The sequence below is a fragment of the Streptomyces sp. 11x1 genome (assembly GCF_032598905.1).
Lineage (GTDB): Bacteria > Actinomycetota > Actinomycetes > Streptomycetales > Streptomycetaceae > Streptomyces.
The window spans coordinates 3,438,317-3,494,326 of the sequence record NZ_CP122458.1 but is presented as its reverse complement, the minus strand read 5'-3'; the positions used below and the strand labels follow the sequence as shown (position 1 = coordinate 3,494,326).

Annotated in this window: 51 protein-coding genes (2 of these 51 only partly in view); 18 read left to right on the top strand and 33 right to left on the bottom strand. The window is 71.3% G+C overall.

From position 1 onward, the window contains the following. From P8T65_RS15015 to P8T65_RS15005, 3 genes are all read right to left on the bottom strand, one after another. A protein-coding gene (locus P8T65_RS15015) for a sugar ABC transporter permease (protein ID WP_316725892.1) crosses the window boundary here: on the bottom strand, nt 1–873 show its 5' portion. It extends 114 nt beyond the left edge of the window; the window shows 873 of its 987 coding nt (coding positions 1–873); it begins with the start codon at nt 871–873; its stop codon lies off the left edge, out of view. A gap of 110 nt (nt 874–983) precedes the next feature. Further along, on the bottom strand, nt 984–2,339 hold the full coding sequence (locus tag P8T65_RS15010) for a sugar ABC transporter substrate-binding protein (RefSeq protein ID WP_316725891.1): 1,356 nt from the start codon (nt 2,337–2,339) through the stop codon (nt 984–986). Nucleotides 2,340–2,433: 94 nt separating this feature from the next. Further along, a complete protein-coding gene (locus P8T65_RS15005) occupies nt 2,434–3,456 on the bottom strand; it encodes a LacI family DNA-binding transcriptional regulator (protein ID WP_316725890.1) in 1,023 nt (340 codons plus the stop codon). A gap of 184 nt (nt 3,457–3,640) precedes the next feature. On the opposite strand from P8T65_RS15005, the gene P8T65_RS15000 reads away from it, so the two are divergent. Continuing rightward, nucleotides 3,641–4,996 (top strand): mucin-1, encoded by a 1,356-nt coding sequence (locus P8T65_RS15000; RefSeq protein ID WP_316725889.1) that lies wholly within the window; start codon nt 3,641–3,643, stop codon nt 4,994–4,996. 129 nt (nt 4,997–5,125) lie between these two features. On the opposite strand, the gene sodN is transcribed toward P8T65_RS15000, so the two are convergent. After that, the gene (sodN, locus tag P8T65_RS14995) at nt 5,126–5,521 is read right to left on the bottom strand and encodes a superoxide dismutase, Ni (protein ID WP_007491258.1); all 396 of its coding nucleotides are present in this window, start codon (nt 5,519–5,521) and stop codon (nt 5,126–5,128) included. Between the two features lie 156 nt (nt 5,522–5,677). Here sodN and sodX point away from each other — a divergent pair, with 156 nt between their 5' ends. Continuing rightward, nucleotides 5,678–6,124 carry a nickel-type superoxide dismutase maturation protease gene (gene sodX, locus P8T65_RS14990; protein ID WP_316725888.1) on the top strand — a complete coding sequence of 149 codons (447 nt, stop codon included), beginning with the start codon at nt 5,678–5,680 and terminating at the stop codon, nt 6,122–6,124. Here the strand turns inward: sodX and P8T65_RS14985 are convergent. Continuing rightward, on the bottom strand, nt 6,028–6,657 hold the full coding sequence (locus P8T65_RS14985; RefSeq protein ID WP_316725887.1) for a CGNR zinc finger domain-containing protein: 630 nt from the start codon (nt 6,655–6,657) through the stop codon (nt 6,028–6,030). The genes sodX and P8T65_RS14985 overlap by 97 nt on opposite strands. A 134-nt stretch (nt 6,658–6,791) precedes the next feature. Between P8T65_RS14985 and P8T65_RS14980 the strand changes: the two genes are divergently transcribed. Beyond that, the gene (locus P8T65_RS14980; protein WP_316725886.1) at nt 6,792–7,550 is read left to right on the top strand and encodes a class I SAM-dependent methyltransferase; all 759 of its coding nucleotides are present in this window, start codon (nt 6,792–6,794) and stop codon (nt 7,548–7,550) included. A 156-nt stretch (nt 7,551–7,706) separates the two neighbouring features. Here P8T65_RS14980 and P8T65_RS14975 read toward each other — a convergent pair whose 3' ends face one another. Genes P8T65_RS14975 through P8T65_RS14965 form a run of 3 tightly spaced genes read right to left on the bottom strand, consistent with a single transcriptional unit; the run spans nt 7,707 to nt 10,414 of the window. Further along, nucleotides 7,707–8,468 carry an amino acid ABC transporter ATP-binding protein gene (locus tag P8T65_RS14975; protein ID WP_184899312.1) on the bottom strand — a complete coding sequence of 254 codons (762 nt, stop codon included), beginning with the start codon at nt 8,466–8,468 and terminating at the stop codon, nt 7,707–7,709. Next, a complete protein-coding gene (locus tag P8T65_RS14970) occupies nt 8,465–9,406 on the bottom strand; it encodes an amino acid ABC transporter permease (RefSeq protein ID WP_316725885.1) in 942 nt (313 codons plus the stop codon). The genes P8T65_RS14975 and P8T65_RS14970 overlap by 4 nt, the downstream gene beginning before the upstream one ends. Before the next feature lie 45 nt (nt 9,407–9,451). Continuing rightward, nucleotides 9,452–10,414 (bottom strand): ABC transporter substrate-binding protein, encoded by a 963-nt coding sequence (locus P8T65_RS14965; RefSeq protein ID WP_316725884.1) that lies wholly within the window; start codon nt 10,412–10,414, stop codon nt 9,452–9,454. A gap of 611 nt (nt 10,415–11,025) precedes the next feature. Between P8T65_RS14965 and P8T65_RS14960 the strand changes: the two genes are divergently transcribed. Then, nucleotides 11,026–12,267 carry an NADP-dependent malic enzyme gene (locus P8T65_RS14960; protein ID WP_184899317.1) on the top strand — a complete coding sequence of 414 codons (1,242 nt, stop codon included), beginning with the start codon at nt 11,026–11,028 and terminating at the stop codon, nt 12,265–12,267. Nucleotides 12,268–12,566: 299 nt separating this feature from the next. Then, nucleotides 12,567–13,535: a zinc-binding dehydrogenase gene (locus tag P8T65_RS14955; RefSeq protein ID WP_316725883.1), complete on the top strand. Its 969-nt coding sequence runs from the start codon at nt 12,567–12,569 to the stop codon at nt 13,533–13,535. Here the strand turns inward: P8T65_RS14955 and P8T65_RS14950 are convergent. Further along, a complete protein-coding gene (locus P8T65_RS14950; protein ID WP_316725882.1) occupies nt 13,532–15,160 on the bottom strand; it encodes a transposase in 1,629 nt (542 codons plus the stop codon). The genes P8T65_RS14955 and P8T65_RS14950 overlap by 4 nt on opposite strands. Further along, nucleotides 15,153–15,728, bottom strand: a complete 576-nt coding sequence (locus P8T65_RS14945; protein ID WP_316725881.1) for an IS607 family transposase — start codon at nt 15,726–15,728, stop codon at nt 15,153–15,155. The genes P8T65_RS14950 and P8T65_RS14945 overlap by 8 nt, the downstream gene beginning before the upstream one ends. Before the next feature lie 178 nt (nt 15,729–15,906). On the opposite strand from P8T65_RS14945, the gene P8T65_RS14940 reads away from it, so the two are divergent. Continuing rightward, nucleotides 15,907–16,116: a helix-turn-helix domain-containing protein gene (locus P8T65_RS14940; protein ID WP_013000766.1), complete on the top strand. Its 210-nt coding sequence runs from the start codon at nt 15,907–15,909 to the stop codon at nt 16,114–16,116. Then, nucleotides 16,116–16,691, top strand: coding sequence for a Clp protease N-terminal domain-containing protein (locus P8T65_RS14935; RefSeq protein WP_316725880.1), 576 nt, complete (start codon nt 16,116–16,118; stop codon nt 16,689–16,691). The genes P8T65_RS14940 and P8T65_RS14935 overlap by 1 nt, the downstream gene beginning before the upstream one ends. A gap of 75 nt (nt 16,692–16,766) precedes the next feature. Here the strand turns inward: P8T65_RS14935 and P8T65_RS14930 are convergent, their stop codons facing one another. Then, entirely contained in the window at nt 16,767–17,807 is a 1,041-nt protein-coding gene (locus P8T65_RS14930; protein WP_316725879.1) for a helix-turn-helix transcriptional regulator, read from the bottom strand. Nucleotide 17,808: 1 nt separating this feature from the next. Further along, on the bottom strand, nt 17,809–18,732 hold the full coding sequence (locus tag P8T65_RS14925) for a DUF4097 family beta strand repeat-containing protein (protein ID WP_316725878.1): 924 nt from the start codon (nt 18,730–18,732) through the stop codon (nt 17,809–17,811). Between the two features lie 192 nt (nt 18,733–18,924). On the opposite strand from P8T65_RS14925, the gene P8T65_RS14920 reads away from it, so the two are divergent. Continuing rightward, on the top strand, nt 18,925–19,776 hold the full coding sequence (locus P8T65_RS14920) for a hypothetical protein (RefSeq protein ID WP_316725877.1): 852 nt from the start codon (nt 18,925–18,927) through the stop codon (nt 19,774–19,776). 28 nt (nt 19,777–19,804) lie between these two features. Here the strand turns inward: P8T65_RS14920 and P8T65_RS14915 are convergent, their stop codons facing one another. The 6 genes from P8T65_RS14915 to P8T65_RS14890 form a co-directional block, all read right to left on the bottom strand. After that, a complete protein-coding gene (locus tag P8T65_RS14915) occupies nt 19,805–19,987 on the bottom strand; it encodes a DUF6104 family protein (RefSeq protein WP_003961784.1) in 183 nt (60 codons plus the stop codon). A gap of 85 nt (nt 19,988–20,072) precedes the next feature. Further along, nucleotides 20,073–23,867: a multifunctional oxoglutarate decarboxylase/oxoglutarate dehydrogenase thiamine pyrophosphate-binding subunit/dihydrolipoyllysine-residue succinyltransferase subunit gene (locus P8T65_RS14910; protein ID WP_316725871.1), complete on the bottom strand. Its 3,795-nt coding sequence runs from the start codon at nt 23,865–23,867 to the stop codon at nt 20,073–20,075. A gap of 744 nt (nt 23,868–24,611) precedes the next feature. Further along, a complete protein-coding gene (locus tag P8T65_RS14905; RefSeq protein WP_316725870.1) occupies nt 24,612–25,766 on the bottom strand; it encodes a HAMP domain-containing sensor histidine kinase in 1,155 nt (384 codons plus the stop codon). 75 nt (nt 25,767–25,841) lie between these two features. Next, nucleotides 25,842–26,579 (bottom strand): response regulator transcription factor, encoded by a 738-nt coding sequence (locus tag P8T65_RS14900; protein ID WP_184899333.1) that lies wholly within the window; start codon nt 26,577–26,579, stop codon nt 25,842–25,844. Nucleotides 26,580–26,710: 131 nt separating this feature from the next. Then, nucleotides 26,711–27,385 (bottom strand): spermidine synthase, encoded by a 675-nt coding sequence (locus P8T65_RS14895; protein WP_316725869.1) that lies wholly within the window; start codon nt 27,383–27,385, stop codon nt 26,711–26,713. A gap of 75 nt (nt 27,386–27,460) precedes the next feature. Continuing rightward, nucleotides 27,461–29,188, bottom strand: a complete 1,728-nt coding sequence (locus tag P8T65_RS14890; protein WP_316725867.1) for a glycoside hydrolase family 3 N-terminal domain-containing protein — start codon at nt 29,186–29,188, stop codon at nt 27,461–27,463. A gap of 275 nt (nt 29,189–29,463) precedes the next feature. On the opposite strand from P8T65_RS14890, the gene P8T65_RS14885 reads away from it, so the two are divergent. Then, nucleotides 29,464–30,396 (top strand): rhomboid-like protein, encoded by a 933-nt coding sequence (locus tag P8T65_RS14885; protein WP_316725866.1) that lies wholly within the window; start codon nt 29,464–29,466, stop codon nt 30,394–30,396. On the opposite strand, the gene P8T65_RS14880 is transcribed toward P8T65_RS14885, so the two are convergent. Beyond that, nucleotides 30,337–31,014, bottom strand: coding sequence for a GNAT family N-acetyltransferase (locus P8T65_RS14880; protein WP_316725865.1), 678 nt, complete (start codon nt 31,012–31,014; stop codon nt 30,337–30,339). The genes P8T65_RS14885 and P8T65_RS14880 overlap by 60 nt on opposite strands. Before the next feature lie 166 nt (nt 31,015–31,180). Here P8T65_RS14880 and lon point away from each other — a divergent pair, with 166 nt between their 5' ends. Further along, the gene (lon, locus tag P8T65_RS14875) at nt 31,181–33,571 is read left to right on the top strand and encodes an endopeptidase La (protein ID WP_316725864.1); all 2,391 of its coding nucleotides are present in this window, start codon (nt 31,181–31,183) and stop codon (nt 33,569–33,571) included. A gap of 277 nt (nt 33,572–33,848) precedes the next feature. Continuing rightward, entirely contained in the window at nt 33,849–34,328 is a 480-nt protein-coding gene (locus P8T65_RS14870) for a MarR family transcriptional regulator (RefSeq protein WP_316725863.1), read from the top strand. A 13-nt stretch (nt 34,329–34,341) separates the two neighbouring features. Here P8T65_RS14870 and P8T65_RS14865 read toward each other — a convergent pair whose 3' ends face one another. After that, nucleotides 34,342–35,127 carry a protein phosphatase 2C domain-containing protein gene (locus P8T65_RS14865; protein WP_316725862.1) on the bottom strand — a complete coding sequence of 262 codons (786 nt, stop codon included), beginning with the start codon at nt 35,125–35,127 and terminating at the stop codon, nt 34,342–34,344. A 365-nt stretch (nt 35,128–35,492) separates the two neighbouring features. Between P8T65_RS14865 and P8T65_RS14860 the strand changes: the two genes are divergently transcribed. From P8T65_RS14860 to P8T65_RS14840, 5 genes are all read left to right on the top strand, one after another. Next, entirely contained in the window at nt 35,493–38,411 is a 2,919-nt protein-coding gene (locus P8T65_RS14860) for a nitrate- and nitrite sensing domain-containing protein (RefSeq protein WP_399098943.1), read from the top strand. Further along, nucleotides 38,408–38,929, top strand: coding sequence for a roadblock/LC7 domain-containing protein (locus P8T65_RS14855; protein WP_184899360.1), 522 nt, complete (start codon nt 38,408–38,410; stop codon nt 38,927–38,929). The genes P8T65_RS14860 and P8T65_RS14855 overlap by 4 nt, the downstream gene beginning before the upstream one ends. Continuing rightward, nucleotides 38,926–39,420 (top strand): DUF742 domain-containing protein, encoded by a 495-nt coding sequence (locus P8T65_RS14850; protein ID WP_316725860.1) that lies wholly within the window; start codon nt 38,926–38,928, stop codon nt 39,418–39,420. The genes P8T65_RS14855 and P8T65_RS14850 overlap by 4 nt, the downstream gene beginning before the upstream one ends. A 304-nt stretch (nt 39,421–39,724) precedes the next feature. Beyond that, nucleotides 39,725–40,300, top strand: a complete 576-nt coding sequence (locus P8T65_RS14845) for an ATP/GTP-binding protein (protein ID WP_316731593.1) — start codon at nt 39,725–39,727, stop codon at nt 40,298–40,300. A 53-nt stretch (nt 40,301–40,353) separates the two neighbouring features. Continuing rightward, the gene (locus P8T65_RS14840; RefSeq protein ID WP_316725859.1) at nt 40,354–41,589 is read left to right on the top strand and encodes a styrene monooxygenase/indole monooxygenase family protein; all 1,236 of its coding nucleotides are present in this window, start codon (nt 40,354–40,356) and stop codon (nt 41,587–41,589) included. Nucleotides 41,590–41,671: 82 nt separating this feature from the next. Here the strand turns inward: P8T65_RS14840 and P8T65_RS14835 are convergent, their stop codons facing one another. The 4 genes from P8T65_RS14835 to P8T65_RS14820 all read right to left on the bottom strand — a co-directional run bounded on the left by P8T65_RS14835 (nt 41,672) and on the right by P8T65_RS14820 (nt 44,858). Beyond that, a complete protein-coding gene (locus P8T65_RS14835; protein WP_316725858.1) occupies nt 41,672–42,388 on the bottom strand; it encodes a hypothetical protein in 717 nt (238 codons plus the stop codon). Between the two features lie 102 nt (nt 42,389–42,490). Further along, the gene (locus P8T65_RS14830; RefSeq protein WP_316725857.1) at nt 42,491–42,832 is read right to left on the bottom strand and encodes a hypothetical protein; all 342 of its coding nucleotides are present in this window, start codon (nt 42,830–42,832) and stop codon (nt 42,491–42,493) included. A gap of 24 nt (nt 42,833–42,856) precedes the next feature. Beyond that, entirely contained in the window at nt 42,857–43,582 is a 726-nt protein-coding gene (locus P8T65_RS14825) for a helix-turn-helix domain-containing protein (protein WP_316725856.1), read from the bottom strand. A gap of 319 nt (nt 43,583–43,901) precedes the next feature. Next, entirely contained in the window at nt 43,902–44,858 is a 957-nt protein-coding gene (locus P8T65_RS14820; RefSeq protein WP_316725855.1) for a diiron oxygenase, read from the bottom strand. A gap of 124 nt (nt 44,859–44,982) precedes the next feature. Between P8T65_RS14820 and P8T65_RS14815 the strand changes: the two genes are divergently transcribed. Next, the gene (locus tag P8T65_RS14815) at nt 44,983–45,828 is read left to right on the top strand and encodes a hypothetical protein (RefSeq protein WP_316731592.1); all 846 of its coding nucleotides are present in this window, start codon (nt 44,983–44,985) and stop codon (nt 45,826–45,828) included. On the opposite strand, the gene P8T65_RS14810 is transcribed toward P8T65_RS14815, so the two are convergent. From P8T65_RS14810 to P8T65_RS14780, 7 genes are all read right to left on the bottom strand, one after another. Continuing rightward, nucleotides 45,821–46,327, bottom strand: coding sequence for a DUF3291 domain-containing protein (locus P8T65_RS14810; RefSeq protein ID WP_316725854.1), 507 nt, complete (start codon nt 46,325–46,327; stop codon nt 45,821–45,823). The genes P8T65_RS14815 and P8T65_RS14810 overlap by 8 nt on opposite strands. Before the next feature lie 136 nt (nt 46,328–46,463). Next, nucleotides 46,464–47,933 (bottom strand): penicillin-binding transpeptidase domain-containing protein, encoded by a 1,470-nt coding sequence (locus P8T65_RS14805; RefSeq protein WP_316725853.1) that lies wholly within the window; start codon nt 47,931–47,933, stop codon nt 46,464–46,466. After that, nucleotides 47,930–49,369, bottom strand: a complete 1,440-nt coding sequence (locus tag P8T65_RS14800; protein ID WP_316725852.1) for an FtsW/RodA/SpoVE family cell cycle protein — start codon at nt 49,367–49,369, stop codon at nt 47,930–47,932. Before P8T65_RS14800 ends, P8T65_RS14805 begins: the two co-directional genes overlap by 4 nt. A gap of 81 nt (nt 49,370–49,450) precedes the next feature. Further along, entirely contained in the window at nt 49,451–49,810 is a 360-nt protein-coding gene (locus P8T65_RS14795; protein WP_316725851.1) for an SH3 domain-containing protein, read from the bottom strand. A 134-nt stretch (nt 49,811–49,944) separates the two neighbouring features. Then, entirely contained in the window at nt 49,945–51,222 is a 1,278-nt protein-coding gene (locus tag P8T65_RS14790; RefSeq protein ID WP_316725850.1) for a HAMP domain-containing sensor histidine kinase, read from the bottom strand. Beyond that, complete coding sequence (locus P8T65_RS14785; protein ID WP_316725849.1) at nt 51,219–52,142, bottom strand: hypothetical protein; 924 nt, start codon at nt 52,140–52,142, stop codon at nt 51,219–51,221. Before P8T65_RS14785 ends, P8T65_RS14790 begins: the two co-directional genes overlap by 4 nt. A gap of 171 nt (nt 52,143–52,313) precedes the next feature. Beyond that, on the bottom strand, nt 52,314–52,832 hold the full coding sequence (locus tag P8T65_RS14780; RefSeq protein WP_316725848.1) for a protein phosphatase: 519 nt from the start codon (nt 52,830–52,832) through the stop codon (nt 52,314–52,316). Between the two features lie 111 nt (nt 52,833–52,943). On the opposite strand from P8T65_RS14780, the gene P8T65_RS14775 reads away from it, so the two are divergent. Beyond that, entirely contained in the window at nt 52,944–53,747 is an 804-nt protein-coding gene (locus P8T65_RS14775; protein ID WP_316725847.1) for a nuclease-related domain-containing protein, read from the top strand. A gap of 19 nt (nt 53,748–53,766) precedes the next feature. On the opposite strand, the gene ligD is transcribed toward P8T65_RS14775, so the two are convergent. Both ligD and P8T65_RS14765 read right to left on the bottom strand, forming a co-directional pair. After that, nucleotides 53,767–54,648, bottom strand: a complete 882-nt coding sequence (gene ligD, locus P8T65_RS14770; protein ID WP_316725845.1) for a non-homologous end-joining DNA ligase — start codon at nt 54,646–54,648, stop codon at nt 53,767–53,769. 135 nt (nt 54,649–54,783) lie between these two features. After that, nucleotides 54,784–56,010 carry the 3' portion of an excinuclease ABC subunit UvrA gene (locus tag P8T65_RS14765; protein ID WP_316725844.1) on the bottom strand. The gene runs 1,173 nt beyond the window's last position, so only the last 1,227 of its 2,400 coding nucleotides appear in the window; its start codon lies beyond the right edge, outside the window — the gene reads right to left on this strand; it ends in the stop codon at nt 54,784–54,786.

Genomic DNA, 56,010 nt, shown 5'->3' with positions numbered 1-56,010 from the left:
GGCGGTCGTGACGGCCTGGTACATCACCGTGCGGGCCGCGTCCTCGTCGAGCCCGCCGCCCTTGACCAGGACGTACACCTGGTCGAAGACGCGGAAGGACAGCACCGAGGTGAGCATCACGACGAAGACGAGGGTGGAGCGGATGCCCGGCAGGGTGACGTGCCGGAACTGCTGCCAGCGCGAGGCCCTGTCGAGCTGGGCGGCCTCGTAGAGCTCGCCCGGAATCTGCTGGAGCCCGGCGAGCAGGATGACCATCTGGAAGCCGACGCCCTGCCAGACGGAGAGCACGATGATCGAGGCCATCGCGGTCAGACCGTCGCCGAGCCAGTCGAACGCGCCCCAGTTGCCGAAACTCACCGCGTCCAGCGCCGAGTTGAGCATGCCCTGGTCGCTGCGGGCCAGGATCAGCCGCCAGATCACCGCGACCAGCGCCATCGGGAAGACGACCGGCATGAAGAACACCGACCGGAAGATGCCGATCGCCTTCAGCTTGCGGTTCAGCAGGATCGCCAGGCCCAGCGCGAGGCCGGTCTGGAGGGGGACGACGACCACGGCGAAGGTCAGGTTGTTGAGCAGCGCCCGCAGGAACGGGCCGGAGAGGTCGGGGTCGGTGAACAGTCGGCGGTACTGCTCGACACCGAAGAAGGTGGGTTCCAGCGGGGAGCCGAGGCGCACGTTGTAGAAGGAGAGCACGACGGCGTAGCAGAAGGGGATGCCGACGAAGGCGATGAGTCCGGTGACGGCGGGGGCGGACATCAGCAGCCCGTGCAGCCATGCGCGGTCGCGGCGTGGCGGCCGCCGGGTCGGTGCGCCGGGGGCTGGGGCCTGCTGCCGGCCTGGGGCCGCCGCGGGCGTGGGTTCCACGGTTTTCACGGAGGGGTCCTCTTCCCGAAAGGGGCGGACGGACACGGGGTGCGCGTCCGCCCCGGCCGATGGGTTCGGCTGGACCGATGGGTCCGGTACGGCCTGCTGGGCGCGTTGTGCTACGGGATCTCGTAACCGGCGTTGTCCGAGAAGTCCCGGTCGATGGCGCGGGCGGCCTTCGACAGGGCGCCCTTCGGGTCGGCGCCGCCGTAGATCGAGCTCACGGCCTCGCTGAACTTCGCGGTCACCACGGGGTATCCGGCGGTCACCGGCCGGGTGACGGCGACACACGACTTGCTGATGTCGCTGTCGCCGCACGGCTTGGCGAGCTGGTCGGCGAAGAGCTGGAGCGGGCCGCCCTGCCGGTAGAGCGGGCTCGCGGCGAGCGCGGACTTCGTGGCCGGCGGCGCGCCGTTGGCCTTCGTCATCGCGCCGACGTTGGTGTCGTCGAGCAGGAAGTCCAGGAAGGTGCCCGCGGCCTTGGCGTTCTTGCTGTTCGCGCCGACACCCCAGGCCCACGAGCCCTGGCCGGTCTTCGGGCCGTCGCCGAAGTCGGGCAGCGGCAGCACGACCAGGTCGTCACCGAGCGCCTCGCTGTAGGCGGGGTACATCCAGTGCCCGACCCAGCTCAGGGCGACCCGGCCCTTGGCGAAGGCGTTGCCGTCGGTGTTGGCGTCCGTCGTGGCCTTCCAGGACTGGAAGGTCTTCAAGGCCGACGCCACGGCGGGGGTGTCGAGGGCGCCCGCCGCCTTGCCGTCCTTCAGCAGGGAGCCGCCGGCCGACCAGACGATCGGGGCGAATCCGTAGGTGCCCCACTCGGTGGCGTAGCCGTTGCCCTCCTGGAGGTCGAGGACCTTGCCGTCGGAGTCCTTCGCCTTGAGCGCCTTGAGCGCGGCGTCGAACTCCTTCGCGGTCCAGGCGTCGTCCAGGCCCTTCGGGTAGGTGACCCCGGCGGCGTCCAGCAGCTTCTTGCTGCCGTACATGCCGAGGCCGGAGTCGAACATGCCCAGGCCGTAGTGCTTGCCGTCGATCTCGCCCTGTGCCTTGGAGGCGTCCGTGGCGTTGTCGAGGGTCTTGGCGGAGATGTGCCCGTCGAGCGGGGCGAGCTTCTTGTTGTAGACGAAGTTCGCCATCGTCGGGCCGTCGAACTCCAGGACGTCCGGCAGTTCGGCGGCGTCCGTCGCGGTGATGGTCTTGGTGTAGTCCTTCTCCGGTATCAGCTTCAGCTCGACCTTGACCTTGCTCTGCGAGGAGTTGAACGACTTCACCGCGTTCTGCAGGGCCTCCGACTCGCTCTTCTGGCCTTGGTGGGCCCAGACGCTGATGGTCCCCTCGCCGCTGCCGGCCTCGGCGGACGTGTCGCCCCCACCGCCCCCGCCACAGGCGGCCAGTGCCGCCAGGGGGAGGGCCAGGGCCAGTCCCGTACGGGCGGTGCGGCGAAACCTACTGCCGGTCGAGCGGGGGGTCGGGTTCATGGTGTGTGCCTCCGTGCGGGATGAGGGTGCGAGGTGCGGGGTGGGGCTTTCGGGTGGCGGGGTGCCGAGCTCGACGGAATGGGGGTACGGGAAGTCACTGGGGTCCGCGCGGGCGCGGGGGCGCCGTGGTCTCGCGCAGGACGAGCCGGATGGGCATCTCCACCCGGCCGGGCGGCTGTTCGGCCTCCGGCTCGTCCAACTGCCGCAGCAGCAGCCGGGCGGCCTCCGCGCCCTGCCCGGCGACCGGCTGGGCGACGGTGGTCAGCCCGACCACGTCGGCGAGTTCGTGATCGTCGAAGCCGACCACGGACACGTCGTCCGGCACCCGCAGCCGATGCCGTCTGAGCGCGCGCAACGCGCCCATCGCCATCTCGTCGGACTGGGCGAACACGGCGGTCGGGGGCCGGGACGCGGCCAGCAGCTCGGTCATCGCCCGCTCGCCGCCGTCCACCGTGTAGTCGCCGTCCGCCACCAGCGCCGGGTCGTGCTCGATTCCGGCCTCGGCGAGGACGCGCAGATAGGCGGCGCGACGGTCGACCGGGGTGGTCCAGTGCAGCGGCCCGCTGGCCCCGGAGATCATGCCGATCCGGCGGTGGCCGAGGTTCACCAGATGCCGTACGGCGCTCTCCGCGCCCGCCCGGTCGTCGATGCCGACCACCGTGAAGCCGGGCCGGGCACCCCCGACCGTGGAGGCCAGCGGCACCCCGAGGGAGCGCAGCGCGGCGGACTCGTCCTCGTCCGGGATGAGCAGGGACAGCACCGCGTCGACCCGCTTGCGCACCGGCAGTTTGGTGAAGAACCGCTTGCGCGCCTCGGCCGAGCCCAGGTTGTAGAGCAGTACGTCGTACCCGGCGGCGCTGAACACGTGCTCGGCGGCGTCCAGCACGGTGCCGAAGAACCAGCGGCCGATGTACGGGGCCACGACCCCGATCGTGTACGTGCGCCCGCTGGCGAGGCTGGACGCCGAACGGGACGCGGTGTAGCCGAGCTGTGCGGCGACGGCCGCGATCTGGGCGCGTACCTCGTCCGAGACGCCCGGCCTGCCCCGTAGCGCGCGGGACACGGTGGACGCCGAGACGCCGGCGGCGCGGGCGACATCGGTGATGCTGACCGGCACGGCGGATTACTCCCATCGGGTTCACGTCGGTGTGTGTCTGGGGGGTGACGTGACCGTAAACCCGCCCTCCTTGTTGCGCAAGCGTTTGCGTTCAGTTTTACTTGCGCTGATTCTCAATCGACATCTCTCTGAACCATGATCAGCGCACGCGTTTGAGCGCTGCGAGCCGACAGGACTGCTGCGCATGCGATACGCCCCGCCGGGCCTCTGCGTGAACGACTTCGCCCTGCTCCGCGATGACGACGGCACCTACACGGTGCTCCATCTCCAGGGGCCCTGGACCGCCGAGTTCGACCATCTGCGGATGGAGACGTCCTACGGCCGGGCCACCTCGGTCGACCTGGTCGGCTGGCGGCCCGCGGGCACCGCCTTCGGCAACGGTCTGCCCGGTCGCTTCGACCAGCAGGCGGTGTGGACGATGCACCCCGTGCGCCACGGCACCGGAAGCGCGATGTTCTACACGGGGGTGAGCGGGCTGACGCCCGAGGGCTGGCCCCTGCAGTCCGTCGGCCTCGCCCTCTCCGACCGCACGGACGGCACGGGCTGGCGGCGCCACGGCACGGGACCGGTCGTCGAGGCCGACCCCCGCTGGTACCGCACCGCCGACCGGATGGGCTGGCGCGACCCCTTCGTCGTACGCGACGACGAGGGCGACGGCTGGGTCATGGTGATCTGCGCGTCCGACGCCTCGCTCCCGGTCGAGGTCAGCGGTTGCGTGGCCTGGGCCACCTCCCCGGACCTCGAACACTGGACGGTCCACCCGCCGTTGATCTCCCCGGGCGACGTGGACGAGTTGGAGTGCCCGGTCCTGGAACGCCTCGACGACGGGACCTGGCTCCTCCTGGGCTCGATCGGCTCGACGCGCGGCTTCGACGCGTGGACAGCGCCCCGCCTGCGCGGCCCCTGGACCCGGCGCGGCCAACTCGGCCCCACGGGGGCGTACGCCCCCCGCGTCATCGCCGCCCCCGACGGCTCCCGCGTCGTGCTGCACACGACCCCCCGCCGGGTCGGCCTCACCGACGCCGGCGACACCTGCCGGGGCATGCTCGCCCAGCCCAAGTCCCTGGTCGTGGGGGCGGATGCGGCCCCGCGCCTGGCCTGGTGGCCGGGCCTGGACGTCTGGCTCGGCGACCCGACGACCGCCCCCGCACTCCACGCGGTCGGCGACATCGACCTCTCCGGCGGCCCCGTCGAGATCGCCCTGCGCACCGACCCGGCCGACCCCTCCCGCCCGGCCCTCACCGTCGCCTGCGACGGCAAGAACCTCCGCGTCACGGGCCCGGCCGGCGCCCCGTTCGCCGAGACGGTCCTGCGTGAACCCCCCACGTCACTGCGCGTCCTGACGGTCGGCGAGTACGTCGAGGTCTACGCCGACGGCGTCTTCGTCCTGACCGCCCTCTGCTACTCCGGTCGCCCCGTCCCCTGGACGGCGACGACCGACGGCCACGCCACCGCCGTCCCCGTCCGCCCTGTACGCCTCCCCGACCCCGACCGTGACGACGCGTCGGCGATCTGGCCGGGGCTCGATCCGACCCCCTGACTCGGGCCGGACGAACGGCCGTCAGGGCTGTCAGGGCCGTACGGGCCCCCGAACACGACCGCACCCGGCCCGTCACACCGTCGTTCGGGACGGCGGTATGCGGACCGGGTGCGGACGAGAGAGGCCGGGTCAGGCCTTCTTGGTCTCCCAGAAGATCTTGTCGATCTGGGCGATGTAGTCCAGGGCCTTCTGGCCCGTCGCCGGGTCGGTCGAGCCCTTGGCGGCCGAGAGGGCCTTGAGGGCGTCGTTGACCAGCTGGTGCAGCTCCGGGTACTTCTCGAAGTGCGGGGGCTTGAAGTAGTCGCTCCAGAGCACGGAAACGTGGTGCTTCGCGAGCTCGGCGCGCTGCTCCTTGATGACCGTGGCACGCGCCTGGAAGTGCGGGTCGTCGTTGGCGGCCATCTTCTCCTGCACGGCCTTCACCGACTCCGCCTCGATGCGGGCCTGGGCCGGGTCGTACACACCGCAGGGCAGGTCGCAGTGGGCGCTGACCTTGACCTTGGGGGCAAACAGGCGGGAAAGCATGGAGCATTCCTTCCTCGTGATCGTCTTCTCAGGTGGGACATTACTCCCTGCGAGAGGGGTTTTCGCGAGTGCCCCCATGGGCTTAGGACAAAAGTCCGGGGTCAGACTGGGACGGGTGGAGCACTGGAGAGGAACGGACCGGGGAGGTGCCGGGTGATGCCGGAGCCGTCGCAGGAGAGCGGGCCGGGAAGCGTGCGGGGCAGGGCCCTCCTGCCCTTCGGGGTGGCCGAGGTCACGGGGCCATCCATGGTTCCGACGCTGCGCCACGGGGACCAGCTCCTGGTCCACTACGGGGCCCGCCTACGGGTCGGTGACGTCCTCGTACTGCGTCATCCCTTCCAGCAGGATCTGCTCGTCGTGAAACGGATCGCCGAGCGGCGCGACGGCGGTTGGTGGGTGCTCGGGGACAACGCCTACGCGGGCGGGGACAGCACCGACTACGGGGTCGTCCCCGACGAACTGGTCCTCGGGAAGGTCCGATTCCGGTACCGGCCCAGGCCCCAGGGTCAGCGGTCGCCGCTCATGCTCGCCCGCTGGGCGTTCTCGGCGGCCCGGCCCGTGTTCGGCGACCGGTCCGCCTCCAGGCGTTTGCGGGCCCGGTAGGCCGCGACGTTGGCGCGGGTCGCACAGCGGTCCGAGCAGTAGCGCCGGGAGCGGTTGGTCGAGGTGTCGAGGTAGGCGTTGCGGCACGGCGCCGCCTCGCACAGACCGAGCCGGTCCACGCCGTACTCGGTGAGGTGGAAGGCCAGGCCCATCGCGGCGATGGCGGCGTAGCCCGCCGTCGCGTTGGACGGGTGGTCCGCCAGGTGCATGTGCCACAGCGGGCGGCCGTCGTCGTCCCGGAAGTCGTGCCCCGAGATCTGGGGGCTCACCGGGAATTCGAGCAGCAACGAGTTCAGCAGGTCCACGGCGAGGGTCTCGTCGCCGTCGTTCGCGGCCTCGAAGACCGAGCGCAGCCGGGCCCGCACCGACCGGAACCGGGTGACATCGGCGTCCGTCGCCCGCCGGGCCGCCTGCCCACTGGGCCCGAAGAGGTCGCGGACGGCCTCGACCGAGGTGAGCGTGTCCTTGCCCCGGGCCGGTTCCTCGGTGTTGACGAGGCGTACGGCGTAGTCCGAGTAATGGGCCAGTTCCACTTGTAGTCCTTACGGGGGCGCTCTAATGTCGGGGTGCGGATCAGGTAATGGCTGCTCGTGCTTACAGGGTATTACGCGCTCGACGTGTCAGCCGGAAGAAGCGGTACGAGCGGTACACCGAGGAAGGGGACCTCATGACCACCACGGCCGGAACCGACTGGCAGGCCTGGCAGGAGAGCTGGGACCGGCAGCAGGAGCTGTATCTGCCGGACCGTGAGGAGCGGTTCCGGGTGATGCTCGCCATGGTGGAGGCCTTCGCCGGCCCCGCACCCCGCGTCCTCGATCTCGCCTGCGGTACGGGTTCCATCACGTCCAGGCTGCTCGCGCGGTTCCCGAAGGCCGTCAGCACCGGCGTGGACCTCGACCCGGCCCTCCTCGCCATCGCCGAGGGCACGTTCGAGGGCGACCCGCGGGTCACCTTCGTCACCGCCGACCTCACCGACCCCGACTGGACGGCCCGGCTGCCGTACGACGCGTACGACGCCGTCCTGACGGCCACAGCCCTGCACTGGCTGCACAGCGAATCCCTCGCCGCTCTCTACGGTCAGGTCGCGGAACTCCTCCGCGACGGCGGTGTCTTCATGAACGCGGACCACATGATCGACGAGTCGACGCCCCGGATCAACGCGGCGGAGCGCGCGCACCGGCACGCGGGTATGGAACAAGCCACCGCGGCCGGCGCCGTCGACTGGGCCGCATGGTGGCAGCTCGCCGCCCAGGACGCCGTGCTCGCCGCGCCGACGGCCCGCCGTTTCGAGATCTACGGCGAGCACGCCGACGGTGACTTCCAGAGCGTCGACTGGCACGCCCGGGTCCTGCGCGAGCGGGGCTTCGCCGAGGCCCGCGCGGTGTGGTGCTCGCCCGCCGACTCGATGGTGCTGGCGGTGAAGTAGGCGGCCGCCCGCGTCGGCGGCACGAGTGCGGGCGGCGCGAGTGAGGGCAGTGCCAGTTAGGGGCGGTACGAGTGAGGGGCGGTACGAGTGAGGGGCGGTACGGAATCCCGTACCGCCCCTCCTCCCGTCGCGCCTTCGCGCCGTCGCGTCCGGGCCCTACAGCACCTTGGACAGGAACGACTGCGTCCGCTCTTCCTGCGGGTTCGTCAGCACGTCACGGGGGTTGCCGGACTCGACCACCACACCGCCGTCCATGAAGACCAGGCTGTCGCCGACCTCGCGGGCGAAGCCCATCTCGTGGGTGACGACGACCATGGTCATCCCGGACTCGGCCAGGTCGCGCATGACGTCGAGGACGTCGCCCACCAGCTCCGGGTCGAGCGCCGACGTCGGCTCGTCGAAGAGCATCAGCTTCGGCTCCATGGCCAGGGCCCGGGCGATGGCCACCCGCTGCTGCTGGCCGCCGGACAGCTGCGACGGGTAGTTGCCCGCCTTGTCGCCGAGGCCGACACGCTCCAGCAGCTCATGGGCGCGCTCGCGGGCCTGCCCCCTGCCGACGCCCTTGACCTGCATCGGCGCCTCCATGACGTTCTCCGCGGCCGTCATGTGCGGGAACAGGTTGAAGCGCTGGAACACCATGCCGATGTCACGCCGCTTGAGCGCGACCTCGCTGTCCTTGAGCTCGTACAGCTTGTCGCCCTTCTGGCGGTAGCCGACCAGCTCGCCGTCGACGTACAGCCGCCCGGCGTTGATCTTCTCCAGGTGGTTGATGCACCTGAGGAACGTGGACTTGCCGGAGCCGGAGGGGCCGATGAGGCAGAACACCTCACCCGTCTGCACCTCGAGGTCGATGCCCTTGAGGACCTCGACGGGGCCGAACGACTTGTGGATGCCCTCGGCCTTCACCATGGCGGTCATGCCGAGACTCCCTTCGGACGGCGCACCGGCAGCACGGCCGTCTTGAGACGCTGGATCGGTGTCGGCGGCAGGGACCGGGAGGACCCCTTCGCGTAGTGCCGCTCCAGGTAGTACTGCCCGACGCTGAAGATGCTGGTGAGGATCAGGTACCAGGCGGCGGCGAGGAACAGCATCTCCACGGGGGCCCCCGCTCCCTGGCCGATGTCCTGGGCCGACTTGAGCAGATCCACGTACTGCACCGTCGAGACGAGCGACGTGGTCTTCAACATGTTGATGACCTCGTTGCCCGTGGGCGGCACGATCACGCGCATCGCCTGGGGGATCACGATCCGGCGCAGCGTCTTGGACTGGCTCATGCCGAGCGCGTGCGACGCCTCGGTCTGGCCCTCGTCGACCGAGAGCAGACCGGCGCGGCAGATCTCCGCCATGTACGCGGCCTCGTTGAGACCGAGGCCGAGCAGCGCCGTCAGCAGCGGCGTCATGAAGGAGGACCAGTAGTCCTTGTAGATCGGGCCGAGGTTGATGGTCTCGAAGACCAGGCCCAGGTTGAACCAGACGAAGAGCTGGACCAGGACCGGCGTACCGCGGAAGAACCAGATGTAGAACCACGCCACCGACGAGGTCACCGGGTTCTTCGACAGTCGCATCACGGCGAGCAGGATGCCGCCGACAACGCCGATCACCATGGACAGCACGGTGAGCAGGAGGGTGTTCAGAACGCCCTCGATGATGCGGTCGTCGAAGAAGTAGTCGGGGATCGCACCCCAGTTGATCTTCTTCGCCTGCGCGAAGGCGTAGACGATCGAACCGAGGAGGGCGAGTGCGATGGCCGCGGACACATAGCGCCCCGGGTGCCGGACCGGAATGGCCTTGAGGGCCTCCGGGCCGGCGGGGGGCGTGTCCGAGGGACCGTCCGTCTTGCTGACGTCAACAGTCAAGGGTGGAGCCTTTCAGAACCGAGCCGAGGAGCAGGAGCGCTGTGATCAGGAGCCGCCGTTGATCTTGGCCTCGGTGACGGCGCCGTCCTCGACGCCCCACTTCTTGATGATCTTCTCGTACTCGCCGTTGTCGATGATCGCCTGGACGGCGGCCTGGAGCGCGTCACGCAGTTCGGTGTTGTCCTTCGCCACGGCGATGCCGTAGGGGCCGGCCTCGATCTGGTCGCCGACGATCTCGAAGTAGTCGCCGCCGCCCGAGGTCTTCACCGAGTACGCGGCCACCGGGTAGTCGGCGGAGACGACGTCCGCGCCCTTGGAGCGCATCCGGGTCTCGGCCTCGGGGTTGGTGGCGAAGTCCTCGATCTTGAGGGCCTTCTTCTTGTCGTCCTTGCACTTCTTCGCCTGGTCCTTGGCGAGGTCGTGCGAGAACGTGTTGCGCTGCACGGCGATGGTCTTGCCGCAGAGGTCGTCCCAGGTCTTGATGCCCTGGTCGTCGCCCTTGTTGGTGTACAGCGAGACACCCGCGGTGAAGTAGTCGACGAAGTCGACGCCGGCGCCGACCTTCTTGCCGGTGCCGGCGTCGACGCCCTCCTGGCGGTCCTTGGTGTCGGTCATGGCCGACATCGCGATGTCGTACCGCTTGGCGGCCAGACCACCGATGAGGGTGTCGAAGGTGGCGTTCTGGAACTTGAAGTCCACGCCGAGCTGCTTGCCCATCGCCGCGGCGATGTCCAGGTCGATGCCGACGACCTTGCCCGACTCGTCCTTGTACTCGACCGGGGCGTAGGCGATGTCCGAACCGACGTTGATCACGCCCTTGTCCCGGACGGCCGCGGGGAGCTTGTCCGCCAGCGGCGCCGCGCTGGTGGAGGCGCTGTCGGAGCCGTTGTCCTTCTTGGTCTGGTCACCGCAGGCGGTGAGCAGCAGGGCGCCCGCGACCGCGATCGCTCCGACCGCGGCTGTACGGGAACGCAGGCCGGTCGTACGACGGGTGGTGCTTGCGGTCATGGTGGGTTCCTCCGGCGGGGGTGGTGTGGAGTTGCCGACAGGTCGACGATTAACACGCGTCTTCGAGTGTGGCGACCTCGTGTGATTACGGCATCTTGCCATTCGGGCATGTGCAATCAGATGACCAGCCATGTCAAAATCGGATAACGGGTGACCCCCCGAATGACCTACGAACCGCCGTGGACCGCGTGATCACACCGGATCATGTGCGGGATTCCCCTCTTCCGGCCGGAAGATCTTCGGTGCATCTCAGGATGCGGTCGGCTGCGAACTCCGCACACGTGGCCGTACATGACTTGTCATGATATGACCCGACTTGTCCTGTCATCCGTCGATGAGTCAAGTCAACCATGATCGTCTTCAATTGACCTTCGAGTTGTGACCTTCACGGTATGAAGTCGTATGGACTCGTCCTCGGCGCTGTCCGTCCGGTAAGAAGGTTCCTTACACCCCTCATCCGGGGCCCAGGGCGCGTGTGCGGCGCGCCCGTCGCGTCTGAGCCCGCAGGCGTCGCCGTACGTATCGGTCGACCTGGGCCTTACGCGGTGCCCGCCCGCCTCCGAACCGGGAGCGGTCACCCTCAAACCATGCAGACCTAAGGGGTACACACAGTGGCAGCGGAGATTGTCAATCCTCGCACCGACAACGGCGACGGCAGTACGGGCCAGGAAGGCGGCGGGGAGCCCCTCAATTCCCTCGACTCCTTCGACCCGGCGTTCGCCCTGCACCGTGGCGGCAAGATGGCCGTGCAGGCCACCGTGCCGATCCGGGACAAGGACGATCTGTCCCTCGCCTACACGCCCGGCGTCGCGCGAGTGTGCACCGCCATCGCCGAGCAGCCCGACCTGGTCAACGACTACACCTGGAAGTCGTCGGTCGTCGCCGTCGTGACGGACGGTACGGCGGTCCTCGGCCTCGGCGACATCGGCCCCGAGGCGTCCCTCCCCGTGATGGAGGGCAAGGCGATCCTGTTCAAGCAGTTCGGCGGCGTCGACGCGGTGCCGATCGCGCTAGCCTGCACGGACGTCGACGAGATCATCGAGACCGTGGTCCGCCTCGCCCCCTCCTTCGGCGGCGTGAACCTGGAGGACATCTCCGCGCCCCGCTGCTTCGAGATCGAGAAGCGGCTCCAGGAGCGGCTGGACATCCCGGTCTTCCACGACGACCAGCACGGTACGGCCGTCGTGACGCTGGCGGCGCTGCGCAACGCCGCCCGGCTGACCGGCCGGGGGCTCGGCGACCTGCGCGCCGTGATCTCGGGCGCGGGCGCGGCGGGCGTGGCCATCGCCAAGATGCTGCTGGAGGCCGGTCTCGGCGATGTCGCGGTCGCCGACCGCAAGGGCATCGTCTCCGTGGACCGCGAGGACCTCACGCCGGTCAAGCGGGAGCTCGCCGAGCTCACCAACCGGGCCGGTCTGTCGGGCTCCCTGGAGGACGCCCTCGCGGGCGCGGACGTCTTCATCGGCGTCTCCGGCGGTACGGTCCCGGAGGAGGCGGTGGCCTCGATGGCCGAGAACGCGTTCGTCTTCGCCATGGCCAACCCCAACCCCGAGGTGCACCCGGACGTCGCCCACAAGTACGCGGCGGTCGTCGCGACCGGGCGGTCCGACTACCCGAACCAGATCAACAACGTTCTCGCCTTCCCGGGGATCTTCGCGGGGGCCCTTCAGGTGCGAGCCTCCCGGATCACCGAGGGGATGAAGATCGCGGCGGCCGAGGCGCTGGCGTCGGTGGTCGGGGACGATCTTGCAGCGGACTATGTCATTCCGTCGCCGTTCGACGAGCGGGTCGCTCCGGCGGTCACCGCGGCGGTCGCGGCGGCGGCGCGGGCGGAGGGTGTGGCTCGGCGTTAGCCCCTTCGGGGTGGCGGGGGGCTCTTTTCGCCCCCGCCGCCCCTACGCGTCCCATCCTCAAGGGGCTGTGCCCCTTTGACCCCCAGGCGTCCCCCAGGCGTCCGTCCGGTGGGGGCTTCTCGCGCAGTTCCCCGCGCCCCTGAGTGGCCGTAGGCCCTCAAGGGGCGCGGTCAGCCCCCACTCAGCCGCACCCGCCATACGTCCTGGCGTCCCGAGTCGGAACGCGGAGGTGGGGACGGGACGCGTGTCACAGTGGTCCGTGGTTCCATCGCTCCCGGCATCCCCCTATGGTCAGGCGCATGTTCGCTGCCTATGCCGCCCGCATCGACCGTGACCAACCGCTGAACGGACTGGAGTTGGGCGACCGGCCCGCGCCGGAATCGAGGTCCGGCTGGACGACCGTCAAGGTGAAGGCCGCCTCGCTGAACCACCACGACCTGTGGTCCCTGCGCGGGGTCGGCCTCGCGGAGGACAAGCTGCCCATGATCCTCGGCTGCGACGCCGCCGGCGTCGACGAGGACGGCAACGAGGTCGTCCTGCACTCCGTGATCGGCCAGACCGGCCACGGCGTCGGCCCGGACGAACCCCGCTCGATCCTCACCGAGCGCTACCAGGGCACCTTCGCCGAACTCGTCTCCGTCCCCACCTGGAACGTCCTCCCCAAGCCCGCCGAACTCTCCTTCGAAGAGGCCGCCTGTCTGCCCACCGCCTGGCTGACGGCATATCGCATGCTCTTCACCAACGCCGGTGTACGCCCCGGGGACTCCGTTCTCGTGCAGGGCGCCGGCGGCGGTGTCGCCACCGCCGCGATCGTGCTCGGCAAGGCGGCGGGCCTGCGGGTCTTCGCCACCAGCCGGGACGAGGCCAAGCGGAAGAGGGCCCTGGAACTCGGCGCCGTGGAGGCGCTGGAGTCGGGGGCCCGGCTCCCGCACCGCGTGGACGCGGTCATCGAGACCGTCGGCGCCGCCACCTGGTCCCACTCGGTGAAGTCCCTGCGTCCCGGCGGCAGCCTCGTCATCTCGGGCGCCACCAGCGGTGACCGGCCCTCCCACGCCGAGCTGACCCGTATCTTCTTCCTCGAACTCAAGGTCGTCGGCTCCACCATGGGGACCAAGGACGAGCTGGAGGACCTGCTCTCCTTCTGTGCCGCGACCGGTGTCCGCCCCGTCATCGACGAGGTGCTGCCCCTGGACCGCGCCCGCGAGGGCTTCGAACGACTGGCGGCCGGCGACCAGTTCGGCAAGATCGTGCTCACCAACCGTTCCTAATCAGTGAGCAGGAGTGAGTCTTGGACCCATTCCTGGTCACTGCGGACACCCTGAACGGTTTTGGATGGCCTGGTCGCCCGCGTACTCGCCGCGTCCGGCGGCACGGATCGTGTCCGTGGTCCGGGGATGCGGGGGCGGGGTCCCTCACACCCAGGGGCACGCCAGTCGGCCTGGACGGTCCGATGCCCGTGCACATCGCTCTGGTGTGCACGGGGCGGTGTCGTCCGCCGCCGGATCGGGTGTCCCTGGGCGCGTCGTGCGATCGCGATGCTCGCCGCGTCGTGCCGGGTGGTCCTACGGGTGGGGCCGGCCATCGGCTTTTGCCAGTGCTGGGCGCCCCACTTGCTGGTGTAGGCCGGGTCCACGGCGATGATCGCGATTCCTGTGGCGTCGGCCATGGAGGTCAGCCGGGCGCGGAGCCTGCCGGTCGGCATGCCGGAGATGAGGTGCCTGAATCGGCGCTTGCGCCCGTGCTTCTCTCTGGTCCTCTCGGCCTGGAAGTCGAGGTCTTCGACCGCGATGGCCTTGACACCGCAGGACTTGGCCCAGTTCAGCAGCCGTGTGAGGGCGTGCCGTACCTGGGCGTCGCGGTGCTGGGCGTTGCCGGACAGGTCGTAGAAGAACCGGCGCGGCCGGCCTACCGGGTTGCCGTGGGTGTCCAGGCGCCATGCGGCGAGGTGGTCGGCGTTGGTGTCCACACCGACCACGCCGTCGGCGAGGGCGGCGTCGAGTGGGATGGTCTTGGTGGGCGGGATCTGCCAGGAGGCGTCCACGTACCAGCGCCCGCGCCCCGTGTCGTAGTGGACGCGGTAGGCCACGGCCCGGTTGGCTTCAACACGGTCGGCCCACTCCTGCCCCCGGTGGGGGAACCGTGCCTTCGCAGCGAGTACGTACCGGCCGTGCCTGGCGTTCGCGAGGTCGGCGAGCGGGGCCGGGAGCTTGATCGACACCTCACCCTCGGGCGTGATGCGGATCGTCTCGTTGCCGAACCTTTTCCCCGACTCACCGTCCGCCTGAAGAAACCAGCGCCCGGCTTCCCACCGCTTGAGCCACTCGGTCTCGGTGAGCTGCGCCTTGTCGAGGTTGTGGCGGGTGCCCAGCAGACGTTCACCGCCACGCACGACATGCACCCGGCCCGCCTCCCGGTCTGCCCGAACCTTCTCGAGCCGGTCCTCCAGGACATGCAGGCGGCGTGCTTTGTGGAACCACTCGTGCGCGGAGCGGTAACCGCTTGGAGCCTGCTTGGTGCCCTTCTTGCCGACCGGCATCGACAGCCGGTGCCGGATCGTCGTGATACCGGCTTCGAGGGACTTGACGTGCGCGGCCTGGCCGCGCCGGGCGAGCGCCCACTGGTCATGCGTGGCCTTCGTGATCGACCCGGCCCACCTGGACGACGACTCGGCAGTCAGATCCCTCTTGCGGGCCGCCCATGACTCGGTGGAGTGCTCCAGGCCGTCCACGCAACGCTCTTTGAGGTCCTTCGAGGCGAGCGAGCCCAGGTGCGCCCCCACCAGACGCAGAACCTTCTCATCCGCAGGCGTGAGGTCTCCCAGTCGGGTACGTACTGTCACGCCGGACGGGCCGAGAGCGACGAACGGCGCGGCGATCGGGCGGAGGTCAGCCATGTTCGGCGGCTTCCAGTGCCTTGCGGGCGCGGTTCTTCGCCGACCTGCGCCCGTACAAGCGGGCGCAGAGCGACGTCAGTACCTCCACCATGTCCCGCACCAGGTCGTCTTCGACCTCGCCGTCGTCCACCACCAGCAGGCGACGGCCCGTCGCGGACAAGGCAGCCTCGACAAGTTCGACGTTCATCCGGCCGAGCCGGTCCTTGTGCTCCACCACCACGCAGGTCACGTTCGGGTCGGCCAGCAGACGCCGGGCCTTGGAACGGCAGCCGTTCATCCCGGAAGCGATCTCCGCCTCCACACGAACGACTCGGTGACCGGCTTTCGCTGCCCACGCCGACAGCCGGGCGACCTGGCGTTCCAGATCGATCTTCTGATCATGCGAGGACACGCGGGCATACAGGCCCAGACCACCGATGGCCCCGGGCGTGGTGTTCGCGTCGATGTTGACCAGAATCGTGCGCGGCCCGACCCGCTGAGCCGGTACCGGCAACGTCCCCTCACGGAACCAGCGATACGCGGTCTGCGGATGCACGCCCTGCGTCTTCGCCCATTCCGTCAGATTCACGCCCTGGCAACGACACTCACTCATACATGGTCACGTTCACTTACCCGACCTCGCGGACCAGCAGGTCAAGACCCCTGACGATTCTCGGTATCGCGACGGCCGGCCCGGTTCTCCGGGCCGGCCGTCGTCATGTCAACCATGGTTGACGCGGCGGGGCCTGTCAACGTAGATTGACATCATGACCGAAGCAACGGATCTCGCCGAGCGAGCGGGTGATCGGGACCCCCGGGTCGGACTGCGGGCCGTCGCCGCGCTGCGCAGACTGCTGGAGCAGCTGGAATCGGTGCAGGTGCGCAGCGCGCGCCATCAGGGTTGGTCGTGGCAGGAGATCGCCGCGGAACTCGGAGTCAGCAGGCAGGCCGTCCACAAGAAGTACGGGAGGCATTGATGTTCGAGCGGTTCACGAAGGATGCCCGGGCCGTGGTCCTGGGCGCGGTCGATCACGCGGAACGCGCCCGTGCGGGGGAGGTGACCGAGGAGCATCTGCTGCTCTCCCTGCTGGACCGGAAGGCCAGCCGCGCCTCGTTCGCCCTGGCCGCGCTCGGGCTGGCCGCGGGCGAACGCCGGGACTCCGTGGAGCGGGCGCTCGCCGAGGCCCGACGCCGGGGCGGCCTCTCCCGCGCGGACACGGACGCGCTCTCCGGTCTCGGCATCGACCTCTCACAGATCGTCTCCCGGGTCGAAGAGGCCCACGGGGTGGGGGCGTTGGAGTCGGGCGGCGGAGGGCGGTGGCGCCGTCGGTTGTCGGGGCACCGTCCCTTCACCCGCGACGCCAAGGACGTCCTCACCCGGTCCCTCCGCACCGCCCACGCCCACCACGACCGCCACATCGGCGACGAACACCTGCTGCTCGCGCTCACCACCCGCCCCGGGGTGCCGGCCGAGGTTCTCGCGGACCACGGGGTGACGTACGAGGCGTTGGAGCGGGTGCTCTACGGGGCGGGGGAGGCCAAGGCGGGGTGACTGGGGTGGGGTGAGCGGGCTTGTCGCGCCGTTCCCCGCGTCCCTGGAGGGCGGGGCTGCGCCCCTGCCCTCCCTCTATCCCTTCGGTACGCGCAGGGTCGCCCCGATGTGTGCCGCCGCTGTCGACAGGTGGCGGCGGGCGTCGCGGAGTTGGTCCTCTGTCACGCCGTGGTCGCGGGCCGCGTCGCGGATGTCGTCCCGGAAGCGGTCCAGGAGCCGGTCGAGGTCGCGGGACGGATCGCCGGTGGGCGCCTCGTGCACCCAGGCGGGCTCGTAGTCGGCCGGGAAGTCCTCGGGAGTGGCCGAGTACTCGGGCTTCCCGGCGCCCGTGGTCGTCTCCGTCCGGCCGAAGCCGAAGTCCTTGCCGAACTCCTTGGCGAAGTCCTCCCCGAACTCGCCGAACTCCTTGACCAGCTCGGTCAGGCCCTCGCGCACGCCCGTCGGCCAGTCGCCCCGCGTGAAATGGTCCTGGACCTGGTCCTGGACGCGCTTGGCGATGCGCTGCAACTCCTCCTGGGCCTGGGTGCGGGCGCGCTCCTGGGCCTCCTTGGCCTGACGGCGGGCGCGCTGGGCCTCCTCCCGGGCCCGTCGGCTCTCGTCCTTCGCGCGACGGGCCTGCTCCTTCCACTCCTGCTTGGCGCGGCGCATCTCCTCCTTCGCGGCCCGCCAGGACGCGTTGTCGGCGTACTCCTCGGACTCCCCGGATGAACCGCCCTCCCCGCCGCCCTTGCGAGCCCCGGAGGCCGCCGCCCGCATCTCACGGCGCAGGTCGCCCGCAGCGCCCCGGACATCGGCCCTGATCTCGGCGGCCAGCTCCGCGACCGACTCGCGGATCTCCAGCTCCAGATCGGCCAACTCTCCGCTGCGGTCGGCCAGTTCGGCGCGGCCGGCGTCGGTGATCGCATACACCTTGCGGCCGCCCTCGGTGGTGTGGGTGACCAGGCCCTCGGCCTCCAGCTTGGTCAGGCGGGGGTAGACGGTGCCGGCCGAGGGCGCGTACAGACCCTGGAAGCGTTCCTCCAGGAGTCGGATCACCTCGTAGCCGTGACGCGGCGCCTCGTCCAGCAGCTTCAGCAGATACAGCCGCAGGCGGCCGTGGGCGAAGACGGGAGGCATCTCAGAGCACCTTCTTGTCGGTCGTGCGAGGGGGCGTGCCGCCGGTCGCGTCAGCAGTCGTGTCAGCGGTTGTGCCGTCAGGGTCGGGGGAGCCGAGGTCGTCCCACGGCTCGTCCTCCGCCGGCGGCCTGCGCAGGAGGGCGATGGAGCCGGAGACCGTCGTGGCCTTGAGGCGGCCGGTGCCCGGGCCGAGGCGGCCGGTGACCTTGTGGGCGCCCCAGAGGCCGCTGACGCGGAGGTCGTCGAAGGCGTTGGAGATGGTGCCGCTGGCCGTGTTGGCCTCCACCTCGGCGTCGGCGGGGTGGGGGAGGCGGATGGCGATCTCGCCGGAGACGCTGGTGAGGCCGATGTCGGCGGGGCCGTCCATGGGGTCGAGGTCGAGGATGATGGCGCCGCTCACCGACTCGGCCTTCACGGTGGGGCAGGAGCCCTCTATGACGGTCAGGTCACCGGAGACGGAACTGAGCCGTAGATCGCCCGTGAGGGCCTGTGCCTCCACGCTTCCCGAGACCGTCGTGGTGCGCACCGGCCCCGACAGGCCGACCAGTGTCGTGTCACCCGAGACGCCCCTCACCTCCGTACGCCCGCCCAGCCCGGACACGACAGCCGTGGCACCCAGTACGCCGACCTCGACCCGGGTGCCCGTCGGGACGGCGAGCGACACCAGGGCGGTGCGACGCCGGACCTTGCGGTCGAGCCACGTCAGGAAGCCCTTTCGGGGCAGGTCGTCGTAGGCCACCGTCAGGGTGCCGTCCTTCTGCGTCACCGTGAGCGGTGGGCCCTCGATGTCGGACACCTCCAGGCGGGCGGAACCCTCGTCGGTGCCCATGACGTTCACCGTTCCGTTGACGACGCGTACGTGCAGTGCCGTCACCGGCTCGTCGAACGTGAGCTTGCGCGGCTCGGCGACGGACCACTCGGACATGGTGCTGACCTCCTCGACGGACCCCGGCTCAGACCCCGACTAGGACCCGGACACACGGCGGAAGACTCGGACGAAGACACGCACTATCGCGTCTCATGCAATTCACGATATATCGCGGAGAGGGAAAGTCAAGACACCCGTTCTGGTGATCCCGCAGGGATATACCTGAGCAAATCGGCCTAGCGTGGAGGCATGTCGACGGAACGCTCCCAGGGATCCCGTGACCCCCGGCCCGCCCCCGCCCCCGGCGCGCTCCTGCTCTGCCGGGCGGATCCCGACGCCGTCGCCCCCGTCGCCCAGCTGCTGCGCGAACGCATGCTGCTCGTCCCCGCCGGCCCGGAGTGGACCGCGCTGGTGCCGGAGGGAAAGCCCTGGTCGCACGGTGGGGAACTGGTGGACCGGGTGCTCACCGGCTGGGCGACGGCCCTCGCCGTGGGCGTCCCGTGGCCCGTACTGGCCCTGTGGTGGGACGCGGACCGCGGCGGCTACACCCTCGCCGCCGGGTTCCGCCGCACCGTCGGCTACGTATGGCTCGCCAACGGCACCCCGGCCGGGGAGGGCGAGGCGATGCGCACCTTCGCCGCCCGCCTGGGCCTGGACCCGATCCTGGACGCACAGGCCCTGGACCGGCTCACCGAGCCCGATCCGGCCGCCGACGCCCGCGCCCGCCTGCTGGGTCTGCTCGCCGTCCTCGCCCGCGCCGGAGTGGCACTCCCCGCGGGCCTCACCCCGGGCGAACCCGCCGACCGGCTCCGTGAGGTCGCCCGCATCCAGCCCGGTGTCCAGCGCATCGAGTGGACGGGCTGGCGCGGGGCCGTCCGCACGGAACTCGACGCCCTCGAACGCGGCTGTCTGGGCCCGTGGCTGCCCTGGGCCGGCACCCCCAGAGCGCGTGCCCTGGCCGCCGCCCAACTCCTCGCGGGCCTCCCGCTCACCGGCTGGGGCCTGTACCGCCGCAGCCCCGGCTGGCTCGTCGCCGGCGGCCTCCTGATCGCCCACGGTGCCCTCGGTCTGCTCTACGACCTGGCCCACCCGCGCGACTGAGCCCTGCCGCTCCTGCCGGAGGGAACGGCTACTCGTCCTCGTCCTCGTCGTCCAGCCGTGCCAGCCACGTGGCCAGCCGCTCCACCGGCACCTCGAAGTCCGGGTTCAGATCCACGAACGTCCGCAGCTGCTCGGCGAGCCACTCGAACGTGACCTCCTCCTCGCCACGCCGCTTCTCCAGTTCCTCGATGCCACGGTCCGTGAAGTACATGGGTCAAGGATAAGTGCGGGAAACGGCCCGGGCCGCACCCCCTGAGAGGGGGTGCGGCCCGGTGGCGTGCGGTCTTCGAGCGCTGTTACGCCTCGAACACCTCACGGACCAACTGCTCCTGCTCGGCCTGGTGGCGCTTGGCCGAGCCGACCGCCGGGGACGAGCCGTGCGGGCGGGAGATGCGGCGGAGCCGCTCTCCGTGGGGGACGTCCGCGCCGACCGCGAGGTCGAGGTGGTCGATCAGGTTGAGGGCGATGAAGGGCCACGCGCCCTGGTTCGCCGGCTCCTCCTGGGCCCACAGGTACTTCTCGGCGTTCGGGTACTTGTTGACCTCCGCCTGGACCTCGGCACCCGGCAGCGGGTAGAGGCGCTCGATACGGATGATCGCCGTGTCCGTGATGCCGCGCTTCCGACGCTCGGCCTCCAGGTCGTAGTAGACCTTGCCGGCGCAGAAGACGACCTTCTTGACCGCGTTCGGGTCGACCGAGCTGTCGCCGATGACCGGGCGGAACTCGCCGCTCGTGAACTCCTCCGCCTTCGACGCGGCGGCCTTCAGGCGCAGCATCGACTTCGGGGTGAAGACGACCAGCGGCTTGTGGTGCGGGTTGTGCACCTGCCACCGCAAGAGGTGGAAGTAGTTCGACGGGAGGGTCGGCATGGCGACCGTCATGTTGTTCTGCGCGCACATCTGGAGGAAGCGCTCCGGGCGGGCGGACGAGTGGTCCGGGCCCTGGCCCTCGTAGCCGTGCGGGAGGAGCAGGGTGACGCCGGACGTCTGGCCCCACTTCTGCTCCGCCGACGAGATGAACTCGTCCACGACCGTCTGGGCGCCGTTGACGAAGTCGCCGAACTGGGCCTCCCACATCACCAGGGACTCGGGACGGGCCAGCGAGTAGCCGTACTCGAAGCCCATCGCCGCGTACTCGGAGAGCAGGGAGTTGTAGACGTTCAGCCGCGCCTGGTCCTCGGAGAGGTACATCAGCGGCGTGAACTCCTCGCCCGTCTCACGGTCGATGATCACCGCGTGACGCTGGCCGAAGGTGCCGCGCTGCGAGTCCTGGCCCGCGAGGCGGACCGGGGTGCCCTCCAGGAGGAGGGAGCCGACCGCGAGGGTCTCGCCCATGCCCCAGTCGATGGTGCCGTCCTCGACCATGGCCGCCCGGCGCTGGAGCTGCGGCAGCAGTCGCGGGTGGGCGGTGATGTGGTCCGGGACGTTGACCTGGGACTCGGCGATGCGCTTGACGGTCTCCGCCGTGATCGCGGTGTTCACCGCGACCGGGAAGCCGTCCTGCGGGTCGTGGACCTCGGCGGACGCCGACTGGGCGGTGGCCTCACGGACCTCGGTGAAGACCTTCTCCAGCTGGCCCTGGTAGTCCTGCAGCGCCTGCTCGGCCTCTTCCAGGGTGATGTCGCCGCGACCGATCAGGGACTCGGTGTAGAGCTTGCGCACCGAGCGCTTCTTGTCGATCAGGTCGTACATCAGCGGCTGGGTGAAGGCCGGGTTGTCCGACTCGTTGTGACCGCGGCGGCGGTAGCAGATGAGGTCGATCACCACGTCCTTGTTGAACGCCTGGCGGAACTCGAACGCCAGCCGCGCGACGCGGACCACGGCCTCCGGGTCGTCGCCGTTCACGTGGAAGATCGGGGCCTCGATCATGCGGGCCACGTCCGTCGCGTACATGGAGGAACGCGAGGACTCGGGGGCCGCGGTGAAGCCGACCTGGTTGTTGATGACGATGTGGACCGTGCCGCCGGTTCGGTAGCCGCGCAGCTGCGACATGTTCAGGGTCTCGGCCACCACGCCCTGGCCCGCGAAGGCCGCGTCGCCGTGCAGGGCCACCGGCAGGACCGTGAAGTCCGTGCCGCCCTTGTTGATGATGTCCTGCTTGGCGCGGGCGACGCCCTCCAGGACCGGGTCCACCGCCTCCAGGTGCGAGGGGTTCGCGACCAGGGAGACCTTGATCTGCTCGCCGTCCAGGCCCGTGAAGGTGCCTTCGGCGCCCAGGTGGTACTTCACGTCGCCGGAGCCGTGCATCGACTTCGGGTCGAGGTTGCCCTCGAACTCCCGGAAGATCTGCGCGTACGACTTGCCGACGATGTTCGCGAGGACGTTCAGCCGGCCGCGGTGGGCCATGCCGATGACGACCTCGTCGAGGCGGGACTCCGCCGCCGAGTCGATGACCGCGTCCAGCAGCGGGATGACGGACTCGCCGCCCTCCAGGCTGAAGCGCTTCTGGCCGACGTACTTGGTCTGCAGGAAGGTCTCGAAGGCTTCCGCCGCGTTCAGCCGGCGCAGGATGCGCAGCTGCTCCTCGCGCTCCGGCTTGGTGTGCGGGCGCTCGATGCGGTCCTGGATCCAGCGGCGCTGCTTCGGGTCCTGGATGTGCATGAACTCGATGCCGGTCGTACGGCAGTACGAGTCGCGCAGGACGCCGAGGATGTCGCGGAGCTTCATCAGGGACTTGCCCGAGAAGCCGCCGACCGCGAACTCGCGCTCCAGGTCCCACAGGGTGAGCCCGTGCTCGGTGATGTCCAGGTCGGGGTGCTTGCGCTGGCGGTACTCCAGCGGGTCGGTGTCGGCCATGACGTGGCCGCGGACCCGGTAGGAGTGGATCAGCTCGAAGACGCGGGCGGCCTTGGTGACGTCGTCGTCGTGCGAGGCGTCGATGTCCTTGAGCCAGCGGACCGGCTCGTAGGGGATGCGCAGGGCCTCGAAGATGTCGTCGTAGAAACCGCCCTCGCCGAGAAGGTAGTTCGCGACGATGCGCAGGAACTCGCCGGAGGCGGCGCCCTGGATGACCCGGTGGTCGTACGTCGAGGTCAGGGTCATGACCTTCGAGATGCCCAGCTTGTTCAGGGTGTCCTGGGAGGTGCCCTGGAACTCGGCCGGGTAGTCCATGGAGCCGACGCCCATGATGACCGACTGGCCGGGCATCAGGCGCGGGACCGAGTGGACGGTGCCGAGGCCGCCGGGGTTGGTCAGGGAGACCGTGACACCGGTGAAGTCGTCCATCGTCAGCTTGCCGTCACGGGCGCGGCGGACGATGTCCTCGTAGGCCTGCCAGAACTCGAAGAAGTTCAGCGTCTCGGCCTTCTTGATGCCCGCGACGACCAGCTGGCGGTCGCCGTTGGGCTTCACCAGGTCGATGGCGAGGCCGAAGTTGACGTGCGGCGGCTTGACGAGAGTGGGCTTCCCGTCCTTCTCCGCGTAGTGCCAGTTCATCGACGGCATCGTCTTGATGGCCTGCACCATCGCGTAGCCGATCAGGTGCGTGAAGGAGATCTTCCCGCCCCGGGCGCGCTTGAGGTGGTTGTTGATGACGATGCGGTTGTCGAACAGCAGCTTCACCGGGACCGCGCGCACGGACGTGGCCGTGGGCAGCTCCAGGGAGGCGTTCATGTTCTTCGCGACGGCGGCGGCGGGGCCGCGCAGCGTGATCAGCTCCGGGCCCGCGGCGGCGGCAGCGACGGGCGCGGCCTGCTTCGCCGGGGCGGCGGCCGCGGGCTTGGCCGGCGCGGGCGCGGCGGCCGCGGGCTTCGCGGGGGCCGGGGCGGCGGCCGCGGGCTTCGGGGCGGCAGGGGCGGGGGTGGCCGGGGCGGCGGGTGCGGCCTGGGCCGGGGCGGCGGGGGCCGCGGGTGTGGTGGTCGCTGCGGGCCCCGTGGCCGCAGAGCTCGCCGGAGCCGGGGCGGCAGCTGCGCCTGGCTTGTAGTCAGCGAAGAAGTCCCACCAGGCTCGGTCTACCGAATTCGGGTCCTGGAGGTACTGCTGATAGATCTCGTCGACGAGCCACTCGTTCGGACCGAAGGCCGCGGCGGGGTTCTTACCCGCTTGGTCTGCGTCGGTCGAGATGCTCGAGTTACTGGGGGACTGTGGCGACACGGCGGCAACCGCCCTCTTCCGCTTCACAAGGTGATGGACAGCGGGAATAAAGGCTACGCCCCCATGGCCGGGAAGGTCAGGTCGAGCCCACTCTTCGTCGCGTAAGTCACATTGGAATGCGTGTTTCGGGGGTGGAAATGGCGGGAAACAAGCGTGGTTCCGGTCTGGAATGGGTGTGGGGGCCATGGGTTGGGCATGCGTCGGGTGGGGCCTGCGGGGATGTGCCCGCGGCCCTCTGCTCGAACGCACCTGATCACACGTGTCCGGCTGGGCGGATCTGCCATGGATCTTGTGGCTCCGGTTCGAACTTTACGTCAACTTGGGAGAGAAGTAAGCCCCGGGAGGATGAGCGAAATCTGGCAAGGGTGGGGGGATTCGGCCAGGTGCAATGTGGGTATCGGGGGATTTTTCCGCCCCCGCCGCCCCTACCCGTCCCATCCTGTCCCTGGGGGCTGCGCCCCCAGACCCCCCCCTGGGCGGGCGGGGGTGGTGGGGGGCGCTGTCGGGTGCGGGTCCGGTGGGGCTTCTCGCGCAGTTCCCCGCGCCCCTGGAAGCCTGCGGCTTCTCGGGCCGGTCGTCTCGCCTCCGGAAGTCTGCGGCTTCTCGGGCCGGTCGCCTCGCCTCCGGAAGCGTGCGGGGTCTTGGGCCGGTTGCCTCGCCTCTGGGAGCTTGCGAGGGCTCGGGCTCGGGGGCTTCGTGGTGGGGGCTCGGTTGCGAGGGTGGGAGTTCCGTCGCGGCCGCGTTCTAGGTGTTTGCCGGGCTGTGTGGTTTTGGGGGGACGCCGGGGAGTATTACCTGGATTCGGCAGCCCTTGGGGGACTCTGCTACTCCGATTCGGCCGCCGTGGAGGTCGACCGCCCAGCGGGCGATGGCCAGGCCCAGGCCCGTGCCGCCGTCGCTGCCGGGGCCGTGGGGGGAGCTGACGGCGCCCCGGTTGAAGCGTTCGAAGACGCGGTGCCACTCGGATTCGGGGATGCCGGGGCCCTCGTCCAGGACTTCCAGATCGAGGGAGTCCGGGGTCGGCCCCCGGCGGGCCTTCACCGTCACGCGGCCGTGCGCCGGGCTGTGCTTGACCGCGTTGTCGATGAGATTCGCCACGACCTGGTGGATGCGCTCCGGGTCGGCGTTCGCGGTGAGCTCCGGCGGGTGCACGTCCAGGTGCAGGTGCACGTCCGTACGCGTGTGCTTGCCCGAGTCCGAGGCGACGCCACCGCGGGCCGAGGAGACCATCTGGGCCTCTTTGAGGACACCCGAGAGGTACGGCCAGACCTCGAAGCGTCGGCGGCGCAGCGGGACCACGCCGTTGTCCAGGCGGGACAGGTCCAGGAGGGTCTCCACGAGACGGCCGAGGCGTTCGGTCTGCTTCAGGGCCGTGCGCATCGTCTCGGGGTCGGCCTGGGTGACGCCGTCGACGATGTTCTCCAGGACCGCGCGCAGGCCGGCGATGGGCGTACGGAGCTCGTGGGAGACGTTCGCCACGAGCTCCTTGCGCTGGCGGTCCTGGGCCTCCAGCTCGTCCGCCATGAGATTGATCGTGTGGGCGAGGTCGCCCAGCTCGTCCCGGCGGTTCTCACGGACCCGGCGGGTGTAGTCGCCGCGCGAGATGGACCGGGCGACCGCGTTCATCTCGTCCAGCGGCGAGGTGAGCGAATGCGCCACGAACTGCGTTATCAGCAGTGTGGCGATCATCGAGAACACCGTGATGAAGCGGAGCTCCGTCTTGGTGTGCACCGCGATCATCGACAGACCGGTGGTGATCAGGACCGAGATGACGACGAGAGCGCCCAGCTTCGTCTTGATCGAGAAGGGGCGCACCCCGCCGAGCGGGCTCGCGCCCTTCCGCGACTGCGCGCCACCGGGACCCCGGTTCCGGGACCTCGGGTCACCGACTCCGCTCATCACGCCACCAGCCCCTTGTGCCTACGTGCCTGCGTGCCTACGTGTGCCCTGCGCACACGGAACGGCGGGCACGGGTCAGGGAGTCGGGGTCTCCAGGGCGTACCCCACACCGTGCACCGTGCGGATCCGCTCCGCGCCGATCTTCCGCCGCAGCGCCTTGATGTGGCTGTCCACGGTCCGCGTCCCGGACGCGTCCGCCCAGTCCCACACCTCGGCGAGCAGCTGCTCGCGCGAGAGTACGGCACGCGGGGTGTTCGCGAGACATACGAGCAGGTCGAACTCGGTGGGCGTGAGGTGCACGTCCTCGCTGCGCACCCGCACACGGCGCTGCGCGTGGTCGATCTCCAGCTCGCCGAGGCGCAGGATGCCCGAGCGCGGCGTGGTGGCGGCCAGCGCGGCCCGCTCCACCCGGCGCAGCAGGACGTGCACGCGGGCGGCCAACTCCCGCATGGAGAACGGCTTGGTCATGTAGTCGTCGGCGCCGACGCCGAGCCCGACCAGCATGTCCGTCTCGTCGTCCCGGGCGGTGAGCATCAGCACGGGGACGGGCCGCTGGGCCTGGACGCGCCTGCACACCTCCAGGCCGTCGAAGCCGGGCAGCATGATGTCGAGGATCAGCAGATCGGGCTGCCAGGCCTCCGCGGTGTCCACCGCGGCCGGTCCGTCGGACGCGGTCTGGACGACGAAACCCTCGGCGCGCAGGCGGGCCGCGATGGCGTCGACGATCGTCGCGTCGTCCTCGACCACGAGGACCCGGCGCTGCGCGCCCGGCGTCGCCGTGGTGTTGCTGTGGGTGGTGTGTGTCTGCTCCATCGCCCGCCCCTGTGTTGCTTTCCGGAATCCGTGGGGTGATCCCTTGACTACGCATGGCTGCGCATGACTGCGATTGACGCTTGAATGATCGGCGTCAGGCAAGCAGGGTACGGGCAGTCGCCGCACCAGGGCTATCCAGGTCGGACCGCGAGGTGCACCACGTCCGGAACGCCTCGGGCAACCGGGATCTCTTCGGTACGCACCTGTTGGAACCCGGCATTCCCCAAGGTTTCCTCGAATTCCGCAGATGGCCGCGCCGACCACACGGCAAGGACCCCACCTGGCCTCAACACCCTTGCGCAGCTTGCCAGTCCGTTCGGCGAGTAGAGGCTGTCGTTGCTCTCGGATACGGTCCAGGCGGGCCCGTTGTCGATGTCCAGGCAGAGCGCGTCGAACGTGGCGGACGTCTCATGGAGGTACTTGACGAGGTCGGCTTCCACGATCTCCGTACGGGGATCCGCGAGCGCTCCGGCGGACACCTCGGCCAGCGGACCGGAGCGGTGCCATGCGATGACGGAGGGTTCGCGTTCGACAACTGTGATCGGCCCCCAGCGCGGATCCGCGGCGGCGTGGGTGAGCGAGAAGCCGACGCCCAGACCGCCGATGAGCACACTTGGCCGAGAACGATCCGTCAGCGCGGCGAGAGCGGCGTCGACCAGCAGTCGCTCCGAGCGGCCGTCCGAGGTGTCCATCAGGAAGCACCCGTTGGCGATGATCTGCAACAGCTCTCCGTGCCGTCGCAGCACGACCTCGCCGTAGGGGCCCTCGTGACGGTCGATGACTACGGGTTCGTCGGTGATGGGCATCCGCCCATCCTTACGTGCTCCCTGCGCCGGGGCAGCCGAATTACGACGGCCCGGCGAGGCCCCGTCAGTTCGCTGTCAGAGCGTCAGGCCGTGGCCGTACGGGAAGAGCGGGGGCTCGGTGTCGTCGGGGGCCGCCCGGTGGGAGGGCTCGGCGGTCGTCAGGGAGTGCGGTAGTTCGAAGGGCAGTCGGCCCTCCGCGCGGGCCCGGCCGAAGGCCACGTCGAGCAGGGCCGTGTCCGAGGCCCCGTAGTCGGCGACGAGCGCGGCGGCCTTCGCGGCGATCTCCGGGAGCGCGGCGGGCCGTTGCAGGTTGACGCAGACCAGGGTGGGCACCGCCGCCAGCAGCGCCAGGGTCTCCACCAGCCGTTCCTCGGACGGCGTGCGCAGCCGCAGCACGGCCACGTCCGCGTGGGCCGGGTCGGCCACGACGTTGCCGTACAGGGACGCCGTCTGCGCGCCCACTCCTTCGACGTACAGGTTCGGGCGGTCGGTGAGCGGGAGGAGGGAGTGGTTGGCCAGGACGGTGAGCGAGCGGCGCTGGGCGGCCTCGCCGAGAGCGGTGAACTCGCCGGCGCCGACGGTCTCCTCGGCGCGGTCCGGGTCGACGTACCGCCTCTCGAAGAGGCCGAGGACGAACTTCTCGCGCAGGATGCGGCGGACGGAGGCGTCGATCCGTTCCTCGGCGATCCGGCCGGACCGGACCAGTTCGACGATCATCTCGGGGCACTGTTCGCCGTGGTCGCCGCCGAACTGGTCGGCGCCCGCGTCCAGGGCCTTCGCGGCGCGTTCGGCGACGGTGAGGTGTCCGAGGCCCCAGGCGCGGGTGCGGTGTGTGTCGCCGAGGGCGGGGGCGTCGGTGAGCAGGCCCCGGTCGGTGCGGACGACGCCGTCGAAGGCGACGCGGTCGAGGCCGTGGCGTTCGCGCGGCAGGCCGGTCAGGGCGTCCCGGTCCAGGCCGAAGCCGATCTCCGCAGCGCCGTCCACACCGGTTCGCCGGCCGTGGTGCGGCATCATCTGCGAGCACCCGGCCTCGACGGCCGCCCGGACGGGCGCGAGGCGGTGGTCGTGCGTTCCGCGGGGACGGACCCGATCCCTGTCCTGCGCGAAGTGCGGTTCCCCGCCGTTCTGTTGCGGGCCGCCGGGGCAGTACGTGGCCACCGCGACGACCGAGCGCGGGCCGAGCCGGGGGCCCTGGAGGCCGCGTACGTACGCCCTGAACAGCGCGCTCGTGACGTCGGCGGGTGAGCCGCGATGGTTCGACCGGTGGGCCCGGCCGGCCCGGTGGGGGCCGGTGGCGAGGTCGATCCGGGGGTGCAGGGCCACGCGGAGGCCGAGGGCGAGGTACTCGCGGCGGACGGTGTCGCCGAACTTCTCCACCAGCTCCGGGTCGCCGATCGCCGCCAGGCCCAGGGGATCGGGCCAGGCCGAGAAGGCCGCGGCGCCGAAGGGGGCGCCCGCCCTGGCGGTGAACGAGTGGCGTGGGCCGGTGGACAGGGTGACCGGGATGCCCAGCCGGGTGTCGGCCGCGAGGGCCTGGAGGCGGTTGACCCATTCCGCCGTCTCCCGCGTCCCGTGCCGGCCGACGAGGTGGAAGTGGGTCAGATGGCTGTCCACGACCAGTTCCGTGGTGCCCTGTTGGAGGGACGGCCCGTCGCTCGCCTCGGCGAGTGTCCCGTCGCCGTTCATCGTCAGCGCCGAGTGGAAGAGTTGACCAGCCTTCTCCGCGAGGGTCATCCGGGCCAGCAGATCCTCCACCCGCTCGTCGACGGGGCGGCTCGGGTCACGGTACGGGGCTGTGGACATCCGGAGTTCCTTGTACGGGTGGCGGTTCGTCGCGCAGGCCCATTCAGGGAATCAGCGAAACCGGGCGCGGACCAGATAAGGACCAAGTGGCCACTCTCACGCGGCAGATGGCTTGAAAGAACGGGTGATTGACTCGTGTAACCCCCGGTTCGCACGAGCGGGTCCGAGCCGTGGAGCTGTCGGCTTGCTGTGAATCGCCCTCCCAGTGGCGGGGATCACAGACAACGGCGTATCGGGCCGTCGAAGGTGAGGCGAAACGGAAGGAGCGCCTCACCTTGGATGCCGCCGAGACTGTGGAGACCGCGGGGCCCGTCCTCGACGGCATTCCGCGGCAGCCGGCGGCGACACCCGGGCGGGAGCCGGTGGCGTACCCGGAGCCAGTGACGCATGTGGAGCCGGTGGCGTACCCGGTGGAATCCGAGGCGTGTGCGGTGCGATCCGAGGCGTGCCCGGTCGAGCCCGGCGTGGGGCTCGACGCGGAGCCCGGGACGCGTGCCGGCGCTGCGTCCGACCAGAGCCGGCGTACCCCGTTCCCGCGCCCCTGGCGGTTGCTCCCCACTCCCGTCGGTACGCCCTTCACCTTCTTCTACGCCACCGTCCTCGCGCTGACCTCGCTGGTCGCCGAGTACGCCGACCCCGCCCTGGTGCGCACCCTGCACCAGGGCTCCAGTACGGACGTGGCGCATCTGGTCCACTCCCCGGTGCCGGTCCTGGGCGCGAGCGCGCTGTGGGTCGCGGGCGGGGTCGGCTCCGTGTACGTCTTCGCCTTCCTCCTGGTGCTGACCGCGCTGGAACGCCGTGTCGGCGGGTGGCGCACGGCCGGTGTCTTCCTGCTGGGCCATGTCCTCGCCACCCTCGCGACGGAGGTCCCCGTGGGCCTCGCCGTCCTGGTCGGCCACCTCCCCGACAGCTCCCTGCACCGTCTCGACTTCGGCATCAGCTTCGGGGTGGCGGCGAGCGCGGGCGCGTTGGCGGGACTGCTGCCGCCGTGGCTGCGGTGGCCGCTGCTGCTGGGCTTCGGCGGCATGCTGCTGGACGACCTGATCGCGTTCGCGGACCCGATGACCAACTGGGGGCATCTGCTGGCCCTGGGGATCGGGGTGGCGATGTGGCCGGTGGTACGGGAGTGGTGCGTGGTGCCGCGCCCGTCAGGGCCGGCCGGTGAACTTCGCGCTCGTCAGTGGGGCCGTCACCGTCCAGCCCGGTGACGCGTAGAGGGCTCGGCCGTCCGGTGTGCCGGCCAGTACTCCTGTCTCCGCGCCCTGTTCGAGGGCGGTCTGGGCGAGGGTGTCCATGACGAACGTGCCGAGGCCGCGGCGGCGGTGGGCCGGGGACGTCTCTATCTGGTCGGCGACCGCCGTCGCTCCGGTCGGGACGATCTGACCGCGGGCCGCCAGGGAACCGTCCGGCGCCGCGACCATCACCCGGATCACGCCGCCGCGCGACCAGGTGCGCAGCCGGTAGCCGTCGGGCAGGGAGACCGCCGGGGCCTCGCGGGGCCTCAGTCGTACGGTCATCAGAAAGCCGGGCTCGGGGTCGATCCACCATCCCTCGCCGAGCCAGGGGCCCACCGTCGACGCGTCCGTGAAGACCTTGAGCCAGGTGCCGGCCCCGGTGACGGCGTCGGCGACCTTCCGGACCGTCTTCTCCTCCACCTCCTCGTTCGCCGCCGAGAGGACGTGGCGGGTGACGTGGTGGGCCAGGCCCATGTCGATCGTGAAGCCCCAGGGCTCGACCACCGGCGGCGCCGCTCCCCGGGACACGACCCACCTGTCGACCCATGCCCGCACTGTTCCGTCTGTTCGTTCCACCGGGACCCCGCGCATGTTGTAATAGGTGAAGCTGGGTGAAGAGTATTACGTATGGTGATTCCGGAGTGCGTCCAGGTGGGCTCGTGATCGCCCACAGCGAACGGGTGGCCGCTCGGGGAACATTCCCCGACCCCTCTGCATTGAGTCGGCATAGCTCAACTTGACTGCCGAGGGAGAGATCATGGCATCGACGTCCGCACCGCTCACCCTGCCCGTGCTGCCGCTCGACGAAGAGGTCGTGCTGCCGGGAATGGTGGTGCCGCTGGACCTCAATGACACCGATGTACGGGCCGCGGTGGAGGCCGCGCGGGCCGAACCCGGGAAGCCGAAGGTGCTCCTGGTGCCGCGTATCGACGGCAACTACGCGAGCATCGGCGTGCTCGGGACCGTCGAGCAGGTCGGACGGCTGGCGGACGGCGACCCCGGGGCGCTCATCCGGGCAGTGCGCCGCGTGCGGATCGGGGCCGGGACCACCGGGCCCGGTGCCGCCCTGTGGGTCGAGGGGACGCGGATCGACGACGGCGTGCCGGAGCCGCTGCCCGGACAGGTCGCCGAACTCGTCAAGGAGTACAAGGCACTTGCCACCAGCTGGCTGCGCAAGCGCGGTGCCTGGCAGGTCGTGGACCGGGTGCAGGCCATCGACGACGTCTCCGCGCTCGCCGACAACTCCGGCTACTCGCCCTTCCTCACCCTCGAACAGAAGATCCAGCTCCTGGAGACCACCGACGCGGTCGTCCGGCTGAAGCTCGCCACCCAGCTGCTCCGCGACCACCTCGCCGAGCAGGACGTCGCCGAGACCATCGCCAAGGACGTCCAGGAGGGCGTCGACAAGCAGCAGCGCGAGTTCCTGCTGCGGCGCCAGCTCGAAGCCGTCCGCAAGGAACTGCGTGAGCTGAACGGCGAGAAGGACGGGGAGGAGTCCGACGACTACCGGGCCCGCGTCGAGGCCGCCGACCTGCCGGAGGCGGTACGGGAGGCCGCGCTCAAGGAGGTCGACAAGCTGGAGCGGTCCAGCGACCAGTCGCCCGAGGGCGGATGGATCCGGACCTGGCTCGACACCGTCCTGGAACTGCCCTGGAACGAGCGGACCGAGGACGCGTACGACATCCAGGGCGCCAAGAGCGTCCTCGACGCCGAGCACGCCGGGCTGGAGGACGTGAAGGAGCGCATCACCGAGTACCTCGCGGTGCGCAAGCGGCGGGCCGAGCGGGGCCTCGGTGTCGTCGGCGGGCGGCGCGGCGGTGCCGTGCTCGCGCTCGTCGGGCCGCCCGGCGTCGGCAAGACCAGCCTCGGCGAGTCCGTCGCGCACGCCATGGGACGGAAGTTCGTCCGGGTCGCGCTCGGCGGTGTGCGCGACGAGGCCGAGATCCGCGGACACCGGCGCACGTACGTGGGCGCGCTCCCCGGCCGTATCGTCCGCGCCATCAAGGAGGCCGGGTCCATGAACCCGGTCGTCCTGCTCGACGAGATCGACAAGGTGGGCTCCGACTTCCGGGGCGACCCGGCGGCCGCGCTGCTCGAAGTCCTCGACCCCGCGCAGAACCACACCTTCCGGGACCACTACCTGGAGGTCGAGCTGGACCTGAGCGACGTCGTCTTCCTCGCCACCGCCAACGTGCTGGAGGCGATCCCCGAGGCCCTGCTCGACCGGATGGAACTCGTCCGGCTCGACGGGTACACGGAGGACGAGAAGATCGTCATCGCCCGGGACCACCTGCTGCCCCGGCAGCTGGAGCGGGCCGGGCTCGACGCCGACGAGGTCGTGCTCGACGAGAGCGCGCTGCGCAAGCTCGCCGGTGAGTACACGCGCGAGGCGGGCGTACGGAACCTGGAGCGGTCCGTGGCGCGGTTGCTGCGCAAGGTCGCGGCCCAGCACGAACTGGGCCGGCGCGAGCTGCCCTTCACCGTCACCGACGCGGATCTGCGCGGGCTCATCGGCCGACCGCACCACGTGCCCGAGTCCGCCCAGGACCCTGCGGAGCGGCGTACGGCGGTGCCCGGTGTCGCCACCGGGCTCGCGGTCACCGGTGCCGGCGGCGACGTGCTCTATGTGGAGGCGTCGCTGGCCGACCCGGAGACGGGCGCGGCGGGGCTGACCCTCACCGGCCAGCTGGGCGACGTGATGAAGGAGTCCGCGCAGATCGCGCTCTCCTTCCTGCGCTCGCACGGCGCGGAGCTGGAGCTGCCCGTCGCCGACCTCAAGGACCGGGGCGTGCACATCCACTTCCCTGCGGGCGCGGTCCCCAAGGACGGCCCCAGCGCCGGTGTCACCATGACGACGGCCCTCGCGTCGCTGCTGTCCGGGCGGCTGGTCCGTACGGACGTGGCGATGACGGGTGAGGTGTCGCTGACCGGGCGGGTGCTGCCGATCGGCGGGGTGAAGCAGAAGCTTCTCGCCGCGCATCGGGCCGGTGTCACCACCGTCGTCATTCCCAAGCGGAACGAGGCGGACCTCGACGATGTGCCCGCCGAGGTGCTGGAGAAGCTCGATGTGCACGCGGTGACAGATGTCCGCCAGGTGCTGGAGCTGGCGCTGGCTCCGGCGGAGGTTGGGGTGCCTGTGGCTGCGTGACCCTCCGGGTGGGGGCGCAGTGGGCGTCGTTCCACGGGTGCGGCCCGGTGGGGCTTCTCGCGCAGTTCCCCGCGCCCCTGAAAAGCAGGGGCTGCGCCCCGTGCTTCTCAGGGGCGCGGGGCCGTGGTCCTCCAGGCCCGAAGGGCCTTGTCTTTCAGGGGCGCGGGGAACTGCGCGACCAACCCCACCGGACCCGCGGGCGACCTGGACCATGTCCGCCCCCACCTGCGAAATACTGACCCGCAGGTACCCGGATCGGAATAGCAGGAGCGCTGACGTGCACGACGAGGGCGGAAACGGCGACGGCGGTGCTGTCGGAGCCGGCATGGACCAGGCGTTCCTGGCGCTGGAGCGCGAGTTGACGGTCCTGCTGCGGCGCGCCCGCGCCAAGTCCGGCGAGATGGCCCGTGCCGTCCACCCCGATCTGGAGTCCGCCGCCTACGGCCTCCTCGCCCGCCTCGACGAGACCGGCCGGCTGCGCGCCACCGAACTCGCCGCCTACATCGGCGTCGGCAAGGCCACCATGTCCCGGCAGCTCCGCGCCCTGGAACACCTCGGCCTCATCGCCCGCGAACCCGACCCCGCCGACGGGCGCGCCTGGCTCGTCCACCTCACGGACGAGGGCCGGGCCCGCTTCCGGGCGGTCCGGGACGCCCGCCGGGTCGCCTACGTACGACAGCTCGCCGGCTGGGACAGGGACGAGGTGGCCCAGCTCGCGCACCTGCTGCACCAGCTGAACCGAGGCGTGGAGAACTGAGCGGCCGAGGAGTTCACCACTCCACGAACACCACGCTCGCGTCGTCGTGTCTCTTGGCGCGTCCCAGGAACTCCCGTTCCACGTCGGTGGCTTCCAGCTCCCGCACCCGCTGCACCAGCCCCGGCGCCCCTGTCTTGCGGACCAGGGTGAGGCAGTCCGCCCAGTCGCCCTCGCGGAACGTCTCCACCCAGCGGCCCGCCCCGTCCGTCAACGCGGCCAGCGCGCGGACCTCCTCGCGGGGGACGGTCCCCGTCACCGCCCGCGCGGCCACGGCGGGATCGGCGGCCGCAGTCCAGAACCCGCCCTCCTTGTTCCGCACGGTCGAGTCCACGATCGCGGCCGTCGCCAGCGAGGCCCGGGGCAGCCGGGAGAGGCGGTCGTCCAGCACGGCCGTCACCGTGCCGTCCGGCCGTTCGAACAGCAGGGCCGAGTCCGACAACACCAGGTACTCCACGGCCGTCCGTGACCAGCGGGCGACAACCACCGTGGCCTGTGGGGTTCGCGGGTGAGAAAGGTCACAGGTTTGGGCGTGGGCTCGGGCGGTACGAGAAATGGCCTGTGAGAGCACGTCGGGCAACGGTGAATCTCGCTCCGAAACGGACATTTCGGTCAGGGTGCCGCCGAGGCGGGAAGTGAACCATGCGACCGAATGTCGACAGCCGTAGCCGTCGGGCGGCGGGGTCACCCCGTCGAGGACGACGAGGGCGCCGCCCTGTCCCCCCGCGGGCAGGGCCACCGACGCGAAGTCCTCGTTGGGGCGAAGGGGATCGCCGGGTTCCGAGACGAGTTCCGTGCGCATTCGGCCAGTCTGCACGAGCCCGCCACAAGATCCGTGAAAGGCCGACAACGGTCGCCGTGCGCCCCGGACCCTCCAGGCGGGCCGCCGGGTTTGGCATGGAATGATCGTGAGCGGTGAAGCGCGGCGGCGAATACTGTCAAAGCGCGTCGCCGACGTCCAACCGGCCTGACGCAGGGGGCATCGGCACGAGCCGGAGGAACTTGCCCGCCAACTCCCCGGGGATGTTCACTCCTTCGGGTGGCGGGACCGATGATGCGGGACCACTGCCCACCGGCACTGGGAGGGTCGGGAGCCGTACCGGGGGGACGGCCAGATTTGACGAGTTGACGGATCGTCACCCGGGCTAATGGGTACACGAGTCAGGAATGCGAGCACCGGTGCAGAAGACGCGGCCTCGGCGCGCAGGCAAGCAGGCAGCTTCGAAGGCCTCCGCGGCCTCCCCGAACCAGCAGGGGACGGCACAGGCAGGGGCCCCCGCCGTCGGCACCGGGCGGAAGGCGCACGTACGCAACCGGCTCATCGTCGCCGTGGCCGTCGTGGCAGCCGCCATAGCGGGCGCCGGAGCCCCCTCGATCCTCGCCGCCTCGGAGCAACTGCACGACACCCAGAGCCTGGTCACGCTCGCCGAGCAGACCCAGGAGACGCTCACCCTCGCGCACGCGCTCGCCGACGAGCGGGACGAGGTCACCGCGTACATCGCCGCCGGGCGCCCCAAGTCGGCCGCGCCCAGCAAGCAGCGTAGTGACCGCGTCGACACCCAGGCCGAGGAGCTGAGCGCCGACACCGACACCTCCGCCGCTCTGCGGGAGGACATCGAGTCCATCGCCGGCGTACGGGAAGCGGCGCTCTCCGGGAAGAGCACCGCCCTGGAGGCGCACACGGCATACACCGCCGTCGTCACCGAACTCCACGCCCTCGCCGAGGAACTGGCCGCCGAACTGCCGCCGCGTGCCGGTGGTGGCGCCTACGCCCTCGCCGAACTCGACACCGCCGTCCAGCAGGCCGCCGCCGCCCGGGGGCTGCTCGTGGCGGCGCTGAGCGTCCCGACGAGCACGCAGACGGTCATCGACCCCACCACCGGGCTGCCCACCACCACGACCGGCGCCTCGGCCGCCGACGCCAAGCAGCGCGACGCCCTCACCGCCGTCGCCCAGCAAGCCCGCGTCCGCTCCGACGCCGCCCTCGCCCACTTCCGCGAGACCGCGCCCGCCGCCGGCCGGTCCTCCTACGACGCCACGGTCACCGGCCCTGAGGCCGACACCGCCGACAGGTACCTGGCGGACCTCACCGACCAGCCCACGCTCTCCGACCGCGAGGCCGGCATCAGCGCCGAGAAGGTCGGCGCGGCCCTGTCCGCCCGCGTGGACCTGATGCGCGGCGCCGAGTCCTCCCTCTACGACCGGCGCACCAAGGACCTCGCCCAGCTGCGTGACGAGGACGTCACCGCGCTGGAGATCCGCGTCGCCGTCCTCGGCGCCCTGATGCTGCTGGCCGTCGGTGTCGCCACCGGCATGGCCCGCTCCCTCACCCGCCCGCTCGCGGTGCTGCGCATCGGCTCCGCCCGGGTCGCCGGCGACCCGGCGAACCAGGAGCCGGTCAAGTTCACCGGTCGCAACGACGAGTTCGCGCAGGTCGTGCGCTCGGTCAACGCGCTCCACGCGCACGCCCTCGCCCTGCACGAGCGGCTCGCGCCCCTGGAGGGCGACCGCAAGCACCTCATCGGGCAGCGCCAGACCATGGCCGACGACCGCGACCGGCTGCGCGCCGAACTCGCCGAGGCGACGGCCCACCTGACGAAGGTCCAGCACAGCGTCCACGCCACCTTCGTCAACCTCGCGCTGCGCACCCTCGGCCTCGTCGAGCGGCAGCTCGCCGTCATCGAGTCCCTGGAGGAGCGCGAGCAGGACCCGGACCGGCTCGCCACCATCTTCAAGCTCGACCACTTCGCGACCGTCATGCGCCGCCACAGCGAGAACCTCCTCGTCCTGGCCGGCCACGAGCACGTCCAGCACCACGCCGGACCCGTCCCGCTCGTCGACGTCGTCCGCGCCGCGGTCAGCGAGATCGAGCGCTACGAACGCGTCCGCATCGCCGCGCTGCCGCCGGGCGCGCACGTCGCCGGGTTCGCCGCCGACGACCTCAGCCACCTCCTCGCCGAACTCCTGGAGAACGGCACGTCGTTCTCGCCGCCGGAGATGTCCGTCGAGGTCACCGGCTGGCTGATGGAGAACGGCGAGATCGCCCTCTCCGTCCAGGACGGCGGCATCGGCGTCGCCCCCGACCGGCTCGCCCAGCTCAACTCCCGCCTCACCGACTTCGACCCCGAGGCGCCCTACGAGCAGGAGGACGGCGAGGGCCTCGGCCTCGGCCTGTACGTCGTGGCCCGCCTCGCCCACCGGCTCGGCACCCCCGTCCGGCTCCGGCCGCACGGCTCGGGCGGCACCGCCGCGGTCGTCGTCCTGCCCAAGACGCTGCTGGCCCCCACGCCCGCCGTGCCCGTGGGGACCCCGGCCTCCGTCACGCCCCAGTTCACGCTGCCGGGCGCCGACGCCGAGGCCAACTCGAACGTCCTGCCCGGCCGATCCGTCGCCGTACGCGAGCCCGAGGGCGACGGCGACCCCCTCATCGAGGCGGCCGAGCGGGCACTTCAGGCGAGGGAGGCCGTGGGGACGGCCGCCGACGCCGCAGAGGCCGCCGGGAGCGTCGTACCGGAAGACGACGCACCCGAGGCCGCACCCGGCCCCGACACCGGGGCCGGGACCGGACCCGCGTCCGGGGCCGAGTCCGTGTCCGAGACGACGATGGAGCTCTTCGCTCCGGTGGCCCCGGGGAAGGGCGCCGACGAGGAGAGCGACGAGACCCTCGCCGACCACGACACCGACACCGGCGCCGAAGGGGACGACCCGTACACGGGCGAACCCGACACCCACGAGCGTGCCGCCTACGAAGGGAACACGGCGCGCGCGACCGAGGTGTCACGGGCCGGGACGGAGGGACCGCGGGGGGAACCGACCCCGCGCCTCACCGACAAGGGCCTGCCCAAGCGCACGCCCAGGATCACCGCGCCGGCGCCCACGACCCCCCGGCCACGGGTCGGCGGCGTGAACGCCGAGGAGCTGCGCCGGCGGCTCGGCGGGTTCCACCAGGGGGCCAGGGAGGGGCGGCGCGACGTCGAGGCCGAGATCGCCGAGCAGTCGGGTGAGACACGGATGCCCGTGCCCCATGAGTACCGGACAGAGGCAGTTGACACCACGGGGGGCACTTCCGAGGAGGAAAGCAGTTGACCGCGCCCATTACCTTCGGACTGAGCAGTGAAGCCCGCAACCTGCACTGGCTGTTGACCAACCTGGTGGAGGAGGTGCCGGGGCTGCTGTCGGTCGCGGTGGTCTCCTCCGACGGCCTGCTGCTGCTCTCCTCCGACCCCGGCAGGAACGCGCAGGCCCGCGAGGCCCGGGAAGAGCGGCCGCAGGGCCCCCGGGGCTCCGCCGCCGACCTGGCCACCATCGTCTCCGGCATCGGCAGCCTCACCATCGGCGCCGCCAAGCTCATGGAGTTCGGCGGGGTCAAGCAGACGATGGTCGCGATGGACGAGGGCAGCCTCTTCGTGATGTCGATCAGCGACGGCTCGCTGCTCGGGGTGCACGGCTCCCCGGACTGCGACATGAGCGTGGTGGCGTACCACATGGCGCTCTTCGTCGGTCGCGCCGGCCATGTCCTCACCCCGGAACTCCGCAGCGAGCTGCGCAAGTCCCTGGAGGCCGAGTCCCACAGGGAGACCGAGGCGGCCGGGAGCCGGCGATGAGCGGCCCCAGGCAGAACAGGGCGCGGGCCCCCGAGCCCGGCCGGGCGAAGCGGCCGCCCGCGACCAAGGGCGCGACGGGCACCAGGAGCACCAGGGGAGCCAAGAAGCTCCCCGTGCGCGGCGGCGACCGCAAACCCGCCCGCGTACGCCCCTACTCGCTCACCGGCGGCCGCACCCGCTTCGGCCACGTCCTGCACGTGGAGACGTTCGTCGCCGTACTCGAAGCCCCGGCGGAGCGGCCGCAGTTGGCGAATGGTTCACTCAACACCAAGGTGATGCCCGAGATGCGGGCCATCGTCGAACTCTGCCGCCGTATGCGGACGGTGGCAGAGATCGCCGCGCTGCTGAAGATGCCGCTCGGCGTGGTCCGCGTCCTCCTCAGCGATCTCGCGGACCAGGGAAAGATCCGTGTGTACGGAACAGGTCACGGACCGGGACAGCCGGACCGCGCTCTGCTGGAAAGGGTGCTGAGTGGACTCCGCCGTCTCTGACGCCGCCTCGGCCGGCGTCAACCCCGACGCCTCGGCCGGCGTCACCCCGGGCGTCGACGACGCCCCCCGCGTCGCGCTGGACGCGGACGCTCCTCGTGTCGAGATAGACGCGGACGCCCCTCGTCTCGACGTGGACGCCGTGCGTGCCGAGCCCGGTACGCACGGCGTCGGCATCGACAACGGCACGGCCGCCCCGCCCGGGGGTTACGCCCGGGCGGCCTCCCGCGGTCTCGACCGGCTCGCCGAGGCGCGGGCCGGCGCCGGGGACGACGCGGCCGGACCCGCCGCGGAGCCCGAGGAGGAGCTGAAACCCTGGCAGTCCGACCTGAGCCGGGCCCCCATCGCCACGAAGATCGTGGTGGCGGGCGGCTTCGGTGTCGGCAAGACCACCTTCGTCGGCGCGGTCTCCGAGATCACCCCGCTGCGCACCGAGGCGCTGATGACCGCGGCCAGCGTCGGCACGGACGACCTCTCCGCGACGCCGGACAAGCTCACCACCACCGTGGCCATGGACTACGGCCGCATCACCCTCGACGACGACCTCGTCCTCTACCTGTTCGGCACGCCCGGGCAGGAGCGGTTCTGGTTCATGTGGGACGACATGGTGCGCGGCGCGATCGGCGCGGTCATCCTCGCCGACACCCGCCGCCTCGGCGACTGCTTCCCCGCGCTCGACTACTTCGAGAGCTGCGGACTGCCGTACATCGTCGCGGTCAACGCGTTCGACGGCAGTGTGCGCTACGAGCCCGAGGACGTCCGGGAGGCACTGACCGTGCCCGACCATGTACCTGTCATGATCATGGACGCGCGCAAGCGGGCCTCCGCGATGGAGACCCTGCTGGCGCTCTGCGCCCACGCGATATCCCTCAGCCCCGAGTAGTCCCCGAGCGGGACACCACGGGACGCCACGGACGAACCAGGAGACCTGTCCGGATGCGGAAGATTCTCGTCGTCGGAGCCGGCCAGTCCGGGCTGCAACTGGCCCTCGGACTCCAGTCGCACGGGTACGAGGTCACACTGATGTCCAATCGCACCCCGGACGAGATACGCGCCGGCCGCATCATGTCCACCCAGTGCATGTTCGACTCGGCCCTGCGCCACGAGCGTGAGCTGGACCTCGACTTCTGGGATTTCCAGGCGCCGAGGATCGAGGGCGTCGGCGTCTCCGTCACCGGCCCGGCCGGACGGCGCGACGTCGACTGGGTCGGCAGGCTGCGGGGGTACGCGCAGGCCGTGGACCAGCGGGTGAAGATGGCCGGCTGGCTGGAGACGTTCTCCCGGCGCGGCGGTCAACTGGTCGTCCACGGCGCGGCGGTCTCCGACCTGGACTACTTCTCCCGGATGTACGACCTCGTGCTCGTCACCGCGGGAAAGGGCGAACTGGTGCGGATGTTCCGCCGCGACGCCGCCCGCTCGCCCTACACCGAACCGCAGCGCGCGCTCGCCGCGGTGTACGTGCACGGCCTGGGTCCGCGCCCCGAACACCCGGAGTTCGACGCGGCCCGCTGCAACCTGGTGCCCGGCGTCGGCGAACTCATCGTCCAGCCCGTCCTCACCACCTCCGGGCGTGCCGACGCCCTCTTCTGGCTGGGGCTGCCCGGCGGCCCGGTCGACGCCTTCGAGGGCGTCCGGGACGCGGCGGGGCAGCTTGCGCTGACCCTGGAGCTGATGAAGCGCTACACGCCCTGGGAGTACGCGCGGGCCACGGGCGTCGAGGTGACCGACCCGGGGGCGGCGCTGCAGGGCCGCTACACACCGGTGGTACGGCACCCCGTGGGTCAGCTCCCGAGCGGCGGGCTGGTGCTGGGCGCCGGGGACGTCGTCGTGGCCAACGACCCGCTCACCGGGCAGGGGGCGAACTCGGCGGCCAAGTGCGCGGCCGTGTACCTCTCGGCGATCCTCGACCACGGGGACGGCGAGTTCGACGAGGTCTGGATGCGGCGGACGTTCGAGCGGTTCTGGCAGATCGTGGGGCCGGCCACCAAGTGGACCAACACGATGCTCGCTCCGCCGGCCGAGCATGTGCTGGAGCTGGTCGAGGCGGCGGAGGGGCTGCCGGTGGTGGCGGATCGATTCGCCAACGGGTTCGACGATCCGGCTGATTTCGAGGGGTACTTCTACGAGGCGGAGAAGACGCGGGCGTATCTCTCCGAGGTGGCCGGGGGGTAGGGAGCCGGGCGGGCGCCGTGGTGGCCCTGCTCGGCTGCCGGGTTCACGTGGTTCGTGGTTGCTCGCGCAGTTCCCCGCGCCCCTAGGGCGACGGGGGCCTCGGGAGGTCGGGGGCGGGGGTGTGCTCCGACTTCTTGAGCTCGGCCAACTGGGCCGGGGTCAGGGACGCGAGCAGGTTCTCGATCTCGGCCAGGCGGTCGGACGTGGTGTCGTGTTCCCTTCTGTGCTGTTCGGCGAGGGTCAGCTGGCGGTCCAGGGCCACGCGGGCCCTGCGGGCCAGGGCGTTGGTGTCCTGTTCGCTGCCGACCAGACGCTCGATCGTCTCCGCCCGCTCCTGCGCCACCTGTCCGATCACATGGCCCTGCTCCAGCGCCCGGTGCGGGTCCCGCGTCATCAGCAGCCGTACGTAGGGGGAGAGCGCCGTGCTGCTGCTCTGGTACTGCTGCCGGGCGAGCCGGCCGGCCGCGCCCCGGCTGTCGTGCAGGGAGAGCCGGGCCATCGCGAGCCGATGGTCGAGCCTCGCCACCTCGGCTCGCTGCTTCCTCAGCTCCTGGCCGGTCCTGCCGTACGCCTCGGCGGCCTTCTCGGCCTCGCGGTGGAGCCGTTGGAGGTCGGTGAGGAGATCGGCGACCGAGCGGTCCTCGGCGGAGGGGGACTCGGCGGCGGTGTCGGTGGGGGTGTCGGCGGCGGGGGGTTCCGGTGCGGCCGTGGCGGGTGCGGGGGCCGTGGCGAGGAGGGCGCCGGCCGTGAGGGCCGTGACCGTCGCCGAACAGACCAGGCGCAGCAGCCTTGCTGACATGTCATCACCTCCGGTGCTCAGGTGGGCCGTCCACCTCGCACCGGCAGGATCGGGGGAGGGGGAGGCGGGCGCGCGCCGGGTGGACCGTTCGGTGCCGGGGTGTCACTCGTCGGTGGGGCGCGGCCGCGCGGGCGGCGTGGCGGATTGCCCGTCCGAGCTGTCGGGGGCGCCGGCACCCGCCCGGGTGCCCGGCTTGGACCACGGCCACTTCAGGCGACGGCTGGGGTCCGCGTCCGGTGCGTACTCGTACTTCCACAGCTGGTGCAGGAAGCCGCTGCGGCCCGCGTCGACCCGGCGGTAGACGAGGACCGTCGGCGGGCCGCCGGCGGTGTCGGGCACCGGGACCCGGTACGTCTTCGGGGGGTGCCCGGTGATCCCGAGGGGCACGGGCAGGACGCGCCCGTCGAGGGGGCCGCCCACGAAAGGGGTGTCTTGGCTCTTCACCGGACCAGTGTCACAGGACCGGTGTCACAGCAGGTGCCCGGCGTCGCCGACCACGGGCAGGATGCGGCGGGCCAGGCTCCCGACGGCGCCCTCGGGGGTCTCGACGGTCAGGGCGTGCCGGACGACGGCGGCGGTCTGCGGGTCGCGACCGGCGGTGGCGGTGAGACAGGCGACGAACTGCTCGACGAGCCAGTCCCGCAGCTCGCCGACGTCCGGCTGTTTGCCCTCGTCCAGCCAGATGAGGGAGGCGGCCTCCACGGAGGTGATCCACATCCGGACGGTCATCCGCAGCCGCAGGCCCGGCTCGGCCACCTCCAGGTGCCGCAGGATGTGGTCGGCGGCCGCCCGCCGGACCCCGTCCACGATGGCCGTGGCCCGAGAGGTCTCCACGACGCTGCCGCCCTGGAGGAGGGCGCTGAAGCCGGTGTCGTGCGTGTCGACGAAGTCCAGATACCGGTCGAGGGCGCGGGCCAGGCGGCTGGTGAGGGGGCCCTCGGCGGGCTCGTCGAAGCAGTGCTCCAGCTCCTCGGCGGCCGTGCGCAGGGCCGCCTCGTAGAGCTGCTGCTTGCCGCCGGGGAAGTAGCGGTAGACGAGAGGGCGTGAGACGCCGGCCGCCTCCGCGACGTCGTCGAGGGAGACGTCCTCGGGAGCGTTTTGCGCGAAGAGCTCCAGGGCCGCGTCCAGCAACTGGCTGCGCCGCTCCTCGACGCTGAGCCGACGGTATGCGCGGGTGGGGGCCTCGGACGTCATACCCGCAGGGTAGTCGGGGGTGAGTGGCGACCGCCGGGATCGCGTCAGGGGGTGGGGGTGCGGGTTTCGTGGGCGGCTGCGGGTGGGTGGGGGGCTGGTCGCGCAGCTCCCCGCGCCCCTGAGAAGCCGGGGCTGTGCCCCGTGCATTTCATCCGCGTCCCGCAGCCCCGCCGTCTTCCAGGCCCGCAGGGCCTGGTCTTTCAGGGGCGCGGGGAACTGCGCGAGAAGCCCCACCGGAGCCGCACCCGCCGACGAACCTGCAGTCCCGAGCTGACAGGCGCCCCAACCCCCGCTCCCAGGCGCCCCAACCACCTACCACCTACCCCAGCAACCCCGACGACCTCCACATCCGCCGCCCCACCCCCCGCAGCACCCCGATGTCGTCCAGGAAGTCCGTCAACCGCTTCGCCCCGGTCTGCATGACCTCCCGCCGGTGCCCACTCGCCCGTACCTGGGCGACCGCCGCCCGCTGGTCGAGGCCGACGTTCGAGTACACCTCGGGGTTCACGAACGCCACTGAGAAGACGCGGGCGAACTCGCCGGACGTGACGCGGGTGAAGCTCCGGGACATCCGCGGGGCCGTCACCATCTGGCGGCGCAGCTCCTCACGGGCGTAGCGCACGTGCCGCGCCTCCTCGACCACATGGATCCGGGTGACCCCCCGGATCAGCGGCTGGACCCGCTCGTCGGGGAAGGTCAGCCGCTGCATCCAGTCGAGGATCTCCTCGCCGAGCAGGGTCGCCGTGAAGGACCCCGGCGTCGTCGAGATCGTCTTGAAGACGCGGCCCAGGTTCTGGTGCAGTCGGCTCACCGGGTAGTACGGGGTGCCGCCCTTGCTGATCAGCCGGGCGAACATCTTCGAGTGCCGGCACTCGTCCTCGAGCTCGGTGAGCGCGTAGCGCACATGCGCACTGGTCGCCGCCCGGTCGTAGATGTGCCGGACGAGCAGCTGCATGAGGATGATCTCGAACCAGATGCCGAGGGAGGCCAGCGCCGCCGCCTCGTGTTGAGACAGCGCGATGCGCTGCTCCTCCGACATCCTGCGCCACATCGGAGTCCCGTACAGGGACACCAGCTCCGGCGGCCAGAACCACTTCCCCTCCTCGAAGGGGGCGTCCCAGTCGAGCTCCTTGTCCGGGTCGAAGGAGTGCTTCGCGGAGGAGACGAGCAGCCGTTCGGCCACCTGTTCCCGGTCCTTGAGGAGCCCGAGCGCGTCGCGCAGCACCTCCGCCTCCGACTCGGGGTTCGTCGAACTCAGCGAGGTCACCGTAGTCATGGCTGTCGCAGCTCCTCGTACGGAAGTTCAGGGAGTTACCAGCGGTCACCGTTTATGAGACTACTTGTCAGCAAGGCCGTCAATCCTTTGCGCGCGACTCGTGCAGTAACGTGCTGGCGTGTCCATGCCTCCATCGCCCCAGCAGCCCTACGGTCAGCAGCAGCCGCCCCAGGGGCCGTACGGTCAGCAGCCGTACCCGCCGCAACAGCCGCCCCAGCCGTACGGTCAGCACCCGCACGTGCCGCAGCAGTACCCGCCGCAGCAGTACCCGCCGCAGCCCCAGCCGTACGGCGCGCCCCAGCCCGGCGGGTGGCAGCCCACGCCGCCGCCGAAGAGCCGCACGGGACTCGTCCTCGGGATCGTCGGCGGGGTCGTGGGCCTCGTGGTGCTCGGGACCGTGGGGCTGTGGGTCGTCGGGACGCAGAGCACCAGCGGTTTCCCGGAGGCCGAGTACAAGCTGGCCCTGCCCGAGACCGTGCTCGACGGTGAGTACAAGCTGGCCCAGGACCTCTCCGGCACCGAGGGGCGGAAGGTGGAGGACGAGGCGGAGGGAGCCTGGGACGCCCGTGACGTCACGGCCGCCGTCGCGCAGTACGCACCCCGGAAGGACGGGGCCCAGGGCGCCCTGATCGTCTCGGGCATGTACGGCCGGTTCAAGAACACCGACGCCGCACGCGACAACATGCTGAAGGGCGCGGCCGGCGTCAGCTCGATCAAGGTGGTCGTGCCGCCCGAGGACTACACCCCGGGCGACGACGGCCTCACCATCAGCTGCCAGGTCGTCACCCAGAACCAGGGCGGCAGCGAGATCACCTACCCGATGTGCGCCTGGGCCGACGGCAACACCGGGGCGTCCGTGGCCGAGCTGAGCGTCGAGAGCGTCGGGCAGGACGCCTCGGAGGTCGACGTCGAGGCCTTCGCGGAGCGCACGCTTCAGGTCCGCTCCGAACTCCGGCAGCCGATCAGCTGAGCACCGCGTCGGGCTGCGCCGGCTCCGTCGGTCCTGTCGGCTCCGCCGGTCCCGCCGGGAACGAGGTGCGCAGGGTGAACGCGTACGGCGTCGGGCCGTGGGCGCGGAGGTGGAGGATCCGTTCCTCCGCCTCGGCCACGGTGGGGTGGTGACCGGCCGGGACCCACCACAGGGCGGTCGCCGCCTTGCTCAACCGCTCGAACCACTCCCGCCTGCGGGCCAGCAGTTCCCGGTGCTGTCCCTGGTACATGAAGGCGGTCAGGGCGTCGGTGTCCCGCCACACCGACATGTTGATGATCAGCCACTCGTCGCCGAGGACCGGGATGTCGGTCGCGTTGCCGGAGTCGCTCTGCAGACGCCATACGAAGCCGGGGGAGCGGTCCGCGACCGCGTTCACCGGATCGAGGGCGTCGACGAAGTCCTGCAACCGGGGCGAGTCCAGCGGGGCTTGGAGGCGGGCGATGTTCACCTGGGCGAGTTCGTACGTGGTGGGAGTCATGGGCGAACGGTAGGCCCGGGTGGGGCCAGGGCTACATCGCTTATCTCGGATGGTGGGAACGGTGCGTACCGTGCGGGCCGGTGGAGCTTCTCGCGCCCACGCGGCGGAGCCGCACATCGAAACGGCCCCGCGCCCCTTACGGGACGTCGGAAGCCTTGAGCACCGCTCGCATCACCTCCCTCGCGATCGGTGCCGCGTCGCCGCCCCCGCTGATGTCCCCCCGTACCGCCTCCGCGTCCTCCACCACCACCGCCACGGCCACCTGGGGTTCGACCGCGTCGTCGGACTGGGCCCAGCCGATGAACCAGGCGAAGGGGGTGCCGGAGTTGCCGAGGCCGTGCTGGGCGGTGCCGGTCTTGCCGCCGACGGTGGCGTGACGGAGGGCGGCGTTGGCGCCGGTGCCGTCCTCGACGACGCCGCGCATGAGGTCGCGCAGCCGCCGCGCGGTGGTGGGGTTCATGGCCTGGCGGAGCGGGTGCGTGCCCGAGCCGGCGACCGTGCGGCCGCTCGCCGTGGTGGTGCGTTCGACGAGGTACGGCGCCCGCACCGAGCCCCCGTTGGCGACGGCCGCCGTGACGAGCGCCATCTGCAGGGGCGTGGCCCGGGTGTCGTACTGCCCGATGGAGGAGAGGGCGAGCTGCGCCCGGTCCATCTCGGTGTCGAAGCTGCTGGGGGCGACCGAGAAGGGGATGCGCAGCCCGGGGTCGTTGAAGCCGAAGGCGCGGGCCGTGTCCGCCATGGCGCCGAGGCCGACGTCCACGCCCAGCTTCGCGAACACCGTGTTGCAGGACCACTCGAAGGCATAGCGCAGCGAGGCGTTCGCGCAGCCCTCGACCTCGTTGGCGAGGGAGGTCGTGGTGCCCGGCAGGGTGTACGGGTCGGGGGAGCGGGTCGGGGCGTCGAGGTCCGTGACCACCCCGGCGTCCAGTGCGGCGGCGGCCGTCACCACCTTGAAGGTCGAGCCCGGCGGATAGGTCTGCCGCACCGCCCGGTTGAGCATCGGTCTGCCCGCGTCCCCGTTCAGCCGTGCCCACGCCTCGGCCGCCTCGGGGCCGTTGCCGGAGAGCCGTCCGGGGTCGTAGGACGGCCGGGACACCAGCGCCAGGACGCGCCCGGTGGCCGGTTCGAGCGCGGCGACCGCGCCCCGGCGGGTGCCGAGACCCAGATACGCCGCCCGCTGGGCCGCCTCCTGGATCGTGGTGACGACGGTGCCGCCGGCGTTCCGGTCGCGGGTGATGTCGTTCCACAGCGGGAGGAAGGACAGCAGCGGGTCGCTGCCGTCGAGGACGGAGTCCTGCGCGTGCTCCAGGAACGTCGTCCCGTACACCTGCGAGGCGAAGCCCGTGACCGGCGCGTACAACGGGCCGTCCCGGTACGTCCGTTCGTAGCGGAGCTGCTCCCCGGTGTCCGTCGAGCCGGTGACCGGGCGTCCCCCGACCACGATGTCTCCGCGCGGCTGGCCCCAACGGGCGATCTCCGGGCGGCGGTTGGCGGGATTGTCGTCGTAGGCCCGGGACTGCAGGACCTGCACGCGGGTGGCGTTGACAAGGAGGGCGAGCAGCAGCAGGGCGCACAGGGCGGCGGCCCGGCGGATGTACGTCGTCATGCGCTTCGGCCCTCCCGCGCGCCGTCCCGGCCCTCCGGTTCCCCGAGCGGGTCCCCCGGCAGCGGCCCCGGGGCGTACTGCCGTCGGGAGGAGTCGCTGAGCCGGATCAGCAGGGCCACGATGACCCAGTTGGTGACGACCGAGGAGCCGCCCTGGGCGAGGAAGGGCATCGCCATGCCGGTGAGCGGGATGAGGCCGGTGACGCCGCCGGCGATGACGAAGACCTGGAGGGCGATGATCGAGGCGAGGCCGGTGGCCAGGAGCCGGCCGAAGGCGTCGCGCAGGGCGAGACCGGCCCGGAAGCCGCGCTCCACCAGCAGGGCGTAGAGCAGGAAGATCGCGGAGAGTCCGGCGAGGCCCAGCTCCTCGCCCGCCGTGGCCAGGATGAAGTCGGACTTGGCGGCGAAGCCGATCAGGATGGAGTGGCCGAGACCGAGCCCGGTGCCGAGCAGCCCGCCGGCGGCGAACGCGAAGAGGGACTGGGCGAGTTGGCCCGCGCCCTGGCCCGCCTCGATGGACGCGAACGGATGCAGCCAGTCCTCGACCCGGCTGTGGACGTGCGGTTCCAGCCAGCCCACGGCGACCGCGCCCACGCACGCCAGCAGCAGCCCCACCGCGATCCAGCCGGTGCGGCCCGTGGCGACGTACAGCATGATCACGAACAGGCCGAAGAACAGCAGGGAGGTGCCCAGGTCCCGTTCCAGGACCAGGACGCCGACGCTCAGCAGCCAGATGGTGACGATCGGGCCGAGGACCCGCCCGGCGGGCAGTTGGAGGCGTCTGAACCGCCAGATCTGACGCCCGGCGTACGCCAGCGCGTTGCGGTTCGCCGCGAGATAGCTGGCGAAGAACAGCGCGAGCAGCACCTTCGCGAACTCGCTCGGCTGGAGGGAGAACCCGGCGATCCGCACCCAGATCCGGGCCCCGTTGACCGGTGGGAAGAGGATCGGCAGGGCCAGCAGCGCGAGCGCCGCCACCACCGAGACGTACGCGTACCGCTGGAGCACCCGGTGGTCACGCAGCAGCGCCACCACCGCGATGAACAGCGCGACGCCGAGCGTCGACCAGTTCAGCTGCGCGGGCGCGGCCTGGTCGGCCGGTGTCTCCAGGTCGAGCCGGTGGATCAGCACCAGTCCCAGGCCGTTGAGGAGCACCGCGATCGGCAGCAGCAGCGGATCGGCGTACGGCGCCCGCAGCCGGACCACCAGATGGGCCAGCAGCGCGAGCACACCGAGCCCGGCGCCGTAGTCGGCGGCGCCGGGCGGGACGGTGCCGTATCTGGCCAGACCCACAGCGCAGTAGCCGTACACGGAGAGCAGGACGGCCACGACGGTGAGGGTGAACTCGACGCCTCGGCGCCGGAGCAGGCGTACGGCGGGCGGCGGGGACGGATCCGAGGGATCCGCCGCCAGGGTCGTTCCGGCCTTGGTGGTCATGCCCGGAACTTACCTAAATGGAATGCCTTGTGTGTCTTGTTCTGTCTGTGCGCCTTGTTGTGCCTTGCCGTGCCTTGCTGCTCAGGCGTCGCACCAGCGGGGCGCCTTGAAGGGGGCGATGTAGCGGGCCGAGCCCCAGGCCCAGGTCCCGTCGACGAGCAGGTACCACTGCCGGTTGCCGTCCACGCTCTGGCCCTCGGTCCGGCAGTAGATCTTGACGATCTCGCCGTGGCGCGCGACCCGGATGACCGAACCTCCTCGGGTCGGCGCACTGCGCAGGATCAGGCCGGACCGGGCGACGACCTTGCCGTCGACGATTTGCTTGCTCGTGCGGGGGTCCTCCTGTTCGACACCGGCGGCGGGAGTCGTGGCGGCGAACGCGAGGAGAGCGCCACCGGCAGCGGCTATACCGAACCGCAGGAGCAGAATCCGCAGGGACATCTGATGTTCCTCCAGGGAAAAAAGGGGGGCGAGGCTGACTATTCGCCACGTTAGGAGGAGCGCGGAGGGGGCGCCTTTCTCGATGGGCCATCAGGGCAACGCCGCTCTTTTCAGGGGCGCGGGGAACTGCGCGATCAACCCCCACCGACACTCAGTCGCAGAACGGCCAACGCGCCGCCGCCCGAAGCGTTCTCGAATCCCAACCGCGCTCCCAACACCTCCGCCTGCCCCATGGCGATGGTCAAACCCAGGCCGTGTCCCTTGGCGGAGCCCTCGGTGCGAAACCTCTGCGGCCCCTCGGTCAGCAGATAGTCAGGGAACCCGTCCCCGTGATCCCGCACGGTCACCACCGGCCCCTCCACGGTCAACACCACCGGAGGCGCCCCGTGTTTGTGGGCGTTGGCCACCAGGTTCCCCACCACCCGCTCCAGCCGCCGCCGGTCCGTCTCCACCCACGCGTCCTCGACGACCCGCACCTCGGTGTCGCCGCTCGCGTGCGCGGCCACCCGCTCGGCCAGCAGTCCGAGCCGGATCGCGTCCAGGTCCAGCCGCTCGCTCCCCGCGTCCAGCCGCGAGATCTCCAGCAGGTCCTCGGTCAGCGTCCGCAACGCGGCGACCCGGTCCCGCACCATCTCCGTCGGCCGCCCCGCCGGCAGCAGCTCCGCCGCCGCGTGCAGCCCGGTCAACGGCGTACGCAACTCGTGCGCGACGTCCGCCGTGAACCGCTGCTCGCCGAGTAGTTTCCGCTGCAGCGTGGACGCCATGGTGTCGAGCGCGGCGGCCACCGCGGCCACCTCGTCGCGATACCGCGCCGGGTCCGTCGTCCGGGGGTCGCCGACCCGGGCGTCCAGGTCGCCCGCGCTGATCCGCCGGGCCACCTGGGAGGTCGTGCGCAGCCGCCGGGTCACCCCGCCGACGCCCAGCGCGCCGACGGCCAGCGTCGCCCCGATCGCCAGCGCCGAGGAGCCCAGGATGGCCCGGTCGAGGTTCTCGATGGTGGCCGCGCTCTGCGCGTAGTCGATCCGCACGGCGAGGGCACGGCCGTCGGCGGGGGCGGCGGCCCACATCGAGGGGACTCCGGAGACGACCCCGACCATCGTGCCGCGCCGCCCGCTCACCGCCAGCTCGCGCAGCTCCCCCGGCATGCCCCGCGGGTCGATCCCGGCATCGGGTGGGAGCCGGTTCCCGGCCTCGTACGCCTGTGCCGCCTCGTCGAGCCGGACCAGGGCCCGGGAACGGGCGTCGCTCACCGTCCGGTTGGTGACGGAGACATGGACGAGGGCGCCGAGCAGAGCGGCCAGCCCGCAGCACATGACCGTGATGAACGCCAGCGCCTTCCAGGTGAGCGAGGAGGCCCACCGGGGCAGGCCGAACCGTTTCCGCCCGGGTCTCGCGGGCCTCGCGGCGCTCACCCCGGCCGCACCGAGGACGAGGCGGAGGGCACGTCGGGCGAGGGGGAGCGGGACGCGGACGCGGTGGAGGGCATGTCGGGCGAGGGGGAGGCGGAGGGGGACGCCGACGGTGACCGGGACGGCTTCGCCGCTCCGCCCACGCGCAGGATCTCGTCCCGGGTGAGCAGCATCGCCTGCTGGTCCTCGTCCCAGGTCCACTGGGTGCGGTACTCGTAGCCGACGATGCCCGCCGGGGAGCGGATGATCACGGTCCGGCCGGCCAGCTCGACCGCGAGCACCGCGTCGTCGCTGGCCAGCACCTGCACCAGTCGGTCCGCCTGGAAGGTGTACATCCGCACCGCCGTCTGATTGCCGGGCAGCAGCCGGAAGCCGAGCACCATGTCGTCGCGCCCGTCGCCGGTGAGGTCCCGGTAGTAGGCCTGGAGGACGGGGCACTTGGCGCGGTCGGTCTTCCTGCCGGCGGTCGCGTCCGTGCCGGCGGTCGTGTCCGGCCCTGCGGCCGTGTCCTTGTCCGTGCCTGCGGTCGTGTCCGGGTCGGCCGAAGCGTCGGTGCCGCCCCTTCCGCAGTCGGCCATGCGTGCGGTCGTTCCCCCGTAGAGGGCCCCGGATCCGGCGTACACCTCGGGGTGCGCGGCGATCTCCGCGCGGACGACGGCCAGCGGGTCCACCTTGTGGATGTCCTCGCCGGGAGCGCGGACGCCCTTGACCACCTCCGTCTCGGCCTCGCCGTAGTCGTAGGCGGGGGAGGACGCGGGCGGCTCCCCGGGCCACAGCCGGGTCGGGCCGCTCGCGGTGGGCGTCGCGCCCGCGCTCACCAGGCCCCCGGAGTCGCCACAGCCGCCCACCAGCAGGACGGCGGCGAAGGCGCCGGCGGCGACGCGCGCGCCGACGGCAGCGCGCGCGGGGCGGCTGGGGGACACGGGACTCCTGGGTGTACAGGGACGGGAGGACGGTTGTGGGGGAGGACCACTGTGGTCCGTACACCCTAATTCGTGCGGAAGTACTTTTTCGTGACGGCTCGGTCGAGCCGGCCCGCGCTGCCCGGCAGCCGGGCTGATCGACTCGGCACGCCCCGCGGCCCGGCACATGCCCTACTCGGCCGACTCCTCCAGTTCCTCCAGCAGCCGGACCGTCGCCAGCCCCGTGTGCAGGTACTCCACGAACAGCTCGTTGTGCAGCGCCCACGGCGAACGGCGGCTGCGGATCAGCCGGATCGCCTCCTCGGCGGAGTGGCCGTCGCGGATCAGCGCCTGCGCCACGACCAGACCGGCCCGGTTGTACCCGCTGCGGCAGCGGACCAGGACCCGCTTGCCGTCCTCCAGCGCGTCGCACGCCGCCTGCGCCAGCCGCATCACGCCCGCCAACTGCGTACCGTCCAGCGGTCCGTCCGGGATCGGCCACACATGGTGCTCGACCCCCTCGTCGGGCCCGTGCCCCGGCAGCCGCAGCAGGGTCAGCACCAGATCGAACTCGTCGCGTACGACCGCGAATTCGACGCCCCCGGTACCGGCCGGCCCCGCGAACTCGTGCCCGCCCATCCACAGCCCCGGCACGATCTCGCTCCACGGTTCCCGCGGAGCCGGGACATCGGGTTGCTTGCGCGTCCGCAACGGCGCCTCCCCCAGGCCGTGGCCCTCGACGACGGGTCGTCACCCCAAAGGTAGCCGGGTTCTTGCCGATGGAGCACCCCGCCTGTTCCCATGGTCGTGGGGTGATGGTGCATGAGCGAACTGCGCGTCATACCGACCTGGCGTCATGGACAGCGACGCCTGTACGTGTGCCGGACCGACGGGAGGAACATCGCCTGGTACGACCGTGAGGCGGGCCGGGTGAACCTCCTCAGCGAGGAGCTGAGAGAGGACGTGCTGGCCGTCCTCCGCCCCTTCGTCACCGGCCCGGTCGCCGTGGGGCCGCCGCCTGTGCCGACCCCCGCCGAACTGGCCCGGCTGAGCCTCCCCCCGGACGACGACCTCGCCCCCAACCGGCCCGGCGAGGCCCTGTTGATCGCTCTCGACCGCGCCCCCGGCCCGGCACGCCGGCTGCGCCCCGACCCGCGCCGCCGCGCCCTGGCCGCCGAGCAGACCGTCGGCGACGCGCTGGACCGGCTTGCGGGCGCCGGCTGGCACACCCTGCACTCCGTGCCACTGCCCGGCGGCGACCGCATCCACCACCTGGTCGTCGGCCCCGGGGGCGTGTTCTGCGTCCGCTCCGTCCACGCCCGCAGGCAGCGCGTCGTCGTCACCGACCCCATGGTCGCCGTGGGCCGGCACGAACCCCGGGCGCTGCTGCGCGGGCTGCGGGCCGACGCCGACCGCGCCTCCTACGCCCTCACCGCCGAGGTCCGCCCGGTCCTCGCTCTCGCCGAACCCTCCTCGGTCGCGGTCACCACACCCCTGCGCGAGGTGCGCGTCCTGCGCGACACGGACCTGTCGGAACTCGCCCGCGCCGGCGGGGTGCTGAAGCCGGCGGACGTGGAGGGCCTGCACGCGATGGCCCGCGACCGGCGGACGTGGACGCGGGTGTAGGCCGCCGGGGCCGGCCGTGTCACGGGAGCGGGTGTGCGGCCTCCGGGTCCAGGAGCGGTGCCAGCAGGTCGCCGTGGTCCTGCAGCCGGGGGCCGATGTCCGGGGCGCGGAAGGACAGCAGCTCGGGGGCGCCGCACTCCTCGACCTCGGTCCAGGTGACCGGCGCGGAGACGGTTGGCTCGGGGCGGGCCCGCAGGGTGTACGGCGCGGCCGTGGTCTTGCGGGCGGCGTTCTGGCTCCAGTCGACGAACACCTTGCCCGGGCGCAGACTGCGGGTCATCCGGTGGACGACCCGGCGGGGCATCGCCTGCTCCGCCTCGACGGCCAGTTCCCTGGCGTACTCCGAGACCCGCTCCGACGAAGCCCCGCGCACCGCCGCCAGCAGATGCAGCCCCTTCGACCCGGACGTCTTCGCGTACGCCTCGATCCCGTCCGCCGCGAGCCGCTCCCGCAGCCAGCAGGCGACCTCGCAGCACTCGACGACGGTCGCGGGCGACCCCGGGTCCAGGTCGAACACCAGCCGGTCGGCCTCGTCCGAGGTGCGGACGGTCCATTGCGGCGTGTGGTACTCGGCGACCAGGTTCGAGGCCCACATCAGGCTCGCCAGGTCCTGGACCAGCACCATCCGGGCCGGCCCCTCCATCCGCCGTACCTCGGCGGTGGTGACCCAGTCCGGTGTGCCCGGCGGCACGTTCTTGGTGAAGAAGACCTGGCCGCCCGGCCCGTCCGGGTAGCGCAGGAAGGAGACCGGGCGGTCGCGCAGATGCGGCAGCAGGGCGTCCGCCGTCGTGGCGTAGTAGTGCAGCAGCTCGCCCTTGGTGAAGCCCGTCGCCGGGTGGAGGACCTTCTCCAGATTGGAGAGGGCGACCCTGTGGCCCTCCACCTCGGTGATGGGTGTCATGGGACCCAGAATCCCATGATTCGGCAACTGAGGAGATGAAGGCGATAGGGGGTATGAAAGTGGCGAGAGGGGATTAATCTGACCCCACGGCCGCACTCGGCTCCCCACGGCCGGGCTCATGCTCTCCGTCCGCGCTCAGGCTCCCACGTACGCGGCCAAGTGCTCGCCGGTGAGCGTGGAGCGGGTCGCGACCAGGTCGGTCGGGGTGCCCTCGAAGACGATCCGCCCGCCGTCGTGGCCGGCGCCGGGCCCGAGGTCGATGATCCAGTCGGCGTGCGCCATGACCGCCTGGTGGTGCTCGATGACGATCACCGACTTGCCGGCGTCGACCAGGCGGTCGAGGAGCCCGAGCAACTGCTCCACGTCGGCGAGGTGGAGACCCGTGGTCGGCTCGTCGAGGACGTAGACGCCGCCTTTGTCGCCCATGTGGGTGGCCAGCTTCAGCCGCTGCCGCTCGCCGCCGGAGAGCGTGGTCAGCGGCTGGCCGAGGGTGAGGTAGCCGAGGCCGACGTCCGCCATCCGCTCGACGATCCGGTGGGCGGCCGGGGTGCGCGCCTCGCCCTCGCCGAAGAACGCCTCGGCCTCGGTCACCGACATCGCGAGCACCTCGCTGATGTCCCGGCCGCCGAAGCGGTACTCCAGCACCGACGCCTCGAACCGCTTCCCCTCGCACTCCTCGCACGTCGTGGCGACGCTTTGCATGATCGCCAGGTCGGTGTAGATGACACCGGCGCCGTTGCAGGTGGGGCAGGCGCCCTCGGAGTTGGCGCTGAACAGCGCCGGCTTGACGCCGTTGGCCTTGGCGAAGGCCTTGCGGATCGGGTCGGCCAGCCCGGTGTACGTCGCCGGGTTGCTGCGCCGGGAGCCGCGGATCGGGGTCTGGTCGACCGACACCACGCCCTCCTCGCTCGGGATCGACCCGTGCACCAGCGAACTCTTGCCGGAGCCGGCGACCCCGGTGATGACGGTGAGCACGCCGAGCGGGATGTCGACGTCGACATGGCGGAGGTTGTTCGCCGAGGCGCCGCGGATCTCCAGCGCGCCGGTGGGCTTGCGCACCGTCTCCTTCAGCGCGGCCCGGTCGCCGAGGTGACGTCCGGTGACGGTGTCGCTGGCGCGCAGCCCCTCCAGGGTGCCCTCGAAGCAGACCGTGCCGCCCGCCGTGCCGGCGCCGGGCCCGAGGTCCACGACATGGTCGGCGATGGCGATCGTCTCCGGCTTGTGCTCGACCACCAGCACCGTGTTGCCCTTGTCGCGCAGCCGCAGCAGCAGGTTGTTCATCCGCTCGATGTCGTGCGGGTGCAGCCCGATGGTCGGCTCGTCGAAGACGTACGTGACGTCGGTGAGGGAGGAGCCGAGGTG

Excerpts from the sequence above, each read along its gene's own strand:
- P8T65_RS14965 (WP_316725884.1), bottom strand. The coding sequence starts at position 10,414 with ATGACCGCAAGCACCACCCGTCGTACGACCGGCCTGCGTTCCCGTACA.
- P8T65_RS14895 (WP_316725869.1), bottom strand. The coding sequence starts at position 27,385 with ATGCCCATCACCGACGAACCCGTAGTCATCGACCGTCACGAGGGCCCC.
- P8T65_RS14835 (WP_316725858.1), bottom strand. The coding sequence starts at position 42,388 with ATGTCAGCAAGGCTGCTGCGCCTGGTCTGTTCGGCGACGGTCACGGCC.
- P8T65_RS14915 (WP_003961784.1), bottom strand. The coding sequence starts at position 19,987 with ATGTACTTCACGGACCGTGGCATCGAGGAACTGGAGAAGCGGCGTGGC.
- P8T65_RS14865 (WP_316725862.1), bottom strand. The coding sequence starts at position 35,127 with ATGCGCACGGAACTCGTCTCGGAACCCGGCGATCCCCTTCGCCCCAAC.
- P8T65_RS14935 (WP_316725880.1), top strand. The coding sequence starts at position 16,116 with ATGTTCGAGCGGTTCACGAAGGATGCCCGGGCCGTGGTCCTGGGCGCG.
- P8T65_RS14795 (WP_316725851.1), bottom strand. The coding sequence starts at position 49,810 with ATGTCCCTGCGGATTCTGCTCCTGCGGTTCGGTATAGCCGCTGCCGGT.
- ligD (WP_316725845.1), bottom strand. The coding sequence starts at position 54,648 with ATGACACCCATCACCGAGGTGGAGGGCCACAGGGTCGCCCTCTCCAAT.
- P8T65_RS14940 (WP_013000766.1), top strand. The coding sequence starts at position 15,907 with ATGACCGAAGCAACGGATCTCGCCGAGCGAGCGGGTGATCGGGACCCC.
- sodX (WP_316725888.1), top strand. The coding sequence starts at position 5,678 with ATGCCGGAGCCGTCGCAGGAGAGCGGGCCGGGAAGCGTGCGGGGCAGG.
- P8T65_RS14920 (WP_316725877.1), top strand. The coding sequence starts at position 18,925 with ATGTCGACGGAACGCTCCCAGGGATCCCGTGACCCCCGGCCCGCCCCC.
- P8T65_RS14905 (WP_316725870.1), bottom strand. The coding sequence starts at position 25,766 with ATGAGCGGAGTCGGTGACCCGAGGTCCCGGAACCGGGGTCCCGGTGGC.
- sodN (WP_007491258.1), bottom strand. The coding sequence starts at position 5,521 with ATGCTTTCCCGCCTGTTTGCCCCCAAGGTCAAGGTCAGCGCCCACTGC.
- P8T65_RS14975 (WP_184899312.1), bottom strand. The coding sequence starts at position 8,468 with ATGACCGCCATGGTGAAGGCCGAGGGCATCCACAAGTCGTTCGGCCCC.
- P8T65_RS14840 (WP_316725859.1), top strand. The coding sequence starts at position 40,354 with ATGCGGAAGATTCTCGTCGTCGGAGCCGGCCAGTCCGGGCTGCAACTG.
- P8T65_RS14900 (WP_184899333.1), bottom strand. The coding sequence starts at position 26,579 with ATGGAGCAGACACACACCACCCACAGCAACACCACGGCGACGCCGGGC.
- P8T65_RS14890 (WP_316725867.1), bottom strand. The coding sequence starts at position 29,188 with ATGTCCACAGCCCCGTACCGTGACCCGAGCCGCCCCGTCGACGAGCGG.
- P8T65_RS15000 (WP_316725889.1), top strand. The coding sequence starts at position 3,641 with ATGCGATACGCCCCGCCGGGCCTCTGCGTGAACGACTTCGCCCTGCTC.
- lon (WP_316725864.1), top strand. The coding sequence starts at position 31,181 with ATGGCATCGACGTCCGCACCGCTCACCCTGCCCGTGCTGCCGCTCGAC.
- P8T65_RS14850 (WP_316725860.1), top strand. The coding sequence starts at position 38,926 with ATGAGCGGCCCCAGGCAGAACAGGGCGCGGGCCCCCGAGCCCGGCCGG.
- P8T65_RS14980 (WP_316725886.1), top strand. The coding sequence starts at position 6,792 with ATGACCACCACGGCCGGAACCGACTGGCAGGCCTGGCAGGAGAGCTGG.
- P8T65_RS14955 (WP_316725883.1), top strand. The coding sequence starts at position 12,567 with ATGTTCGCTGCCTATGCCGCCCGCATCGACCGTGACCAACCGCTGAAC.
- P8T65_RS14805 (WP_316725853.1), bottom strand. The coding sequence starts at position 47,933 with ATGACGACGTACATCCGCCGGGCCGCCGCCCTGTGCGCCCTGCTGCTG.
- P8T65_RS14820 (WP_316725855.1), bottom strand. The coding sequence starts at position 44,858 with ATGACTACGGTGACCTCGCTGAGTTCGACGAACCCCGAGTCGGAGGCG.
- P8T65_RS14815 (WP_316731592.1), top strand. The coding sequence starts at position 44,983 with ATGCCTCCATCGCCCCAGCAGCCCTACGGTCAGCAGCAGCCGCCCCAG.
- P8T65_RS14860 (WP_399098943.1), top strand. The coding sequence starts at position 35,493 with ATGCGAGCACCGGTGCAGAAGACGCGGCCTCGGCGCGCAGGCAAGCAG.
- P8T65_RS14930 (WP_316725879.1), bottom strand. The coding sequence starts at position 17,807 with ATGCCTCCCGTCTTCGCCCACGGCCGCCTGCGGCTGTATCTGCTGAAG.
- P8T65_RS14880 (WP_316725865.1), bottom strand. The coding sequence starts at position 31,014 with ATGCGCGGGGTCCCGGTGGAACGAACAGACGGAACAGTGCGGGCATGG.
- P8T65_RS14950 (WP_316725882.1), bottom strand. The coding sequence starts at position 15,160 with ATGGCTGACCTCCGCCCGATCGCCGCGCCGTTCGTCGCTCTCGGCCCG.
- P8T65_RS14810 (WP_316725854.1), bottom strand. The coding sequence starts at position 46,327 with ATGACTCCCACCACGTACGAACTCGCCCAGGTGAACATCGCCCGCCTC.
- P8T65_RS14825 (WP_316725856.1), bottom strand. The coding sequence starts at position 43,582 with ATGACGTCCGAGGCCCCCACCCGCGCATACCGTCGGCTCAGCGTCGAG.
- P8T65_RS14800 (WP_316725852.1), bottom strand. The coding sequence starts at position 49,369 with ATGACCACCAAGGCCGGAACGACCCTGGCGGCGGATCCCTCGGATCCG.
- P8T65_RS14775 (WP_316725847.1), top strand. The coding sequence starts at position 52,944 with ATGAGCGAACTGCGCGTCATACCGACCTGGCGTCATGGACAGCGACGC.
- P8T65_RS14925 (WP_316725878.1), bottom strand. The coding sequence starts at position 18,732 with ATGTCCGAGTGGTCCGTCGCCGAGCCGCGCAAGCTCACGTTCGACGAG.
- P8T65_RS15010 (WP_316725891.1), bottom strand. The coding sequence starts at position 2,339 with ATGAACCCGACCCCCCGCTCGACCGGCAGTAGGTTTCGCCGCACCGCC.